The organism is Pseudomonas sp. EB271-G4-1 (assembly GCF_058791355.1).
In genome coordinates this window covers 57672-106804 of the sequence record NZ_JBYTEO010000022.1, presented here as the reverse complement: position 1 = coordinate 106804, position 49133 = coordinate 57672, and the positions used below count along the sequence as shown (strand labels likewise).

General features: G+C 60.7%; 32 protein-coding genes (1 of these 32 only partly in view). 21 read left to right on the top strand and 11 right to left on the bottom strand.

Translation table 11 applies throughout. The features are described from left to right. Positions 1-462 precede the first annotated feature (462 nt). The 4 genes from AC3WWR_RS13325 to AC3WWR_RS13310 all read left to right on the top strand — a co-directional run bounded on the left by AC3WWR_RS13325 (position 463) and on the right by AC3WWR_RS13310 (position 8516). The gene (locus AC3WWR_RS13325) at positions 463-1263 is read left to right on the top strand and encodes an endonuclease/exonuclease/phosphatase family protein (RefSeq protein ID WP_020800631.1); all 801 of its coding nucleotides are present in this window, start codon (positions 463-465) and stop codon (positions 1261-1263) included. 229 nt (positions 1264-1492) lie between these two features. Beyond that, entirely contained in the window at positions 1493-4048 is a 2556-nt protein-coding gene (locus AC3WWR_RS13320; protein WP_492598785.1) for an autotransporter family protein, read from the top strand. A gap of 312 nt (positions 4049-4360) precedes the next feature. Beyond that, complete coding sequence (locus AC3WWR_RS13315) at positions 4361-5428, top strand: autotransporter domain-containing protein (protein WP_033042701.1); 1068 nt, start codon at positions 4361-4363, stop codon at positions 5426-5428. Positions 5429-5768: 340 nt separating this feature from the next. After that, the gene (locus tag AC3WWR_RS13310; RefSeq protein WP_492598784.1) at positions 5769-8516 is read left to right on the top strand and encodes an autotransporter outer membrane beta-barrel domain-containing protein; all 2748 of its coding nucleotides are present in this window, start codon (positions 5769-5771) and stop codon (positions 8514-8516) included. A gap of 112 nt (positions 8517-8628) precedes the next feature. Here AC3WWR_RS13310 and glgB read toward each other — a convergent pair whose 3' ends face one another. From glgB to AC3WWR_RS13295, 3 genes are all read right to left on the bottom strand, one after another. Next, positions 8629-10863, bottom strand: a complete 2235-nt coding sequence (gene glgB, locus AC3WWR_RS13305) for a 1,4-alpha-glucan branching protein GlgB (protein ID WP_492598783.1) — start codon at positions 10861-10863, stop codon at positions 8629-8631. Positions 10864-10865: 2 nt separating this feature from the next. After that, positions 10866-14207 carry a maltose alpha-D-glucosyltransferase gene (gene treS, locus AC3WWR_RS13300; RefSeq protein ID WP_454865821.1) on the bottom strand — a complete coding sequence of 1114 codons (3342 nt, stop codon included), beginning with the start codon at positions 14205-14207 and terminating at the stop codon, positions 10866-10868. Positions 14208-14282: 75 nt separating this feature from the next. After that, positions 14283-16277 carry an alpha-1,4-glucan--maltose-1-phosphate maltosyltransferase gene (locus AC3WWR_RS13295; protein ID WP_454865820.1) on the bottom strand — a complete coding sequence of 665 codons (1995 nt, stop codon included), beginning with the start codon at positions 16275-16277 and terminating at the stop codon, positions 14283-14285. Between the two features lie 205 nt (positions 16278-16482). Between AC3WWR_RS13295 and AC3WWR_RS13290 the strand changes: the two genes are divergently transcribed. Continuing rightward, complete coding sequence (locus AC3WWR_RS13290) at positions 16483-16650, top strand: hypothetical protein (RefSeq protein WP_020800108.1); 168 nt, start codon at positions 16483-16485, stop codon at positions 16648-16650. Positions 16651-17165: 515 nt separating this feature from the next. On the opposite strand, the gene AC3WWR_RS13285 is transcribed toward AC3WWR_RS13290, so the two are convergent. Next, positions 17166-17669, bottom strand: coding sequence for an MgtC/SapB family protein (locus AC3WWR_RS13285; protein WP_168758047.1), 504 nt, complete (start codon positions 17667-17669; stop codon positions 17166-17168). A 136-nt stretch (positions 17670-17805) separates the two neighbouring features. On the opposite strand from AC3WWR_RS13285, the gene AC3WWR_RS13280 reads away from it, so the two are divergent. The 3 genes from AC3WWR_RS13280 to mapR all read left to right on the top strand — a co-directional run bounded on the left by AC3WWR_RS13280 (position 17806) and on the right by mapR (position 21191). Continuing rightward, positions 17806-18039 (top strand): DUF3203 family protein, encoded by a 234-nt coding sequence (locus AC3WWR_RS13280; RefSeq protein WP_020800105.1) that lies wholly within the window; start codon positions 17806-17808, stop codon positions 18037-18039. A gap of 195 nt (positions 18040-18234) precedes the next feature. Beyond that, complete coding sequence (gene ccoG, locus AC3WWR_RS13275) at positions 18235-19665, top strand: cytochrome c oxidase accessory protein CcoG (RefSeq protein WP_033042692.1); 1431 nt, start codon at positions 18235-18237, stop codon at positions 19663-19665. Positions 19666-19781: 116 nt separating this feature from the next. Then, positions 19782-21191, top strand: a complete 1410-nt coding sequence (gene mapR / locus AC3WWR_RS13270) for a GntR family transcriptional regulator MpaR (protein WP_020800103.1) — start codon at positions 19782-19784, stop codon at positions 21189-21191. 90 nt (positions 21192-21281) lie between these two features. Here mapR and AC3WWR_RS13265 read toward each other — a convergent pair whose 3' ends face one another. From AC3WWR_RS13265 to tpx, 7 genes are all read right to left on the bottom strand, one after another. Next, positions 21282-22028: an SDR family oxidoreductase gene (locus AC3WWR_RS13265; RefSeq protein WP_020800101.1), complete on the bottom strand. Its 747-nt coding sequence runs from the start codon at positions 22026-22028 to the stop codon at positions 21282-21284. A 91-nt stretch (positions 22029-22119) separates the two neighbouring features. After that, on the bottom strand, positions 22120-24201 hold the full coding sequence (locus AC3WWR_RS13260) for a putative bifunctional diguanylate cyclase/phosphodiesterase (protein ID WP_432669546.1): 2082 nt from the start codon (positions 24199-24201) through the stop codon (positions 22120-22122). A gap of 269 nt (positions 24202-24470) precedes the next feature. Further along, entirely contained in the window at positions 24471-25952 is a 1482-nt protein-coding gene (locus tag AC3WWR_RS13255; protein WP_020800099.1) for an efflux transporter outer membrane subunit, read from the bottom strand. After that, positions 25949-29056, bottom strand: a complete 3108-nt coding sequence (locus tag AC3WWR_RS13250; RefSeq protein WP_492598782.1) for an efflux RND transporter permease subunit — start codon at positions 29054-29056, stop codon at positions 25949-25951. Before AC3WWR_RS13250 ends, AC3WWR_RS13255 begins: the two co-directional genes overlap by 4 nt. A 115-nt stretch (positions 29057-29171) precedes the next feature. Next, complete coding sequence (locus AC3WWR_RS13245) at positions 29172-32267, bottom strand: MdtB/MuxB family multidrug efflux RND transporter permease subunit (protein ID WP_033039776.1); 3096 nt, start codon at positions 32265-32267, stop codon at positions 29172-29174. After that, complete coding sequence (locus tag AC3WWR_RS13240) at positions 32264-33580, bottom strand: MdtA/MuxA family multidrug efflux RND transporter periplasmic adaptor subunit (protein ID WP_033039774.1); 1317 nt, start codon at positions 33578-33580, stop codon at positions 32264-32266. The genes AC3WWR_RS13245 and AC3WWR_RS13240 overlap by 4 nt, the downstream gene beginning before the upstream one ends. Before the next feature lie 177 nt (positions 33581-33757). Next, positions 33758-34258, bottom strand: coding sequence for a thiol peroxidase (gene tpx, locus AC3WWR_RS13235; protein WP_020800095.1), 501 nt, complete (start codon positions 34256-34258; stop codon positions 33758-33760). Between the two features lie 337 nt (positions 34259-34595). Between tpx and AC3WWR_RS13230 the strand changes: the two genes are divergently transcribed. From AC3WWR_RS13230 to AC3WWR_RS13170, 13 genes are all read left to right on the top strand, one after another. Then, entirely contained in the window at positions 34596-35021 is a 426-nt protein-coding gene (locus tag AC3WWR_RS13230; protein WP_020800094.1) for a YciI family protein, read from the top strand. Positions 35022-35350: 329 nt separating this feature from the next. After that, positions 35351-36142 (top strand): hypothetical protein, encoded by a 792-nt coding sequence (locus tag AC3WWR_RS13225; protein WP_020800093.1) that lies wholly within the window; start codon positions 35351-35353, stop codon positions 36140-36142. A gap of 12 nt (positions 36143-36154) precedes the next feature. Next, on the top strand, positions 36155-37606 hold the full coding sequence (locus tag AC3WWR_RS13220; RefSeq protein ID WP_033042863.1) for a DUF1254 domain-containing protein: 1452 nt from the start codon (positions 36155-36157) through the stop codon (positions 37604-37606). Positions 37607-37649: 43 nt separating this feature from the next. Continuing rightward, entirely contained in the window at positions 37650-37775 is a 126-nt protein-coding gene (locus AC3WWR_RS13215; protein WP_020800091.1) for a hypothetical protein, read from the top strand. An 8-nt stretch (positions 37776-37783) separates the two neighbouring features. Then, positions 37784-38764, top strand: coding sequence for an AAA family ATPase (locus AC3WWR_RS13210; protein WP_020800090.1), 981 nt, complete (start codon positions 37784-37786; stop codon positions 38762-38764). Next, complete coding sequence (locus tag AC3WWR_RS13205) at positions 38761-39696, top strand: DUF58 domain-containing protein (protein ID WP_492598781.1); 936 nt, start codon at positions 38761-38763, stop codon at positions 39694-39696. The genes AC3WWR_RS13210 and AC3WWR_RS13205 overlap by 4 nt, the downstream gene beginning before the upstream one ends. Next, positions 39693-40268, top strand: coding sequence for a DUF4381 domain-containing protein (locus AC3WWR_RS13200; RefSeq protein WP_033042866.1), 576 nt, complete (start codon positions 39693-39695; stop codon positions 40266-40268). Before AC3WWR_RS13205 ends, AC3WWR_RS13200 begins: the two co-directional genes overlap by 4 nt. Then, positions 40255-41247, top strand: a complete 993-nt coding sequence (locus tag AC3WWR_RS13195; RefSeq protein ID WP_033042868.1) for a vWA domain-containing protein — start codon at positions 40255-40257, stop codon at positions 41245-41247. The genes AC3WWR_RS13200 and AC3WWR_RS13195 overlap by 14 nt, the downstream gene beginning before the upstream one ends. Position 41248: 1 nt before the next feature. Further along, the gene (locus AC3WWR_RS13190; RefSeq protein WP_492598780.1) at positions 41249-42829 is read left to right on the top strand and encodes a VWA domain-containing protein; all 1581 of its coding nucleotides are present in this window, start codon (positions 41249-41251) and stop codon (positions 42827-42829) included. Further along, positions 42826-44253, top strand: coding sequence for a hypothetical protein (locus AC3WWR_RS13185; RefSeq protein ID WP_454865815.1), 1428 nt, complete (start codon positions 42826-42828; stop codon positions 44251-44253). Before AC3WWR_RS13190 ends, AC3WWR_RS13185 begins: the two co-directional genes overlap by 4 nt. Beyond that, entirely contained in the window at positions 44250-45278 is a 1029-nt protein-coding gene (locus AC3WWR_RS13180) for an HAD family hydrolase (protein WP_151142349.1), read from the top strand. Before AC3WWR_RS13185 ends, AC3WWR_RS13180 begins: the two co-directional genes overlap by 4 nt. 69 nt (positions 45279-45347) lie before the next feature. Next, complete coding sequence (locus AC3WWR_RS13175) at positions 45348-46925, top strand: arylsulfatase (protein ID WP_020800765.1); 1578 nt, start codon at positions 45348-45350, stop codon at positions 46923-46925. Between the two features lie 107 nt (positions 46926-47032). Then, positions 47033-49133, top strand: partial view of a spermidine synthase gene (locus AC3WWR_RS13170; protein ID WP_492598779.1) — the 5' portion only. Its footprint extends 413 nt past the window's final position; only the first 2101 of its 2514 coding nucleotides appear in the window; its start codon is at positions 47033-47035; the stop codon falls past the right edge of the window.

The following is a 49133-nucleotide window of genomic DNA, read 5'->3' as shown; positions in this document are numbered from 1 at the left end:
CTCTCCGGCATTGCTCCGTGGGTCGCCGCGATGGGCCATCCATGGCCCAGCGCGGCTAAACCGGCGTCCTGCCGGTTCACCCACTGCGCAATGCCTGCGTTCGGCCATCGTGGTTAACGGGGCGCGCGCGATCAAAAGCCAAAGCGAGGCGGCCTTAAAGCCGACCTGACTTTGACGGGTGCACCTGGATCCCCTGTGGGGAGCCAGCCTGCTGGCGATGGAGGTCAACGATAACGCGCCCTGTCTGGATGAACGCGCTGTCTGGACGTATTTCACCAGCGGGCTGGCTCCCGCAATGGCATGGCGGACAAACCTATAATCAGGTCGGCGAACAGACCGCCATCGCTGCGATGCGATTCCCGCTGCGTTCGGACGATTTTTTGGCATCACGGCATAACGCGCTGAACTGCACGCTCCCCTATCAGTCGCATGCATAAGCAACCCGGATTCAGAGGAGTGAAAGTGAGCAGTGACTCTAATCGGCTGGCAGCAGGATCAGTGCCGTTGAACAGCCCCGAGGCTATCCATCGACTGCGCGTGTTGACCGTCAACACCCACAAAGGCTTTACCGCCCTCAATCGGCGTTTCATCCTCCCGGAATTACGTGAAGCGGTACGCAGTACCTCAGCGGACCTGGTGTTCCTGCAAGAAGTCGTCGGTGAACACGAGCGCCATTCTTCGCGCTACAACGATTGGCCACAAACCTCGCAGTACGAGTTCCTGGCCGACAGCATGTGGAGCGACTTCGCCTACGGGCGAAATGCGGTTTACCCCGACGGTCACCATGGCAACGCACTGCTGTCCAAATACCCGATCCGTGAATACCGCAACCTTGACGTCTCCATTACCGGCCCAGAGCGCCGGGGGCTGTTGCACTGCGTGCTGGATGTACCGGGCCATGCCGAGGTCCATGCTATCTGCGTGCACCTGAGCCTGCTGGAGAGTCATCGACAGTTGCAGTTGCAGTTGCTCTGCCAGTTGCTCGAATCCTTGCCCGATGACGCCCCCGTCATCATTGCCGGCGACTTCAACGACTGGCAGTTGCAGGGCAACGCCGCTCTCTCGCGCCGCGACTACTTGCACGAAGCGTTCGAACGCCACCATGGCCGGCCGGCAAAAACCTACCCGGCACGCTTCCCGCTGCTGCGCCTGGATCGGATCTACCTGCGCAACGCCAGTAGCCACGATCCGAAAATCCTCGGCCACAAGCCCTGGACACACCTGTCGGATCATTTGCCATTGGCGGTTGAAGTGCACCTGTAACACGTAAAACTGATCTCTAACTGTCATTTATGACAGTAGATACATCCAAAAACACTTGCTACGGTGCTCTCGTCCGTTCGAATGACTCGGATGGACATGCCCCGTAGCCGTCGTTGCCTGAAGGGTCTTATGCCTTCCTGATGATGTCTCGCGACTCGCGCTGCAGATACACCCCCTACCTTGCCGTTCCTGCAAGGCATCGGGTGTCGAATCTTGAGCGGAGACGCGCATGGACCTTTGTAAAGCACTGCCCAGCTACCGTTACAGCGCCTGTGCCATTTCGATCTGGCTGTGCATGGGCTGGTCCCTGCCCGGCCAGGCGGCTTGTACCTTGGTCCCTTCCACTGGCAACGACAACTTCGTGTGCGACAGCGGCAACAACGGGCCGCTGACTGATTTGACGGGAAACAACAACCTGGCCTTCCCCGCCAATGGCACCGGCACGATCACAGGCAATGTGACGTTCGGCGCCGGCAACGATACCCTGGACATGAAGTCCGGCGTCATTAGCGGGATCGTCCAACTGGGGGACGGCAGCGATACTTTCAGCATTGACGCCGGCCAGATCACCGGGGCGGTGAACCAGGGCAATGGCGTCGACACCGCCCTCATACGTGGCGGGACTATCCAGTCGCTGGCCCAGGGCGACAGTCGCGACTTTTTCCAGATGAGCGCAGGCACGATCATTGGCGCCTTCGAAGACGGTGACACCGCCAAAATGACAGGTGGCAGCATCGGCCGGGTCGATATGAAGCTCGATGACAATCTGTTCGACCTGTCTGGTGGCGAGATCCTCGGCAATCTGGTCACCGGGTTTGGGACTGACACCATCATCGTTTCCGGTGGCAGGATTGGCGGCAACATCAGTGTCAGCGGTGGCAATGACAGCATTACGGTGACTGGAGGCGAAATCGTCGGGGAGATCCGGGCCAGCGCGGGCAGTGACAGCTTGACCTGGGATGGCGGCGGCATCATCCGTTCGGCGATCCTGATGGGAGATGGCGATGACCGGGCAACCCTGCGCAATCTCAGTGCCAGCCGCTTGGCCCAGACTCCGACCCTGGATGGGGGCAACGGCAGCGATCTGCTGACTTTCGATAACACCACCACCAGCGGCGTCGCTCGCTACATCAATTGGGAGACCGTCAACCTGAACAATAAGTCTCAACTGGACTTCGACGGCAACTTTGTCCTGGGTGACAGCACCAGCGGTAGCGGTGTATTCAACATTGACAGCAGCAGTGTCGTGACCTCGGCCAGGGGTAGCCTCACCCCCTTCTCCGCAGGCCAGCGGGCGACGCTGAACAACGCCGGGATCATCGACCTTGGCAGTGGCAACAGTCGCACCAGCGACACCCTGACAGTACAGGGCAACTATGCGGGCAACGGCGGCCAACTATGGCTGCAAAGCGTACTGGGCGATGACAGCTCCCCCAGTGACAAACTGGTGGTCAACGACGGTACCTTGGCTGGCTCCACATCCATTACCGTCAGCAACCTTGGCGGCACGGGCGCCGCCACCTTGCAAAACGGTATTCAAATTGTCCAGGCCCAAGGCACGGCCATCAGCGACAGTGGCGCCTTTAGGCTCAAAGCCCCGTTGTCGGTCGGCGCGTTTGATTATCGACTATTCAAGGGGGGCGTCACTGCCGGCAGCGCAAACAGCTGGTACCTGCGTTCGTCCGTTGTTGCGCCGCCGCTGGTTGCAGCGGCAGTGCCCAATCCCGATCCAACCGTGCCGCCCGTCCTGGTGCCTCTGGTGCCGTTACCGGTGGCGGCTGTCGGCACACCACCCTTGCCGACGCCCGTTGCCGGTGCGGCGCCCATTCTCCTGTACCGCCAGGAAGTCCCGGTCTGGTCAGCGTTGCCTCCGGCGGCCGCGCAGTTGGCCCTGACGGCACTCGGCACCTTCCATGATCGACAGGGTGATCAACGCCTGCTGAAAGAAACCGGCGCCTTTGGCGCGGGCTGGGGCCGGGTCTATGGCAAAAACATCGAGCAGACCTGGGCCGGCACCGTCACGCCACGACTCGACGGCTCGCTGAACGGATTTCAGGTGGGCAACGACCTGTTCGGCTCGCAAACTTCCGGTGGGCAAACCCAGCGCACCGGCTTCTTCGTCGGCCATAGCCGATTGAAGGGTGACGTCGACGGTTTCAACCAGGGTTTCCAGGACAAACGTGCCGGCAAGGTCGAATTGCAAGGCGATAGCCTCGGGCTCTACTGGACCCTGACCGACCCCAAGGGTTGGTATCTCGATACGGTGGCGATGTACACCTGGCTCAACGGCGACAGTCACTCCGAGCGCGGCCTGAAAATCGATAATGACGGCCACGCCATGACCCTCTCCGTCGAGGCCGGCTACCCTGTTGCCGTGGCGGACAACTGGGTGGTCGAACCCCAGCTGCAAGCCATCAATCAAACGGTTGACCTGAAGCGTCAGGACGACGGCATTTCAAAGGTGTCGTTCGATTCCGACACCGCCTGGACCGGTCGTCTCGGCGCCCGGCTCAAGGGGCGCTACGACGTCGCCGGCCTGCCGCTGGAACCCTACCTGCGCGTGAACCTGTGGCACACCATGTCGGGAACCGACACGGTGACTTTCGACGACAGCACCGAAATCAACACCCGCCAACGCTCCTCATCGGCGGATCTGGGTTTGGGTGCCATCCTGACACTAGCGCAAGCTGTCAGCGTTTACGCCAATGCAGATTACAGCAGCAATATCGACAGCAATCCTTTGCGGGGAATGAGCGGTAACCTGGGAATCAGGATGAGCTGGTAAGACTGAGCAAAGGCTCTAGCTCGAGAGTTTTTTGACGTTTCAACCAATAAACAAGCACTTAAGCATGCGTCGTAAATCAGTCACTTATATGATCTAAAATACCTCTACCACTTATCGGCCATTTTCTTGACGCAATGCCAGGGGTCCTCTTGACTTCACGTTACTACCCCGGAACCACCACCAGGATCAATCCGATGACTACCCGTAAAAACGGGCGGGAGTCGGCTTGCCCTAATTCTTTCGGTCGCCCCTCACTCGGGGTAGGAGAGACGCCACAGCGAGATACCGCATGCGATTGCAAGGTAGACCTCCATGAAAACTTCATTCACCCCTCAAGAGATCCGGATTAGTGTTTGCACCGTCTCCAGTACACTGCTGTTATGTTCTTCCATGGAAGTGCAGGCTTCCCCCACAGAGGAAGAAACCACGCCCTGGTACCGCCAGGACGTCCCGTCGCTTACCTTGTCTGCACCAACAACGTCCTATCCCGGCCGCTTCAGCCCGATTGCCGATACGCGAAGCTCGAGCCTGACCGTCGAAGCGGCTGCACCCGGAGCCTGGGATCAACTGTATGGCCAGGCTTCACGCCAGGCGCAAACCGACGCCATGGCCCAGGGGTTTTCCATTGCCGGCTCCGGCGAACTGAAAAGCCCGGCGATCCTGACCTTGCAAAGCAACAGTGGCCATACCCAACGGGTCGGCCTGATCGGCGGCACCGCCGAGTTCCACGGCACCGGCAACGGCTTGCTGACCAATCGCGCACAATCGGACCCGCACACCGACACCCTCAACCTGCAGGGACAGAGCCTCGGCGCCTACTGGAGCCTGACCGGCCCACAAGGCTGGCACGTCGATCTGTCGGCCAGTGGTGGTCGGGTCAACGGTTTCAGTCGCAATGAACAAGGCGCGAGGCAAGCCACCGAAGGCAGCGCAGTGACCCTCTCGGTCGAAGGCGGATTCCCGATTGGCATCAGTGAGAACTGGGTGGTGGAACCCCAAGCGCAATTGATCAACCAGCGAATCACCCTGGACACGCCCTATGCGGGTTCAGGGAATGCATCCTCCAGCGACCTCTCCTCCTGGAGCGGCCGGGTCGGTGCCAAGTTGAAAGGTAGCTACGACATCAACGGCCTGCCCGTCGAACCCTATGTTCGAACCAACTTGTGGCACACGGTGTACACCGGCAATACCGTAACCCTCGACCAGGTCGACAAGATCAGCAGCAGCCGAAACTCCTCGACGGTCGAACTGGGCTTGGGCCTGGTGGCCAGAATGACGCCGACCGTGAGCCTGTACGTCAGCGCCGACTACAGCAGCGATGTGGATGACAATGACTTGAATGGCTTGATCGGCAGCCTGGGCGTGCGGATGCGTTGGTGAGCAGCTGCGCGCACTGGTGATAGCCAATTTGCTGGTGAAGGCAACGATGCGGTGTGTGCGACACACCGCAATGCCGGCTACCCCATGACGCCTGAACCGGAGGTTCGCCAGCCCCAATAGTTCGTCACCTGTTATTTCTGACAGTAGCGCCTCAAACAACCTGTTGGTACCGTGGGAAAACACTGTGCCTTGTAATGCGCAGTCGTAAAAACCATGCCGACCGGTTGCATTGCCCGATGACTTCGCGCAGGAAACCTGCAGTTCCTGATCCGTATCGCTCTTGACGTTGCCATGGCCTGCCCCGCAGGAGCGGGAGCAGCACGTCTTGCGAGGATGGATCATGAGCAATCCGTTTTCAGCCTTCAGGCTCCCGGGCACTATTGCCCTGTCGATTTTTACCCTGTTTTTCTGGCCCCTGGCCTCCCATGCTGACTGCACGCTCGTGCCCACCAACGCCGATGACAGCTTCACCTGCAGCAGCGGAAGCAGCCCAGGGCTCACCGACACAAGCGGCAATAACAGCCTGGTTTTCCCCGAGAGCGGAAACGGCAACATCAATGGCCCTGTTATTTTCGGCCCTGGCCATGATCTGCTGACAATGAACTCCGGTGCCATCCTCGGCCCGGTGGACATGGGCGATGGCGCAAACATCTTTCAACTCTTCAATGGGACCATTGGTGGCACGGTCCGCCAGGGCGACGGTGCCGACATCGCACAGGTCAGCGCCGGTACGGCAGCTCTTATCGACCAGGGGGCCGGCAACGACCGATTGGCGATCAGCGGTGGCACCCTCATATCCGTGAACCAGGGGCCAGGCGATGACACCTTCACCATGAGCACCGGCGTCATCACCGGACTTTTAGAAAACGGCGAGCATGCACTCATGAGTGGAGGACAGATTGGCGCGGTCGCGATGAATCAGGACGCCAACACCTTTGAAATGCTTGGCGGTCGGATCCTCGGTGATCTGGATGCCGGCACCGACAACAACAACGTCATCATCAAGGGCGGCACCGTCGGCGGTAATATCATGGTCAGTGGCGGTGCAAACTTCAGCACGGTCAGCGGCGGCGAGATCCATGGCCAGGTCCGTGCCGGCAGCGGCAACGACCTGTTCACCTGGGACACCCATGGGCACATTCACTCGGCTGTGCTGTTGAATGGCGGCGACGATCAATCACTACTGCTCAATCACACGGAAACCAGCCTGGCATCGACTCCCAGTATCGATGGTGGCCTGGGCAGCGACACCCTGACGTTCGACAACAGCCAATCGGCGAGCCCCACACGCTATCCCCACTGGGAAACCGTGAACATGGACAATGGTTCGCGGTTTAACCTGGACGGCAATTTCGTCCTCGGTGACAGCGTATCAGGCACCGGCACGCTCAACATTCATGGCAGCAGTGTGTTGCTGGTCGAACAGGGCAGCATCACTCCTTATGACTCTGGCCAGCTCGCCACTTTAAACAACAAAGGGCTGATCGACATGACCAGTGGCAACGCCCGTGCAGACAATCGACTTACCGTCGAGGGCAACTACATTGGCGACAAGGGCGAACTGCGGCTGCACAGCGTGTTGGCGGGTGATAACGCCGCCAGCGACAAACTGGTTGTGGAGCGAGGCACTTTGCAAGGTTCCACCGCACTGCACATCACCAACCTCACCGGCCCCGGAGACTTGACCCGGGAAAACGGCATCCTGGTGGTGGAAGCACTCAAGGGCGCCACAGGCAGTGACCGGGCATTCACTTACCCCGGGCCCATCTCCGCAGGTGCCTTTGAGTATTACCTGTACAAGGGAGGGGTCATCCCGGGCACTGCGCAGAACTGGTACTTGCGCTCCGCCGTGGTAGCACCTCCTCTGCCCGAACCGGAACACCCACCTGTGCCCTTGCCGGGGCCGGAACATCCACCGGTGCCCCTGCCCGAGCCCGAAAACCCGCCTGTGCCCCTGCCGGGGCCGGAAGATCCACACGTGCCTCTGCCCGAGCCGGAAAATCCGCCTGTACCATTGCCAGAGCCGGAACATCCACCCGTGCCCCTGCCAGGTATTATCGATAGCCCCGAAGACGAGCTTCCGCCGACTCGACCGGAGTTACCGGAAATCGAACCAGGCAAGCCGCCGATCCCGACCTATCGCCCTGAAGTCCCGGTGTATTCGGCGCTGTTACCTGCCATCAATCAGATGCTGCTCAATGCACTCGGTACTTTCCATGAACGCCAAGGCGACCAAAGCCAACAGCATCAGGCCGGCGCCTTCCCGGCAGGCTGGGGCCGGATGTATGCCAGTGACAGTCGCCAAGGTTTTGCCGGCACGGTCAGCCCACGTCTGGACGGCTCGATATCGGGTTACCAGGTCGGCAGTGATTTGTATGGATGGACCCGCGACCATGGACAGACGCAAAAGTTGGGTATCTTCGTCGGTCACAGCCAATCGCAAGGCGATATCGATGGATTCAATCGCGCAATCGAACATCGGGACGCCGGTACAAGCACACTGCGTGGCGATAGCGTGGGCCTGTACTGGACGCTCATCGACCCCTACGGCTGGTACGTCGACACTGTACTGATGTGGACGGGTGTGGATATCAACAGCGAATCCAACCGCGGGATCAAGCTCAACACCCATGGGCATGCCGTTACGTTCTCGCTTGAGGCCGGTTACCCGCTAAAGGTTTCCGGCGACTGGGTCCTGGAGCCGCAGGTACAACTTATCCACCAGCAACGCGCCCTGGATAGCCAGAACGACGGCATCTCCGATGTCACCTTCGATGCCGATAATAGCCTGACAGCCCGTTTCGGTGCCCGACTGCGCGGCACTTATCAGGTTGCCCATATGCCCCTGCAGCCCTACGTGCGCACCCATGTCTGGCATACCTTGTCCGGCACCGACCGGGTGACATTCAATGACACCACAGCGATCGACACCCAGCAGAAATCCACGACACTGAACCTGAGCATGGGCATGACGCTGCAAGTGTCGGACGCCTTGAGCCTGTATGGCGAAGCAGGCTACGACACCCAGCTTGACAGTAATGAGTTGAATGGTCGCAAGGCGACAATCGGGCTGAGGCTGGATTTTTGATGGGCGACATCCAGGCTGGCCCGCCTCCAGAGTGGATTGATGTCGTGATCAATACCCTGTAGAGGCGAGCCCGCTCTGGAGAGCGATTCGGAGATAGCGCAGGCTGCCTGACTTACCCCGCCGGCCGCAACATCAACACCGCCAGCGGCGGCAGGTTCAGCGCCAGCGACAGGGCCTGGCCATGGCTCGGCGTTTGCTCGGCGGTCACCCCGCCACTGTTGCCATAGTTGGACCCGGCATAGATCGACGAATCGCTGTTGAACATCTCGCTCCACTGCCCGGCAAACGGCACGCCCACCCGATAACCCTCGCGTGGCACCGGCGTGAAGTTGGCAACCACCAGGATCGGCTGGCCGTCCTTGCTCCAGCGCATCCAGGCGTAGACACTGTTGATCGCGTCGTCGCCGATCAGCCACTGGAAGCCTTGGGGCACGTCGTCCTGCTCATGCAGCGCCGGCTCCTCGCGATACAGCCGATTGAGGTCACTCACCAGCTTCTGCACGCCTTTGTGCTCGGAGTACTGCAACAGGTACCAATCGAGCTGCTGGTCGTGGTTCCACTCGCGCCATTGGCCGAACTCGCAACCCATGAACAACAGTTTCTTGCCCGGGTGGGTCCACATGAAACTCAGGTAGGCTCGCAGGTTGGCGAATTTCTGCCAGCGGTCGCCGGGCATCTTGTCGATCAGCGAGTGCTTGCCGTGCACCACTTCATCGTGGGAAATCGGCAGGATGAATCGCTCGGACCAGGCGTACACCAGGCCGAAACTGAGTTCGTTGTGGTGATGGGCGCGGTACACCGGGTCTTGCTGAATGTAGTGCAGCGAATCGTGCATCCAGCCCATGTTCCACTTATAGGCGAAACCCAGGCCACCCTGCTGTGTGCTCTGGCTGACGCCGGGCCAGGCCGTGGACTCTTCGGCGATCACCAGCGCCCCGGGAGCTTCCACTGCCACGACGTCATTGAGGTGACGCAGGAAGTCGATGGCCTCCAGGTTCTCGCGACCGCCATGGCGGTTGGGCACCCACTCGCCGGCCTTGCGCGAGTAATCGCGGTACAGCATCGACGCCACTGCATCGACCCGCAGGCCATCGACGTGGAAATGCTTGAGCCAGTGCAGTGCCGACGCCAGCATGTAGCCGTGCACTTCGGTGCGGCCCAGGTTGTAGATCAGGGTGTCCCAGTCCTGGTGAAAGCCTTCCTGAGGATTACCGTATTCATACAGCGCGGTGCCGTCAAACTGGGCCAGGCCATGGGTGTCGGTGGGGAAATGCGCCGGCACCCAGTCGAGGATCACGCCGATTCCCGCCACGTGACAATCGTTGACGAAGGCAGCGAATTCGTCGCCCGTTCCGTAGCGGGCGCTGGTGGCAAACTGCGAAAGCAACTGATAGCCCCAGGAGCCGCCGAACGGGTGTTCCATGATCGGCATTAGCTCAATGTGGGTAAAACCGAGCTCCTTGACATACGGAATCAGCCGCTCGGCCAGTTCCGGCCAGGTGTATTGACGGGCCACTTCACCCAGGTCGTCCAGCTCGCACTGCCAGGAACCGGCGTGCAATTCGTAGATCGACAACGGCGCCGTCGGGCGCTGGCGCTCGCCACGCGACAGCATCCAGTCCTGATCCTGCCAGTCGATCCGTAAAGGTGGGGCGACTTTCGAGGCGGTGTCCGGTGGCAGGCTGGTGGCCAGCGCCATGGGGTCTGCCTTGAGCGGCAGGATTCCGTCCTTGCCGAGGATTTCGTATTTGTAGGCCTCCCCCGCTTGCAGGCGTGGAATGAACAGTTCCCAGACACCGGTGGGATGGCGCAGGCGCATGGGGTGGCGACGACCGTCCCAGACGTTGAAATCACCTACCACCGACACCCGCCTGGCGTTCGGTGCCCACACGGCGAACCGCACGCCATCGACACCGTCCACGGTCTTCAACTGGGCGCCCAGGGCGCTGCTCAAGTCGCGGTGATTGCCTTCGGCAAACAGGTACAAATCCATGTCACCCAGCAATGGACCAAAACTGTAGGGATCTTCGGATATTTGTTCGCCACCGGCCCAGCGGGTTCGCAACAGATACGGCTGTGCCCGCGGGAAATGCCCGACGAACAGCCCTGGGGTCTGGGTCGCTTCCAGGTTGCCCAGCTCCTCCCCGGATTCCTTGCCCACCACCTGCACGCTCAAGGCGCCCGGTAGATAAGCGCGGATGAATTGTCCGCCGGCACCATCGCCGTGGGGGCCGAGAATGGCAAAGGGATCGCGATGCTCGGCACGCACCAGCGCATCGATATCCCGCGCCCTGGGTAGCAGCGCTTCACTGTGATGATGACCCTGTTCCTTGTTCGAGAAACTCATGACTACTCTCCACCAAGATCGGAAAAGGGTTTAAGCCCACTCAATAATCCATATAAACCGTGCAACGGCACGGGCAGCCAGCCGGGGCGGTTTTCCGCCTCGTAGGCCACTTCATACGCCGCCTTCTCCAGGCCGAACAATGCCAAGGCGGCATCTTCGCCATCCGGATCTTGCCACGCATGGCCAAGCGTAGCTGCCGCCAGCCGATAAGCGTGGATAAATGCCTGCCTTGCCTCACTCAAATAGCGATCGCCGACCCGCCGGCGAGCGTCCTGGGCATGGGCTGTGTTATCAACGTTATGCACGTTGATGGTCATGGCCGCCGCATAATCGAAAGAGCGCAGTACACCACTGACATCCTTGTACGGGCTGTGCTTGCCCCGACGCTCCGGCAAAGGCCGCGCCGGTTCGCCTTCGAAGTCGATCAGGTACGCGTCACCCTTGATCACCAGCACCTGGCCGAGGTGCAAATCACCGTGTACACGGATCCGCAGTCCACCCGCGGTCTTTTTGGCCAACTCCTGGACATGGCTGAGAATGGCCTTTTTATGCTCCAGTAAACGGCTGACCAGGGTTTTATCCGCCGGGTTCAGTTCATGTTGATGCTGCTTGAGCAATTTCAATGCATGCTCGATTTGTGCCACGACATCCTTGCCCGTCGCGGACGCATCCTTTTGCGTAGTGATCTGCGGATCAAAGTCAGGATTTTCGCTTGATGCCGCCAACACTTGGTGCATTTCACCCAGGCGCTGGCCGAGCATGGCGGCGAAATCCTTCAACTCGCCAAGCGCGTTGTAATGCTGTTCCTGCTCGGACATGGCGTCCGCGAGTTCGTCGCGCAACGCCCGCTCAAGATTGTTCTGGGTCCACTCCCAGGCATCGCCCTGATTACTCAAGTAGCCCTGGGCGATCATCAGCAGGTTATCGTCGCCTGCCGCATCCCGGCGCACCACCGCCCCTAGCAACGGCGAGATATTGCCGAAGCCGGCAGCGGTCAGATAGGCGCTCATTTCCAGTTCCGGGTGCACGCCCGACGCAACCTTGCGGATCAGTTTCAACACCAGGCTGTTGCCGACCACCACCGAACTGTTGGATTGCTCGGCGGACAGGTAACGCACATCCGACTCTGCCGTCAGGCCCAGTTTGGCGAGCTCGGCGGTGGGTTCGAAACGGATTTCACCGCCATCGGAAGGCAACACCGTGCTGTTCTGCATGCCCTGCAATACCGCGCGAATAAAGTTTTCCAGGCTGAAGGCATCAGTGATCAAGCCAACCTGCGGGCCACGGCGCACCCGTGACAAGGCCAGTTGCTGAGGCAATGCCGTGCCGACCTGGTCTTCGGCAATGAAGCCGAATGGCAGTTGGTAGCGACTGGTCTGGCCGCCACCGGTGACTTCGATTTCACTCAACAACACGGGGTGCTGCGCATCGCCAAATCGCACACCGTAGGCCAGATTGACCTTCTCGATGGCCGCGTCCTTGCCGGCGAACCAGCGGCGGTTCTGCAGCCAGTTCGGCAGGATGCCCTGCTCCAGCGTGGTGCGTGAAGGCGCTTCGAGCAACTCTTCCATGCGCTTTTTCAGCACCAGCGTGGTGAAGTCCGGTAGGCTTTGCGCCGGTTCCACATGCCAGCTCGGCATCTGGTTCTCCGCGGCGAGGCCGAACCAGTAGAACCCATAGGGCGCCAGGGTCAGGAGGAAGCTCAATTGGCCGATGGGTGGAAACGCATTACCGCCAAGCATCTCCACAGGCACCATGCCGACGTATGCCGACAGGTCCAGCTCCACGGCCTGGGCGCTGCGCGAAACGTTGGCCACGCACAGGATGATTTCATGCTTGCCGTCAGGCCCGGTGTATTCGCGGGTATAGGCCAGCACCCGGCGATTGGTCGGCGAGAGCATTTTCAAGGTGCCGCGCCCGAACGCCTTGGACTGCTTGCGCACCGTTAACATGCGCCGGGTCCAGTTCAACAGCGAATGCGGGTCGCCGGCCTGGGTTTCGACATTGACCGACAGGTAGCCATATTGCGGGTCCATGATCGGCGGCAGCACCAGGCTGGCCGGGTCGGCGCGGGAAAACCCGCCGTTGCGGTCGATCGACCACTGCATCGGCGTGCGCACACCGTCGCGATCGCCGAGGTAGATGTTGTCGCCCATGCCGATCTCGTCACCGTAGTACAAGGTCGGCGTGCCGGGCATCGACAGCAACAGGCTGTTGAGCAACTCCACGCGCCGGCGATCACGCTCCATCAACGGCGCCAGGCGCCGGCGAATCCCCAGGTTGATCCGCGCCCGTCGATCGGCCGCGTAGTAATTCCACAGGTAGTCACGCTCCTTGTCGGTGACCATCTCCAACGTGAGCTCATCGTGGTTGCGCAGGAAAATCGCCCATTGGCAATTGGCCGGGATCTCCGGGGTCTGGCGCAAGATGTCGGTGATCGGAAAACGGTCTTCCTGGGCCAGCGCCATGTACATGCGCGGCATCAACGGGAAGTGAAACGCCATGTGGCATTCGTCGCCGTTCAGGCCCTTTTTATCGGTGTCGCCGAAATACAGCTGCGTGTCCTCCGGCCATTGGTTGGCCTCGGCCAGCAGCATGCGGTCGGGGTAATTGGCGTCGATTTCGGCACGGATCTTTTTGAGAACGTCGTGGGTTTCCGGCAGGTTCTCGTTGTTGGTGCCGTCGCGCTCGATCAGGTATGGGATCGCGTCGAGGCGCAACCCGTCGATGCCCATGTCCAGCCAGTAGCGCATGACCGACAGCACCGCTTTCATCACCTGCGGGTTATCGAAATTCAGATCGGGCTGGTGTGAATAGAAGCGGTGCCAAAAGTATTGGCCGGCCACCGGGTCCCAGGTCCAGTTGGATTTTTCAGTGTCGAGAAAGATGATGCGGGTGCCGTCGTACTTTTGATCGTCATCGGACCACACGTAGAAATCCCGCGCGGCCGAACCTTTCTTGGCCTTGCGTGCGCGCTGGAACCAGGCGTGCTGGTCCGAGGTGTGGTTGATGACCAGTTCGGTGATCACCCGCAGACCACGTTTATGCGCCTCGGCGATGAAGCGCTTGGCGTCGGCCATGGTGCCGTAGTCGCTGTGCACGCCACGATACTCGGCGATGTCATAACCATCGTCGCGACGCGGCGAAGGATAGAACGGCAACAGCCAGATAGTATTGACGCCCAGGTCGGCAATGTAGTCGAGCTTGGCGATCAGGCCCGGAAAATCGCCGATCCCGTCGTTATTGGAGTCGAAATAGGATTTGACGTGAACTTGATAGATGACCGCGTCCTTGTACCAGAGCGGGTCCTTGATAAAGGTGGCTGCCTTGGGTTTCTTCGCCATTTGAAACTCCTGTTGAATACGAAAGAACGCCCTGACGCGGATCGTTCCCACGCTCTGCGTGGGAACGATCTTGGGCTAGGGGGTAATTCGCCAGATCCCGAACGGCTGATACGCCGGATCGATGCGCATGAACTGGTACTTGCCGTGCCAGGTCCAGCGATGGCCGTTCATCAAGTCTTCGCCCTGGGTGCTGGCATCGTCCGGCAAACCCATCTCCCACAGCGGCAACTCGAAATTCGCCTCCTGCACGTTGTGCGGATCGAGGTTGACCGCCACCAGGATGAAATTGCTGCCATCGGCGCTACGCTTGCCGAAGTAGAGGATGTTGTCGTTCCAGGCGTTGTAGACCTTCAGTCCCAGGTGCGTGTGCAGCGCCGGGTTTTGCCGGCGGATACGATTGAGCTGGGCGATCTCGGCAATGATGTTGCCGGGGGCGTTGAAGTCCCTGGGTCGGATCTCGTACTTCTCGGAGTCGAGGTATTCCTCCTTGCCTGGAATCGCCGCCGACTCACACAATTCAAAGCCGGAGTACATGCCCCACAACCCCGAACCCATGGTTGCCAGGGCGGCGCGAATCAGAAAACCGGGACGGCCGGAATCATGCAGGAACGCCGGGTTGATGTCCGGCGTATTGACGAAGAAATTCGGCCGGTAGCACTCGCGCCATGGCGACTCGTTGAGTTCGGTGAAATAGGTGGCCAGCTCCTGCTTGGTGTTGCGCCAGGTGAAGTAGGTGTAGCTCTGCGAATAACCGACCTTGCCCAGCCGCGCCATCATCGCCGGAGTGGTAAACGCTTCGGCGAGGAAGATCACGTCAGGGTACAGCGCCCGCACATCGGCGATCAGCCATTGCCAGAACGGCAACGGTTTGGTGTGCGGATTGTCCACGCGAAACAACTTCACGCCCTCCAGCACCCAACCCACGACGATATCGCGCAACTCGATCCAGAGGCTGGGAATCGCCTCGACGGCATAAAAGTCGACATTGACGATGTCCTGGTATTTTTTCGGCGGGTTCTCCGCGTACTTGATCGTGCCGTCCGGCCGCCAATTGAACCAGCCCGGATGTTGCTGCAGCCATGGGTGGTCCTGGGAACATTGAATGGCAAAATCGAGGGCAATTTCCAGACCATGTTCAGCCGCGGCTGCCACCAGGCGGCGGAAGTCTTCGCGGGTGCCCAACTGCGAATGAATCGCCTCGTGCCCGCCCTCTTCACTGCCGATGGCATAGGGGCTGCCGGGATCGTCGGGACCGGCGGTCAGGGAGTTGTTCGGGCCTTTGCGATAACTGCGACCGATGGGGTGGATCGGCGGGAAGTACAACACGTCGAAGCCCATGTCCTGGATCATCGCCAGCCGCGAATGCACGTCATTGAAAGTACCGTGGCGCGCGGGATCGTCGGTGATCGAGCGCGGGAACAGTTCATACCAGCTGGCGAACTGCGCCAGCTCACGTTCCACATCGACCGGGTACTCCGGGCTCAGGCTCAGGTAGGCACGATGATTGGCCTGGGCCATCAAATCGGCGCTACGAGGGTGCAGAAACAGTGCAACCTGCTCGGTTTCGAGCAGCCCCGACAGTTCGTGATGCAAGGCTGCCAATTGCTCACTCAATTGACCTTCGGTGCGTTCGGCGGCTTGCTGAACGTGAAGGCGACCTTCTTGCAGTTCCAAGCTGACAGGCACGCCCGCAGTGTGCTTTTTCTCCAGTTCATAGCAAAAGCTGGCGAACTGATCGATCCAGGCCTCGATACAGAAAACATGACGCCCCTGCGCATGCACGCGAAACTGCCCCTGCCAGCCATTATTACCCAGCTCGGTCATGACCTCGCTATGCCAGGCCTCATCGCCATCGGCCTGCCAGCGAATCCGCACGGCCAGTTTGTCGTGACCGTCGGCAAAAACCTTGCTGGTCACCACCACATCCTGGCCTTCCACGGCCTTGACAGCGAACTGCCCGCCATCCAGGGTCGGCATGGTGTTTTCGATTACGATTCGCGGCAATAACAACGCCTGCGACAGTGGAATGTGCGGGTTGTAGCTCAACTCACCAGGTTTTTCAGCCGTCATCGAGCATCTCTCCTTACGCCCCAAGGACGCTCATGTCTGCGATTGTCATCCACATCGGTCAGTCCCTCACCGAATGAACTCACTTAGGTTCCGAGCGACGGGCGTCGGGAAAAGTTCATCGGCAATTGGCTGGAATCAAATCCTTTACACAGTGGTCAACCAACTTAAGCACGACTCACGCCATGTGCCACTGGAGGTATGAACAATGAACAATCCATTCCCGGCAGAAACACCCGATCCGAACATCGACAACCCGGTGATACCACCCAGCGATCCGCAGCCTGTGCCTGAGCAGGACCCTCCGGGGAGCAATCCGCCACCCAGGGAAGAGCCGCCTACGACAATGCCACCGGTGATTGTGACCCCTGAATGAAGACAGTTGATCGGTCCCCCTGCCGCGCTGGGGGACCGATCGAAGGAATAGTCCGAATGACGTTTCCGGCGAACGTGTAGTACCGGTCCTGAATTGGATTTTTTTGCCCAGGCGGCGCTTTACGGGAATTTGCCCAGGGCTTTACATAGCAACTACTTCACCCCCCTTGAGTACGGCCAGCCATGAACACCTTTTTCGACGGCAGCAGATTCACCGAAAGAGCAAGCGCACGGCAAAACACGCTTATTCGTGAACCCATCGTCGACGGCTGGCCTCACTTTGAAAATCTTCAATTACGAGTTTCTCTGCTTCCATATCGAACGCAGTCTTCAAGAGGACACTAGAAGCTCGATACTCAAGGAACTGGAGAATCAGCTAACCCATCGTGACTTCGACTATAGCCAGCATGAACTTCAAGACTGTAGGAGCGAGCATGCTCGCGAAGATCGTGAACGATAATGCTGGTAGCCAGGCACCCCGAGGCGGTCTTGAGTTTTTCGCGAGCGTGCTCGCTCCTACAGTTGGTCTTTGTCTTTATCCAGCATCTTCACGATTATGGGCATCACGCCAAGAATCACCAACGCCAGCAACGTGCTCAACACCGCCGTGGCTTCCTTTCCCAATCCCGCAGACACCCCGATCGCGGCAGTCATCCACAAACCGGCGGCGGTGGTCAGGCCTTTAACGTGGCCTTCGTCGCCTTCCTGGTTTTTCAGGATGGTGCCGGCACCGAGGAAGCCGATCCCGGCGATCACCCCCTGGACGACCCGGCTCATGGCATCCGCCTGGGAGCCGGACATTTGTGGCACCAGTACGAACAACGCCGCGCCCAGCGCCACCAGCATGTGGGTGCGCACCCCCGCGGCCTTGCCCTTGTGCTCGCGCTCGAAACCGAGAATGCCGCCCAGTACCGCGGCCATCAACAGGCGCACGGTGATGCGGGTCAATTGCGAGGCATCGCCGATGTCGGCGAACTCGGCTTGCAGGGTTACCCAGACTTCGTGCCACCAGGCATTCATGGCGAATTCCCTTGTAGAGAGCTTTGCAAATGGGTCATGGAGGATGGACCGCGCCGACCATTAATCAGTTGCACAGAACGATGCTCGATGCCGAAAGCCTAATGTTTCATCCATCGTAAAAAACCAGGATTACGCCATGACCGTACGCATTGAGAACCAGACCTGCTTCTTTATCACCGCAAACGGCGAGGAAATTCGCCTGTGTCCCGATGTGACTATCATCACCGACGGGGAAAAAGCCATGTCGGCGGTCGATCTCGACGGCCAGCGCATCTACATCACCGAAGCAGAAGCGGACGCATTGACCGTAGCAGGTGCGGTGGATGGTCGCCGGCATTTGAAAGCGACCGACAGTGATTCGGTGATTTGACTGCCCTGGATCAATAAAGCCCGAAAACGTCTGGCATAGGTCCCCCGGCCCCGCAGCGCCAGCTGCTTCAACTTGTCGCAGGCGGGGGTAGCGAGCCCATCTGATCCGGTTTTTAAAGCAATACCTGAGTCTGTTATGCAAACAGATCGGCGCTCATAGTGCTCCTGCCTGATGGAGGCTGATGAGCGAAAGACCATGAGCGATAGAATCCCCGTCCGAACCCTGGAAAGCGCCCCCGTAGTCAAGACTTTCGAGCCCTCGCGTCCAAAGATGAAGGCCAAGTCCAGCGACAACCTGATCCACACCCGCAGTTTTACCGGCCTGTTCCGTTCCCTGCGCATCAGCGGCGCGGGTTTTCTGTTCCTGCTGTTCTTCGGCACCGTATGGCTGAACTGGGGTGGCCGCCAGGCGGTGCTCTGGGACCTTTCCGAAAGTAAATTCCACATTTTTGGCGCGACGTTCTGGCCACAGGATTTCATCCTGCTCTCGGCGCTGCTGATCATTGCCGCGTTCGGATTGTTCGCGATCACAGTGTTCGCCGGCCGCGTATGGTGCGGCTATACCTGCCCGCAGAGCTCCTGGACCTGGATTTTCATGTGGTGCGAGAAGATCACCGAAGGCGAACGCAACCAGCGGATCAAACTGCAAGCGGCGCCCTGGGGACTGAACAAACTGCTGCGCCGCTCGGCCAAACACACCCTGTGGCTGGCCATCAGCCTGTTGACCGGCCTGACCTTCGTTGGCTATTTCACGCCGATCCGCCCGCTGGCCGAAGAACTCCTGACCTGGCAAATGGGTGGCGTCAGCCTGTTCTGGGTGCTGTTCTTCACCGGTGCCACCTACATCAATGCAGGCTGGCTGCGTGAAGCGGTGTGCATGCACATGTGCCCGTATGCGCGATTCCAGAGCGTGATGTTCGACAAGGATACCCTGACCATTTCCTACGACGTGGCTCGTGGCGAGCACCGTGGCCCAAGAAAGCGCGAGGTCAAGCCGGCCGAGGTCGGCCTGGGTGACTGCATCGATTGCCAGCTCTGCGTGCAGGTCTGTCCGACCGGCATCGACATTCGCGACGGTTTGCAGATGGAATGCATCGGTTGCGCGGCATGCATCGACGCCTGTGATTCGATCATGGACAAAATGGGCTACGAGCGCGGGCTGATCAGCTATACCTCGGAGCACCAACTGCAAGGCGGCAAGACCCGCCTGTTGCGGCCACGATTGATTGGTTACACCGCCGTGTTGCTGGTGATGATCGGTGCGCTGGTCGTTGCGCTGATGGAACGGCCGATGGTGTCGCTGGACGTGAGCAAGGATCGTGGACTGTTCCGTGAGAACAGCCAGGGGCAGATCGAAAACATCTACAGCCTCAAGGTCATCAACAAGACCCAGCAACGCCAGGACTACCGCCTGACGCTGGTGGATGGCGATGGCTTCCAACTACAGGGCAAGACGGACTTGAGCCTGGCGCCGGGTGAGATTGTTGATGTTCCCGTGTCGGTGGCGATGACCACGGAGCGGCCGGGCAGCAGTTCGCAAAGCATCGCCTTCAAGATCGTCGACAGCGATGAGCCGGGCATCTTCAGCGAGGCCAAGAGCCGGTTTGTTGCACCCATGAACCGTTGATCCCTTAGACTGCAGTGCGCCATTCGCGAGCAGACGCCGCATCGTTCTTGTGGGAGCGAGCCTGCTCGCGAAGAAGTCACCTCGTCTTTTCTGAAAGACACCAATCCGGGCATACGATGAAACGCTACGAAAAATTCGCCGATGACATTGCTGAACTGATCCGCACCGGCGTTCTCGGGCCCGGCCAGCGTGTGCCGTCGGTGCGCTATGCCAGCCAGACCCATGGGGTAAGCCCGTCAACGGTGTTCCAGGCGTATTACTTGCTTGAGCGTCGCGGCCTGATTCGCGCCCGACCGCGCTCTGGATACTTCGTCAACGCCCATGCACCACGGCCATTTTCCGAGCCGGGGATCAGCAGCCAGGTCAATGAATCCACCGAAGTCGATGTCAGCGAACTGGTGTTCTCGGTCCTTGAATCGATCAAGGACCCGAACACCGTAGCCTTCGGCTCGGCATTCCCCAGCCCGACCCTGTTTCCGCTGCAGCGCCTGTCGCGCTCCCTGGCCAGTGCTGCCCGGGACATGGACCCGCGCATGGTGGTCACCGACATGTCGCCGGGCAACCCGCAATTGCGCCGACAAATTGCCCTGCGCTACATGGTGGGCGGCTTGATGCTGCCCATGGAAGAATTGCTGATCACCAACGGTGCGTTGGAAGCGCTGAACCTGTGCCTGCAAGCCGTGACACAACCCGGCGACCTGGTAGCTATCGAGGCCCCGGCGTTCTACGCCTGCCTGCAAGTGCTCGAACGCTTGAAACTCAAGGCCGTGGAAATCCCCGTGCACCCGCGCGACGGCATCGACCTCGGGGTGCTCGCGCAAACCCTGGAACGCCACCCGATCAAGGCCTGCTGGTGCATGACCAGTTTCCAGAACCCCATGGGCGCGACCATGCCCGAAGCGAAAAAGCGCGAACTGGTGGAATTGCTGCGCGTCCATCAAGTGCCGTTGATCGAGGACGATGTCTACGCCGAACTCTATTACGGTCAGCAGGCACCGAAACCGGCAAAGGCCTTTGATACCGAAGGACTGGTGATGCACTGTGGGTCTTTCGCCAAGAGCCTGGCCCCGGGTTACCGCATTGGCTGGGTCGCCGCCGGGCGGTATGCACAGAAGATCGAGCGGTTAAAACTCATGACCTCCCTTTGCGCTTCGATGCCTGCCCAGGCAGCCATTGCCGACTATCTGCAGCACGGGGGTTATGATCGGCATTTGCGCAGGTTGCGATATGCCCTGGAGGAACAGCAAAGCGCCATGCTGTCGGCCATCGCCCGCTATTTCCCGGCGCAGACCCGCGTCAGTCAACCCGCTGGCGGCTACTTCCTCTGGCTGGAATTACCCGAGCAGATGGATTCGCTGAAGTTGTTCCAGATGGCGTTGGCGCAAGGGATCAGCATTGCGCCGGGACCGATTTTTTCGCCAACGCAGCGCTTCAGGAATTGCATCCGGTTGAATTATGGGAGCCCGTGGGATGAGGCTTCGGAGAAGGCGATGGAGACGCTGGGGCGGATTGTAAGATCCTTCTAAAAGCAAAGATCGCAGCCTGCGGCAGCTCCTACAAGGAAATGCAATCCTATGTAGGAGCTGCCGCAGGCTGCGATCTTTTGATCTTGATGTTTACCGGCCGCCGCCAAGGTCGACAAAGGTCCCGGTTGCATAGGACGCTTTATCCGACAACAACCACACAATCGCCTCCGCCACTTCATCCGGGCGCCCGCCACGGGCCATTGGAATCGCCGACTCCAGCTTGCTGACCCGATCCGGATCGCCGCTCAGGGCGTGAAAATCGGTGTAGATATAGCCCGGACGCACGGCGTTGACCCGAATCCCCTCACCGGCCACTTCCTTGGACAGGCCAATGGTGAAGGTGTCGAGCGCACCCTTGGAGGCTGCGTAGTCGACGTATTCGTTGGGGGCGCCCAAACGCGCGGCGACCGAGGATACGTTGACAATGCTGCCGCCCTGCCCGCCGTGCTTGGGCGACATGCGCAAGATGGCGTGCTTGGCGCAGAGGACTGGCGCCAACACATTGGTCTTGAGAATCTTGAGGATGCGGAATTCGGACATTTCGTCGACCCGGGATTTTTGCCCCACGGTGCCGGCGTTATTCACCAGCGCGGTGACTCGACCCAGCTCGCTGTCCACCCGGTTGAACAAAGCGACGACTTCGTCTTCGATGCTGACGTCGGCGCGCACGGCGATGGCTTGGGCACCCAAGGCACGGACCTGGTCCAGCACCGTTTGCGCCGCCTGCTCATCGGACTGGTAGTTGATGCAGATCCGATAACCTTGCCTGGCGGCCAACAGCGCAGTGGCGGCACCGATGCCGCGACTTCCACCGGTGATGACGATGACTTTGTCCATGCCCACTTTCCCCCTTCAAACCTATGCAGTCGGGGGGAAGAATAACCGCCATTTGCGGATTTTGCATGGCACCGTCATCGGTCCCGCCAGATCAGGCCAGTTCCAATTGCTCGCTGCGGTGGATTTCCTTCATGAAGCGCTCGGCCGGCAGCGGGTGCCCCAGCAAATAACCCTGCAGCGAATCACAACCGAGTTGGGTCAGGAAGTCCTGCTGCGAGCCTGTTTCGACGCCTTCGGCGACAATCCGCAAGCCCAGTGCCTGACCGAGGGCGACAATGGCTGAAACGATGGCGGCGTCGTCGCTGTCACGCTCCAGGTCGCGGACGAAACCGCGGTCGATTTTCAGCTCGTTGGCCGGCAGGCGCTTGAGGTACATCAGGCTCGAATAGCCGGTACCGAAATCGTCGATGGACAAATCAACGCCCATATCCGACAGCTCCTGCAGCACCGTCATGCTGGCATCGGCGTCACTCATGGCCGTGGTTTCAGTGATCTCCAAGGTCAGGCTGTTGGCTGGCAAATGGTGGGTGGCCAGCGCCTTGGCGACGCTCTGCACCAGGCCCGCGTGGCAGAACTGCAACGCCGAGAGGTTAACCGCGATGCGCCAGTGGGTGTAGCCGAGCACATACCATTCGCGCATCTGGCGACAGGCTTCGTTGAGGACCCATTCGCCGATGGGAATGATCAGCCCGGTCTTCTCCGCCAGCTCGATGAATTTGTCCGGCAGCAGCATGCCCTGGGTCGGATGCTCCCAGCGCAGTAACGCTTCAGCGCCCACCGGACGGCCGTTGTGAGCGTCGAATTTGGGCTGGTAGTGCAGGCTGAACTCGTTCTGGTCCACGGCATTGCGCAGGTCTTGCAGCAATTGCAGCTGCTTGCGCGCGTTGCTGTTCATCGAGACATCGAAAAAACTGTAGCCGTTCTTTCCAGTCCCCTTGGCGTGATACATCGCCGCATCGGCGTTCATCAGCAATTCATGAGCCGTCTGGCCATTGCCCGGATACAGGGCGATGCCGACACTGGCGGATATCTGCAGATCATGCTCGGCCACCCGGAATGCCCGGGCGATCAAGCTCACTTGCCGGGCCGCGAGGCTCACCGCGTCATCCGGTACGCTCAATTGAACGAGCAGCACGAACTCATCGCCGCCGATGCGTGCCAGGGTGTCCTGGCCACGCAGGTCTTCGCGCAGGCGCAAGCTGACTTCACGCAGCAACTGGTCGCCCATATGGTGACCGAAGGCGTCATTGACCGGCTTGAAGCCATCGAGATCGATGAACATCAGCGCCAGGCAACCACCCTCGTTGTCGACCCTGGAGATCCCCTGATCGATACGGTCGGCCAGCAACATCCGATTCGGCAGACCGGTCAGGGTGTCGTGCAAGGCCAGTTGGGTCAGTTCGCGGTTGGCTTCGGTCAGCGACTGGGCAAGACTGGCGGTTCGGGCTTCCAGGCGCGCATCGAGGATCGAAGTCAGCAAGGCGATGCTCAATACCGCCAGGGTGGTGATCAGCACCAGGTTGTCGAGGCCGTTGCCGCTCAGGCCATTGGCGGCTGCGCCGCAAAAGCTGCCGGCGGGAAACTGCGCGGCGGCCATGCCGGTGTAGTGCATGCCGACAATGGCAATGCCCATCAGCACCGCCGCGCCACCGCGGATCAGGCGCACATAAGGCGCGTGCTGGCGCAGGCGGAACGCAATCCATAGTGCTGCGCCGGAGGCGACTACGGCTATGAGCAAGGATGCGCCGAACAGCGTCGGGTCGTAGTCGATTCCCGGCTGCATGCGCATCGCCGCCATGCCGGTGTAGTGCATGGCACTGATCCCGGCGCCCATGACCAGCGCACCGAACGCCAGCTGCCAGGCCGGTAACTGCGCCTGGCTGACCAGCCACAGGGCGAAGCCGCAGGACAGGATGCCGATCAACAGCGACAGCAAGGTAATAGAGAGGTCGTACCCCAGGTCGATGGGTAGCTTGAAGGCGAGCATGCCGATGAAATGCATCGACCATACGCCGATGCCCATGGCGAACGCACCGCCGGCCGTCCAGCAATGCACCGCCCGGCCCTTGGCCGTGGCAATGCGCCCGGTCAGGTCGAGTGCAGTGTATGACGCGAGAATTGCCACACAGAGCGAAATGATAACCAGCGTTGGGGAAAAGCTACCGATGAGCATGGAGATGACTCGCAATCACCTCCGTACTGCTTCCGTTCTCGGAGGTGTAAATCCGAGGGATTGTACTGATTCCAAATGAGAACGCACTCACAAAATGAGCAAAAGGCCAGCAAGGCGATGAAACGCTTGTTTTAAGGTTTTACATTAACTCCATCGGCACATGTTAATCCCTGTAGGAGCTGCCGCAGGCTGCGATCTTTTGATCTTGTTTTTAAAAAGCAACGTCAAAAGATCGCAGCCTGCGGCAGCTCCTACAGTGAGGGGTGGCGTCAGGGGTTATCAGTCACCTGAAGCTGGCCGTCCCAGCCGCCACCCAGGGCCGCAATCAACTGCACACTGGCTATCAGGCGGCTCTGCAACAGGTCCAGGTTACTGCGTTCATTGCTCAAAGCCGCGGCCTGGACCACCACTACATCCAGATAAGCGATCACCCCCGCCTTGTACTGGTTCTCGGTCAGTCGCAACGACTCACGGGCTGCGTCCAACGCCTGTTGTCGCACCACGGCTTCGTCCTTCAGCACCTTGAGCTGGACCAGATAGTTTTCCACCTCCCGGAAACCGTCGAGTACAGTCTGGCGATATTTGGCCACGGTTTCGTCATAGGCTGCTTCGCTACGGTCCACTTCCGCCGAACGCTGCCCACCGTCGAACAGGGTCATTGCCAGTTGCGGGCCGACCGACCAGAAACGGTTCGGCAGGCTGAACAGGTCTTTCGACGTGCTGCTGCTGTAGCCACCGTTCAAACTCAGGGTCAGGTCCGGGTAATAGGCGGCCTTGGCCACGCCGATGTTGGCGTTGGCGGCGATGACCGAGCGTTCAGCCGAAGCAATGTCAGGCCGGCGTTCCAGCAGTTGCGAAGGCAGGCTCAGCGGCACCTCGGGCAAGGCTGGGATCGTTTGTGTTTCCGCCAGGCTGAATTCGGCCGGTGGTAAGCCGATCAGCACCGCGATGGCGTTTTCCAACTGCGCGCGTTGCCAGATCAGATCGACCATGTCTGCCTCGGTGCCCTTGAGTTGCGTCTGGGCCTGGGCCACCGCGTCCTTGCCGGATACCCCGGCACGGTACTGGTTTTCGGTCATTTTCAGCGAACGCTGGTAGGCCGCGACAGTCGCTTCAAGCAAGCGTTTCTGCTCGTCGATCACCCGCAACTGCAGGTAGTTCTGCACCAGCTCCGACTGCTGGCTCAGGCGCATCGCCGCCAGGTCGGCAAAACTCGCTTGGGCATTGGCGGTGTCGGCTTCAAGACCACGGCGCAACTTGCCCCAGACATCGGCCTCCCAACTGACCCCGGCCTGGGCGGTGTAGGTGTCTCGAATACCGCTGGACGAACTGGTCAGGCTTGAACTGCTACTGCCGGTACCCTGGCTGGAGCGGTTTTTCCCCAGTGTCAGGTCCACCGTCGGAAAAAACGCGCCACGGGCGCTACGTACCAAGGCCTGGGCCTGGCGGTACTGGGCTTCGGACTGGGCAACGGTCTGGTTGGCGCTGTTGAGCTTCTCGATCAAGCCATTGAGTTGCCGGTCGCCGTACAGCTCCCACCACGCACCGCGAGCCAGGGAGTCGCTCGGATTGGCCTGGCGCCAGCCGGCCGCTTCCTTGTACTGCGCAGGTTCTGCGGTTTGCGGGCGCTGGTAATCCGGGCCGATGGCGCAGGCACTGAGCATCGCGACGCACAGCGACAGGCTCAGCAACCGCGACCCTCGAGCGCTGATCAGCGGTGCAGCCAGGTTGAATAGCGAACGGTCAGTCATAGCGGAGTTTCCAAAGCAGCATCGGTACGCACCCCACGCCAGTGGTTGAAGCGATGGCGCAGTTTGTCGAGATAGAGATAGACCACCGGGGTGGTGTAAAGGGTCAGCACCTGGCTGAAGATCAGTCCGCCGATGATGGTCAGGCCTAGCGGTTGGCGCATTTCCGCACCTTCCGCGCGGCTCAGCAACAGCGGCAAGGCGCCGAGGATCGCGGCAAGGGTAGTCATCAAAATCGGCCGCAAACGTTGCAGGCACGCGTTGCGAATCGACTCCAGCGGCGCCATGCCCTGATGCCGCTCAAGCTGCAACGCCAGGTCGATCATCAGGATGGCGTTCTTCTTCACCACGCCGATCAACAGGAACAGGCCGAGCAACGAGATCAGGCTGAACTCACCGCCCAGGGCGTAGATCGACAGCAACGCGCCGACACCCGCTGAAGGCAAGGTGGACAGAATGGTCAGCGGATGAATGTAGCTCTCATATAGCACGCCCAGCACCAGGTACACCGCCACCAGCGCGCCAAGGATCATCCACGGCTGGCTTTTCTGGGTCGCGGCGAAGGCATCGGCGGTGCCGGCCATTTTCGCGATGACGTCTTCCGGCAGGCCCACCAAAGCAATCGCTCGCTCGATGGCGGCACTGCCCTGCTCCACGGTCACGCCTTCGGCCATGTCGAAGGCGATGCTTTCCGAGGCGAACTGGCCTTCATGGCTAACCCGATCGTCTGCCAGGCTGTTCTCGTAATGGGCGATGGTCGACAGCGGAATCCGCTCGCCGTCCGCGGTGATCACCTGCACCTGTTTGAGCGTGATCGGGTCCTGGGCGTACTTGGGATTGACCTCCATCACCACCTGATACTGGTTGAGGCTGTCGTAGATGGTCGAAATCTGCCGCTGGGCATAGGCGTTGTTGAGCACCGCCGTTACCATCGCCATGTCCACGCCCAGGCGCTTGGCCTGGTCGCGATCGACGATCAACTTCACCTGCTGGGCGCCCCGGCCTTCGCGGGCATCGATCGCAGTCAGTTCCGGTAGCGCCTTGAGCGCCGTCAGCACTTTTGGATACCACTCGCGCAGCGCCCCCAGGTCACCGCTTTGCAGGATGTAGGAATATTGCGACGAGGTCTGTTCGCGGCCACCGCCAAACTGCAGGTCCTGGTCGGCCATCAGCATCAGTTGCGCACCGGCGACCTTGGGCATTTCCTTGCGCAGGCGTTCAATGACCTTCTGCGCGGAAAGGTTGCGTTCCTTGATGGGTTTGAGGCGCACCAGCATGAACGCGTTGTTGGTGCCGTTGCTGCCACCAATGAAACCGGCGACGCTTTCAACGGCTTCGTCCTTGAGCACGGCGCGGCGGAAGGTCTCCATTTTCGGTTGCATCACACTGAACGACAAACCGTCATCGCCACGCACGAAACCGATCAGTTGGCCAGTGTCTTGCTGAGGAAGAAATATTTTAGGAACAACAACATACAGCGCAATATTAACGCCAATTGTCACGAATAAACTGAACAAGGTCAGGCGACGGTGGCGCAACACCCAGTCAAGGCTGGTGGCGTATTTGCCGACCATCCATTCGTTGGCCTGCTGACTCCAGCGTTGCAGGCGGTTTTCCTGGCCTGGCGTGTGCGGCTTGAGCCAACGGGCGCAGAGCATCGGCGTCAAGGTCAGCGAGACCACCAGCGACACCACGATAGCCGCCGCCAGGGTGATGGAGAACTCGCGGAACAGGCTCTCGATGATCCCGCCCATGAACAGGATCGACAGGAACACCGCCACCAGCGACACGTTCATCGATAGCAGGGTAAAGCCGACTTCCTGGGCGCCGAGGTACGCCGCCTTCATCGGTCGTACACCCGCGTCGATGTGCCGAGAGATGTTCTCCAGCACCACGATGGCATCGTCCACCACCAGCCCGGTGGCCAGGATCAACGCCATCAGCGACAGGTTGTTCAGCGAGAAGCCATAGAGGTACATCACGGCAAAGGTGCCGACCAGCGATACCGGCACCGCCAGGGTCGGGATCAGCGAGGCGCGAAAGTTACCAAGAAACAGGAACACCACCAGGATCACCAGTGCCACGGCGATCAGCAGGGTCATCTCCGCCTCGTGCAGCGTGGCCTTGATCACCGGCGAGCGGTCCATCGCCAGGTTCAGCTTGACGCTGGCCGGCAGCACGGCCTGCAACGCCGGCAACTGGGCCTTGATCTCGTTGACCGTCTCGATGATGTTGGCACCGGCCTGGCGGTTGATCACCAGCAGTACCGCCGAATCGTTATTGAAGAAGCCGCTGTTGTAGCGATCCTCGACGCCGTCGCTGACCTTGGCCACATCCTTCAGGCGCAGGGCTGCGCCGTCCGCGTAGTGGATGATCAGCGACTCGTAGTCCTTGGCTTTTTCCAGCTGATCGTTGGCCTGTACCTGCCACAAGCGTTGATCGTCTTCGACCGAACCCTTGGGCCGGCGCACGTTGGCATTGGCGATGGTGTTGCGCACATCGTCCAGGGCCACGCCGTACTGGTTGAGCGCCTGGGGCTCAAGTTCGATGCGCACCGCCGGCAGGGAGCTGCCGCCGATCTGCACTTCGCCAACGCCCTGCACCTGCGACAGGCTCTGGGACAGGATCGTCGAGGCCAGGTCATAGAGCTGGCCTTTTTCCAGCACGTCGGAGGTCAGCGACAGCACCATGATCGGTGCCTGGGACGGGTTGACCTTCTTGTAGGTCGGCATGCTGCGCATCCCGCTGGGCAGCAGGTTGCGCGAGGCGTTGATCGCCGCCTGCACTTCCCGCGCCGCGCCGTTGATGTCGCGGTCGAGGTCAAATTGCAGGATGACCCGGGTCGAACCCTGGCTGGAGCGGCTGCTCATGGTATTGACCCCGGCAATGGCGCCGAAGGATCGTTCCAGCGGGGTCGCCACCGTCGAGGCCATGACCTCGGGGCTGGCGCCCGGCAGGCTGGCCTGCACCACGATCACCGGGAAGTCCATTTGCGGCAGCGGTGAGACCGGCAACAGGCCGAAACTTACACCGCCCAGGAGCATAATGGCCAAGCTCAGCAGCATGGTTGCGACCGGGCGCTTGATGAAAGGTCCCGAGAGGTTCATTGGCCCACCTCTGTGGGAGCGAGCCTGCTCGCGAAGAGGCCTGCACGTTCAACATCGATGCTCACCGACCCACCGCTTTCGCGAGCAGGCTCGCTCCCACAGGTTGTGCATGCCGTCATACCGCCGTCTCCTGAACGTCGGTTTTGCCAAAACGTCGACCGAGGCGGTCGAAGTACAGGTAGATTACTGGCGTGGTGAACAGGGTCAGCACCTGGCTCAACAGCAAGCCGCCGACCATCACCAGGCCCAGCGGCTGGCGCAGTTCCGCGCCAGAGCCAGTGGCCAGCATCAACGGCACCGCGCCGAACAAGGCCGCCAGGGTGGTCATCAGGATCGGCCGGAAACGCAGGAGGGCCGCCTGGTAGATCGCCGTTTGCGGGTCCATGCCCTGATTGCGTTCAGCGTCTAGGGCGAAGTCGATCATCATGATCGCGTTTTTCTTCACGATACCGATCAGCAGGATAATGCCGATGATCGCGATCATCCCCAGGTCATTGCCACTGAGGATCAGCGCCAACAACGCGCCGACGGCCGCCGAGGGCAAGGTCGACAGAATGGTGATCGGGTGGATATAGCTCTCGTAGAGCACGCCCAGCACGATGTACATGGTCACCACCGCCGCCAGGATCAGCAGCAAGGTGCTCGACAGCGACGCCTGGAACGCTTCAGCCGCGCCCTGGAACTGGGTCTGCACGCCGATCGGCATGCCGATGTCCTGCTGCACCTGTTCGATGATCTCTACCGCATGCCCCAGCGCCACGCCGGGGGCCAGGTTGAACGACATCATCACCGCCGGGAACTGGCCGATGTGAGTAATCGCCAGTTGCGCCTGGCGCTCTTCGACGTGCGCCAGGCTGGACAGGCGCACCTGCCCGCCATCGCCGGTCTTGACGTGGATCTGGTCCAGCGCCTGTGGGCCGATCTTCTCGCCGGACTGCGATTGCAACACCACGCGATACTGGCTGGCCTGGGTGTAGATGGTGGAAATCTGCCGCTGGCCGAAGGCGTCGTACAGCGCGTCGGTGATGTCCGACACCGATACCCCAACCCGCGACGCGGCGTCGCGATCAATCACCAGGTAGACCTGCAAGCCCTTGTCCTGCAAGTCGCTGGCGACATCGGTCAGTTCCGGCCGCTGGGCCAACGCTTCGACCAGGCGCCCGCTCCATAGGGTGAGAAGTTCGGAATCCGGCGACGACATGCTGAACTGGTACTGCGTTCGGCTGACCCGATCCTCGATGGTCAGGTCCTGCACCGGTTGCATGAACAGGCGAATACCGACCAGTTTGTCCAGTTCCGGTTGCAAGCGAGCGATCACTTGCATCGCGCTCAGGTCTCGGTCGCTGTGGGACTTGAGGTTGATCAGCAGACGGCCGCTGTTGAGCGTCGAGTTGTCACCGTCGACGCCGATGTAGGACGAAAGGCTCTCCACCGCCGGGTCAGCCAGGATCACCTTGGCCAGTTCCTGCTGACGTTCGCTCATCGCCGCGAAGGAAATCGACTGCGGTGCCTCGGAAATGCCCTGGATCACCCCGGTGTCCTGCACCGGAAAGAACCCCTTGGGCACCACCATGTACAGGAACACGGTCAACGCCAGGGTGGCGACGGCCACCAGCAACGTCAGCGGCTGATGCTTGAGAACCCACGTTAACTTTCGCCCGTAAGCTGCGATCATCCAATCAATTGCCGCGCCACTGGCTCGATAGAAACGGCCCTGCTCCGCTTCCTTGGGTTCACGCTTGAGGAGCCGCGCGCACATCATCGGCGTCAGGGTCAGGGACACCACCAGGGAAATCAGGATAGCCACCGCCAGGGTGATGGCGAATTCGCGGAACAGCCGCCCCACCACGTCGGCCATGAACAACAACGGGATCAGCACGGCTATCAGCGACAGGGTCAGGGAGATCAGGGTGAAACCGATCTGCTTGGCGCCCTTGAGCGCCGCGTTCATCGGGCTGTCGCCCTCTTCGATGAACCGGGAAATGTTTTCCAGCATCACAATCGCATCGTCCACCACAAAACCGGTGGCGATGGTCAGGGCCATCAGGGTCAGGTTATTGACCGAGAAGCCGGCGAGGTACATCACGCCGAAGGTGCCGATCAACGACAGCGGCACGGCCACCGACGGAATGATCGTGGCACTGGCCCGACGCAGGAACAGGAAGGTCACCATCACCACCAGGGCGATGGCGATCAGCAGTTCGTGCTGTACGTCCGTGACCGAAGCGCGAATGGTCTGGGTGCGGTCGGTGAGCACCGTGACGTCAAGGCCAGCCGGCAGGTTGTCGGTAATGCTCGGCAGCAAGGCCTTGATTCGGTCAACTACCTCGATGACGTTGGCCCCGGGCTGACGCTGGATGTTCAGCAATACGGCCTGGTTTTCGTTGGCCCAGGCTGCAAGACGTTCGTTCTCGGCACCGTCGACGATCTCCGCCACGTCCTTGAGCCGCAGCGGCGCGCCGTTGGCGTAGGCCAGGATCAGGTTGGCGTAGTCTTTGGGCGAGGTCAGTTGATCGTTTGCATCGAGCATCGAGACCCGGGTCGGGCCGTCGAAGTTGCCCTTGGGCTGGTTGACGTTGGATGCGCCGATCAGGGTGCGCACGTCCGCCAGGTTCAGGCCGTTGGCCGCCAGGGCCTCGGGATTGACCTTGATCCGCACGGCCTGGCGCTGGCCGCCCGCAATGCTGACCATGCCGACGCCGCTGATCTGGGCGATTTTCTGCGCCATGCGGGTGTCGACCAGATCATTAAGCTTGGGCAACAGCATGGTCTTGGAGGTGATGGCCAGGGTCAGTACGGGGGTGTCGGCCGGGTTGACCTTGTTGTACACCGGCGGTGCCGGTAGATCCTTGGGCAGCAAATTGGTCGCGGCATTGATGGCCGCCTGCACCTGCTGTTCAGCGACGTCCATGTTGATGTCGAGGCTGAAACGCAGGGTCAGCACCGAGGCGCCACCGGAGCTGGTGGACGCCATCTGGGTCAGGCCGGGCATCTGCCCGAATTGTCGCTCAAGCGGCGCGGTCACGGCGCTGGTCATGACATCCGGGCTCGCGCCGGGATACAGGGTCATGACGCGGATGGTCGGGTAATCGACCTGAGGCAAGGCCGACACCGGCAACAAGCGATAGGCAATTACGCCAGCCAGGATAATGGCCAGCATGCTCAGGGTGGTCGCTACCGGGCGAAGGATGAACAGCCGCGAGAGATTCATGCGCCGCCCTTTTTCGCCTTGTCCGCAACAGCCGGCTCAGGCGCGTTGGCTGCCGATTTACCCTGCAGGTGGCCCGCGGGACTGGTCGGGACTTGCTGCGGCTCATTGACCACTTCCACGTCGCTGCCGTCCTTGAGGCGGTCGGTGCCTTCCAGCACCACACGATCACCGGCCGCAAGGCCTTCGGTGACCACGGTGTTTTCGCCGTCGCTGGCGCCGATCTTCAGTTGGCGGATCTTGACCTTCTTGTCGCCGTCCAGGGCATAGACGAACGTGCCGTTGGTGCCGAACTGGATCGCCGCCGATGGCGCAAGCACCACGCCTTTGAGGGTGTCCGCCAGCAGGCGCACATTGACGAACTGGTTGGGGAACAACGATTGGTCGCGGTTCTCGTATCGTGCCTTGAATTTCAGGGTACCGGTGGTGACGTCAATCTGGTTGTCCAGGCTCTGCAGTACGCCGGTGGCTTGCAGCTTGGTATCACCGCGATCCCAGGCTTCGGCCGGCAGTTTGGCGCCGCTGCGATAGCGTGCCAGCACCACATCGAGACTGTTTTCCGGCAAGGTGAAGACCACGCTGATCGGTTGGGTCTGGGTGATGATGGCCAGCGCCGTGGTGTCGTTGGCCGCTACCAGGTTGCCAACATCGAGCTGGCGCAGGCCGACGCGTCCGGTGATGGGTGCGCGGATCTTGGTGAATTCGAGGTTGAGCTTGGCGTCGTTGACCGCCGCCTGATTGGTCTTGACCGTGCCCTGGAACTGACCGACCAGCGCTACGGCGGTGTCCAGGGTCTGCTTGGCGATGCTGTCCTCGCGGTACAGGCCGGTATAACGCTCGACATCCACCTGGGCATTCTTCAACTGCGCCTGGTTCTGCAGCAAGGTACCTTCAGCCTGGAGCAAGGCGTTCTGGTAGGGGCGCGGGTCGATTTCTGCCAGCAAATCGCCAGCCTTGACCATCTGCCCTTCCTCGAAATAGATCTTCATCAGCTCACCGCCGACACGGCTGCGCACGTTGATGGTGTTCAGCGCCGTCACCGTACCCAGCGCCTTGTAATACAGCGGGAAATCCCCTGTGACCGCTGGAGCAACGCGCACCGGAACCGGCCCTGCCGCGCCACCGAATCCTGGTCGCATACCGCCTGACCTGCCAGTGTGGCCGGCCACGGCTTTTGGCTGCGCACCCTCTTTCGGCGCAGCGCTGCCTGGCCAGAACTTCCAGCACAGGGCAGCGATGACCAACAGGACAAGCAGGCCAAACAGCCAGCGACGGGGACTACGGGAAGCAGAGGATTGCATTGAGTGATCAACCATTGGGCGCGTGGGCTTTATTACATGAGGCTGAACGATAAGCACTGGTGGGTGATAAGCAAAGCGCCTTTACCGGCAATTTACCTTCGGCTTACGTAACAGGAGATATATCCAAGACACTGAAACACAAATGAAAACGGCCTGGACAGGGCCAGGCCGTTAACAATTGTAAAACCGTACTTATTTCAAGACAGCGAGTGCAGCCTCGTAGTTCGGCTCATCAGCGATTTCCTTGACCAGTTCGCTGTGCAGCACGTTGTCGTTCTCGTCCAGAACCACCACGGCACGGGCGGTCAGGCCCTTGAGCGGACCGTCGGCGATGGCAACGCCGTAGTTCTCGATGAACTCGGCACCGCGCAGGGTCGACAGGTTCTGCACGTTTTCCAGGCCTTCGGCGCCGCAGAAACGGGCCTGGGCGAACGGCAGGTCAGCGGAGATGCACAGCACAACGGTGTTGTCGACGCTGCTCGCCTTGGCGTTGAACTGGCGCACGGAAGTGGCGCAGGTCGGGGTATCGATGCTTGGGAAGATGTTCAGCACTTTGCGCTTGCCGGCAAAGTCTTTCAGGGTGACGTCGGACAGATTGCCGGCAACCAGGGAAAAGGCTGGCGCCTTGGAACCGGCTTGAGGCAGTTGGCCGTTGACTTGAACCGGGTTGCCTTTAAGAGTGACTTGAGCCATGAACGGAGTCCTTCTGAACGTTGGTGTAGAGAATCTTGAAGAGGCAGAAGTTAACCACGAAATGCTCCGGCGACCTATGGGGTGGATACAAATTGTCATGTGTCGGTGCACAAACCCGGCGCACGCCGCACTTCCCCGTAGGAGCTGCCGCAGGCTGCGATCTTTTGATCTTGATCTTCGATGCACCTTTCAAAAGCAACATCAAAAGATCGCAGCCTGCGGCAGCTCCTACAGGGTTCGGTGGGGTATCCAGGAATATGTTGACCCATCGCTGTCGATTCAGCCGGTGATCCTTCGACTATAAGTGAACAATTCCACATCCAGCGGAGACTACACCATGCGTTTCATGATCATCATCAAGGCGAGCAAAGACTCCGAAGCCGGCATCATGCCCAGCACCGAACTGCTGACGGCCATGGGCAACTACAATGAAGAACTGGCCAAGGCCGGCATCCTCCTCGCCGGCGAAGGCCTGCAACCGAGCAGCAAAGGTGCCCGTGTACGTTTCGAAGGCGACAAACGCACGGTGATCGACGGCCCCTTCGCCGAAACCAAGGAACTGATCGCCGGCTACTGGCTGTGGCAAGTGAAATCCAAAGAAGAAGCCATCGAATGGGTCAAGCGCTGCCCCAACCCGATGCCAGGCACCGAAGCCGAAATCGAGATACGCCAGGTGTTCGAGCTGGAGGATTTCGGCGAGGAATTAACGCCCGAGTTGCGCGAGCAGGAAGAGCGGGCATTTGGGCTGGGGAAGAAGTGCTGAGATTTCACTATCGATCCTCATGATGACAGCTGGGTAGCGGAGTCTGGATAACCTTGATCCTCCTTCGCCACCTCTACCGACTTCCTACAAAAAAACCACAAGCCCGCCATTGGCTCATACCGATGACGGGCTTGGTGTTTTCCAACCCATTGATTGGCATTAACTTTTCAGTACAAGAAACCAAAGAATTAATCCCTTGGACTGGCTAACCCCCATTTTGCTGCTAGGTTCAAGAGACGTGTCCTACAGACCTGATAGCAAAGAGACTACGTCGTAACGGCCACCAAGTGCCGGGTTGTCCAAATGAGCCACCATGGAATTGGGGAATCATGACAAACAAAATGGGGATCCACGCCTGTCTTTTGGTGGCTTCGCTTGCGCCTGTTGTGTGCGCCCAGGCGGACAATGCCGAGACCGCCAACAAAAGCAACAACCCGCTGAACTTCGCGCCAGGCATGAGCGCTCAGGACTACTACACGCCCAGGTACTACGACTCCAATATTCATACCAATGACCTGCTGATACGCGGCACGCTGCCGATTGCGCCCAACGATTACATCGGCGTGCCGCAATTGATCCGCGCCACGGCACCAATCAGTACCCACCCGGACCCGAACAGTGGCTACAGCACCGGCGAAGGTGACCTGAACCTGTTCGATATTTTCCTGGTGAAGACTGAAGGCGTGCAGTTGGGCATCGGCCCTATGATAACCGCCCCCACTGCCGATCAGGACGAGCTCGGCACGGGCAAATGGCAAGGCGGCCTCGCTGCAATCGCCATCGACTCTTCGCCACGGGGGCTGCTGGGCGCGCTGGTGCAATACCAGAGTTCGTTCGCCGGTGACAACGACCGGCCCCACGTCGAAAGCGCAACGATGCAACCCTTCATCATCCATAACCTGGAAAAGGGCTGGTACCTGCGCTCCACCGGCATCTGGACGTTCGACCTGAAGAACGACACCCACTACATCCCACTCGGCTTGGGTGGTGGCAAAGTGTGGAAAGACGGGTCCAATATCCTCAACGCCTTCATCGAACCGCAATGGACCGTCGAGAAGAAAGGCGATGGCATGCCGCAATTCACGCTGTTTGTCGGCCTCAACGCCACCTTCGGCAAATAAGGAACTCCCCCTATGCATGGAGCCATTCGCGCAGCCGGTTTCAGCCTGATGACGATGTTCGTCAGTTGCGGGGTCGGAGCCCAGGACCCGGATACCCGAATCGGCCAGATCGTCATGGAAGGTGAACTGCCGGCCCATGAATCCATCGCCAAACTCTATGCCGAACTGGATTTCCAGCAAGCCACGCAGAGTTATCTGTGGGCGTTGCCGCTGGTGTCGTACGCGCAATGGCAGGAGGAGTTCCGCGACAAGCTGGGTGCCCGCAGTGGCGACCTGATGGTGCTCGACAGTTACGAAGACAAGCTCGGCGTCATTACCGCCAACGCTACCACGCCCTACATCCTTGGTTTCGTCGATCTCAATGAAACCGGTCCGCTGGTGATCGAGTTGCCCGCCGGACCGACCGCGGGCGGTGTTGGCGATTTCTGGCAACGGGCGATCATCGACATGGGCCAGACCGGCCCGGACAAAGGCAAGGGCGGCAAGTACCTGGTGCTGCCACCGGGCGCCGAGCCACCGGCCGATGCTGGCAAGTATTACCTGGCCAAGTCGCAAACCATGAACGTGCTGGTCGGATTTCGCTTGCTCGATCCCGACCCCGCCAAAGGCAAGGCGCTGATCGAGCAACTCAGGATGTACCCCTACGCCAAGCGAGCCGAGCCTGGCCAGACCAGACTGCTCTCCCCCGGCGGCAAAGCCTGGTCCGGTACCCAGCCACGGGCAATGGCGTACTGGGAGCGCTTGCACCAGATCCTTCAGAAGGAGCCGGTCAATGAACGTGATCGTTTCTACATGGCCATGCTTGCCAGCCTGGGCATCGAGAAGGACAAGCCCTTCAACCCTGATGACCATCAACGCAAGGCCCTGGAACAAGGTGCACAAATCGGCGAGCTGATCGCCAAGGCCAATACCTTCGCCAAGCGTTTTCCCGACGCCCAGTACTGGCCGGACCGCCAGTGGGACAAGGTGTTGAACGTCACCGACCCTTCCCAGCGCTTGGCCTATTACGACCAGTTGTGGGAACGCAGCGCCTGGTTCTACGAGGCGGTAGGCAACTCCAAAGGCATGGTGTCGAAAACCCCGGGGCTGGGCCAGACCTACCTGGGTGCCTATACCGACGCCAAGGGCAACTGGCTCGACGGCGCCAAGCGCTATCGGCTGCACGTCGGCGCCAACCCGCCGGCCAAGCAGTTCTGGTCGATGACCGTGTACGACATCGACAGCCGCTGCCTGATCGACAACCCACAGCGCAAGGCCGACCTGTCGTCGCGCCAGGATCTGAAAATGAACGCTGATGGCTCGGTGGACCTGTATTTCGGCCCCACCGCACCCAAAGATTTTGAAGCTAACTGGGTGCAAACCCTGCCGGGCAAACACTGGTTCAGCTATTTCCGCCTGTATGCCCCGACCCTGCCCTATTTCGACAAGAGCTGGAAACTCGACGACATCACGGCCGTGGAATAACGCCGTGGGTTGATTCAAACAAAACAAGCAAGTGGAGTTGTTGATGGTCAGGGCTTTTGTTGTACGTCCGTTGTTGGCCTTGTGCATGGTCGGCGCCAGCCCGTTGTTGCTGGCGGCTGAAAGGGGTGGCAATGGTTTTTCGATCAACCTGACGTTGGCGTTTCTCTAGGAGCAAGCATGAGCGCACTCACTGACCTCAACGCCCTGCAAGCCAGCATCGCTGAAGCGGTGCTCGGCCAGGACCAGGTGATTCGGCAGATCCTCGTCGGCCTGCTGGCCAACGGGCATTTGTTGCTGGAGAGCCTGCCGGGGCTGGCCAAGACTCGCACCGTGAAGGCGCTGGCCAAGCACCTGGACGCGAAGATGAGCCGCATCCAGTTCACCCCTGATCTACTGCCGTCCGACATCACCGGCGCCGAGGTGCTGCACCAGGTCGAGGGCCGGAACGAGATCCGCTTTCAGCCGGGGCCGCTGTTCGGCAACCTGATCCTGGCCGACGAAATCAACCGCGCCCCGGCCAAGGTCCAGGCCGCGCTGCTCGAAGCCATGGAAGAACGGCAGATCACCGTGGCGGGTAACAGCCACGCGCTGCCGGAGCTGTTCATCGTGGTTGCGACGCAGAACCCGATCGAACAGGAAGGCACTTATCCGTTGCCGGAAGCGCAGATGGACCGTTTCCTGATGAAGGTACTGCTGGATTATCCGAGCGCGGAAAACGAGAGCCAGGTGCTGCGCCTGTTGCGCGAGGAAGAACAGGCCCTCGGCGCCAGGAGCGCAGCGGTGCCAGGCTTTACCCTGGCCCAGGACGTGATCTTCGCCGCACGCCGGGAAGTCAGTGCCGTGCACGTGTCCCCCGCCATCGACCGCTACCTGATCGACCTGATCAACGCCACCCGTCACCCGGCCGACTACGACGCCGACCTCGGGCGCTGGATCGCCCTTGGTGCCAGCCCGCGCGGCGGCATCGGCCTGGACCGTTGTGCCCGCGCCGATGCGTGGTTGCAGGCCCAGGACTTCGTCTCGCCAGACAACGTGCGCGCCGTGGTGCACCCGGTGCTGCGCCATCGCCTGCAGCTGAGTTACGACGCGGTGGCGGACGGCGTAACGGCCGATCAGGTGCTCGACCGCCTGCTCGACAAGGTCGCGATTCCAGCATGACCATTGACGGCCTGGTCTACGTCTCTCTGGCGCAATTGATGGCGCTGGAGTTCAAGGCCCGTGACCTGAGTTTTCTCGCCCGTCAGCCGCAAGGCAGCATCCTCGCCGGCAACCATGCCTCGCGCCTGCGTGGCCGTGGCTTAAACTTCGACGAACTGCGCCGCTATCAGGCGGGGGACGATTTGCGCCACCTCGACTGGCGCGCGTCGCTGCGCACCGGCAAACCGGTGGTGCGCACCTTCACCGAGGAGCGCGACCGTCCGGCGTTGATTCTGGTGGACCAGCGCATGTCGATGTTTTTCGGCTCGCAACGCAGCTTCAAATCCGCGGTGGCCGCTGAACTCGGCGCCCTGGCAGCGTGGATGGTGTTCAACTCAGGGGACCGAGTCGGCGGCCTGGTGTTCAACGACCAGCGCATCGACGCCATAGCCCCCCTGCGCAGCCGCAAGCGAATCGAAGCGCTGTGCAGCCGCATCGCCCAGCAGAATCAGGAACTGAACGCGGCTAATGCGGACGCCGAAGGCGAAGATCAGCTCGACAAGGTCTTGCAGCAATGCCTGGCGCTGGCCGGCCATGATCATTTGATCTGCATCGTCAGCGACTTCTCCGGTGCCGGCGAGCGCACCTTGCAGTTGATGCGACAACTGGCGGCGCACAACGATGTGATCACCATGCAGGTCTACGATCCCTTGGCACTGAACTTGCCGAAAAATGGCCGCCTGTTGATCACCCAAGGCCAGTTGCAGGTTGAGCTGGCGGTGGAACGGCGCCAGGTGCACCAGCCGTTGGGCGATTTCCTGAGCGGTCGCCTCAAGGACGTGGCCACGCTGCTGCGGCGCAGCCAGGTGCCGTTGATGATGTTCAGCACCGCCACCGAGGCACACGAACAACTGCGGGCCGAGCTGGGCAAGCACGCTGGAGCGCGGCGATGAATCCGAATGTCCCGAGCATCGAACAACTCAAGGAGATCGCACTGCCAGCGCCGGTCAGTTACGCGCCGCAGACCTGGGGCTGGTGGTTGTTGCTCGCGGTGTTGGTCGTGGCAATTGTGCTGCTGAGTGCACGGCGTTACTGGCAATGGCGCCGGGACAGTTATCGGCGTGAGGCGTTGCTGCGGCTGGCACAGTTGCAAAAGCGCAGTGATGATCTGAATGCGCTGCGCGAGCTTCCGGAGTTGCTCAAGCGTGTGGCCATTTCCCTACCGACCAGAAACCCTGTGGGAGCTGGCTTGCCAGCGATGGCATCCGCAAGGACAACGCAACATTCAAGGGTCCCATCGCTGGCAAGCCAGCGCCTACAGGACCCCGGCGCGCTTGGGAATGCGGATTGGCAAAACTTCTTGCAGCGGCACAGTAAACACCCCCTCCCCGCCAACTTCAGCCAACAACTGGCGCAACTGGCCTACGCACCTGATGCGGTATTGCGCGCCATGCCGAACGTGCAACGCCAGCAGCTGTTCGACACTTGCAGACACTGGGTGGAATGTCATCATGTGGCAGCTTGATTACCCTTGGCTGTTGCTCCTGCTGCCGCTGCCGTGGATCGGTTATCGCTTCCTACCCGATTACCGTGAGGCGCGCAGCGCCGTGCGCGTGCCGTTTTTCGCCGCCATGAGCCGCGCGGTCGGCCAGGCACCGAGTCAGGCCGGCACGCGCACCAACCATTGGCAATTGCTGCTGAACCTGTTGGTGTGGGCACTGTTTCTGCTGGCGGCGGCCCGGCCGGTGTACGTGGAAAAACCCATCGAACGCCAGCAACCGGTGCGCGACCTGATGCTGGCCATCGACATCTCCCAGTCCATGGAAACCACCGATTTCACCGCCGCCAACGGCGAGAAAATCAATCGACTGGCAGCGGTCAAGGAAGTCGTGCATGGCTTTATCGACAAGCGCAAAGAAGATCGTCTCGGCCTGATCGTGTTCGGCAGTGGCGCTTACCCGCAAGCACCATTGACCCTTGATCACGCCAGTCTTTCGCTGTTGCTGGACGACACCGGCATCGGCATGGCCGGCCCCAACACCGCGATTGGCGATGCCATTGGCTTGAGTCTGAAACTGCTTGATCAGGCCCATGAACAGGAAAAAGTGCTGATCCTGCTCACCGACGGCAACGACACCAGCAGCGCGATCACCCCGGACCACGCAGCGCAAATGGCGGCGGCCAAAGGCGTAGTGATTCACACCATCGGCATTGGCGATCCACATGCCGCTGGTGAGGCCAAGGTCAACTTGCAGGGCTTGCAGCAGATCGCCGACGCCACCGGTGGCAAGTTCTTCCGCGCAGAAGACCGCGACGCGCTGGACCAGGTCTACAGCACCCTCGACACACTCACCCCACATCAAGTGAAAACCCTCAGTCATCAGCCCAAGCGCGACCTGTTCTGGTGGCCGCTCGGGGCCGCGATCGCCTTGCTTGCGCTCTATCACTTGTGCGCCATGCTGCGGCCTCGCTTGTCCATCGCGCGTCAGCGCCAGGAAGCTTGAGATGGACATCAACCTCGGCGACTTCCACTTCCTGCGTCCGCTTTGGCTGTTGCTGCTGCCCTTCGCCGCACTGTTGCCACTGCTGTGGCGCCGCAGCCGCGACTTGCAACGGCGTTTGCGCAGCAACATCGCCGAGCACCTGTTGCAGCACTTGCTGATCACCCCCCGGGACCAGCAACGGCTAAGACCGGTGCATCTGGTCTGCGCGCTTTTGATGCTGGGAGCGGTTGCCGCCGCCGGGCCGACTTGGGAACAGGATCGCCCGGAATTCCTGGAAAACCGTGCGCCGCTGATCATCGCCATTGACCTGTCACCGTCGATGGACGCCAGCGACGTGCAACCCAGCCGGCTCGAAGCGGCCAAGCACAAGCTGCATGACCTGATCCAGCGTCGTTCCGGCGCGCGCAATGCGCTGATCGCCTATGCCGGCAGCGCACACCTGGTACTGCCGCCTACCGACGATCCGGCCCTGCTCGACAGTTTCATTCAGGCCTTGGGCACCGACCTGATCGGCAAACCGGGGAAAAATGTCGGGGGGGTGATCGATCAGGCCAAACGCCTGCTGGCGGCGGAAAAAACCCCAGGCACCCTGTTGCTGATTACCGACGGCGCCGATACCTCGGGCCTGGCGGGCCTGGACCAGCAACTGGCCGACAGCGCGCTGCAGGTGCTGATCCTCGCGGTCGGCAGCGAAGACGGCGGGCTCATCCACAACGCCAACGGCCAGCCACGCACCGACAGCAATGGTCGCCCGGTACTGGGCAGTTTTGATCAGGCAGCACTCAGGCAACTCGCGTCAGCCATGGATGCGCCGCTGGGCAGCCTGACGCTCAATGACGACGACCTGGATTGGATCGAACTGCACGCTCAACAGCATTTCCAGAGTGCCAGTGACGAACAGCGCGAGCTGCACTGGAAGGACGCGGGCTACTGGCTGTGCTGGCCGCTGCTGTTGATCGCGTTTTTCAGTGTGCGCAAGGGCTGGATCCTGAACTGGATGGCCGGTTTCCTACTGCTCATCGGCGTTGGCCTGCAACCTGCTCCGGCGCAGGCGAATGCGCTGGTCGACGCATTTTTCACTCCGGACCAGCAAGGTCGCTGGGCCTTCGAACATGAGCATTTCCCGCAGGCCGCCGCGCATTTCGTCGATCCGTACTGGAAAGGCATCGCCGCCTACAACGCTGCCGATTTCGACCTGGCCCTGGCCAGCTTCGCGCGGCTGCAGACGCCACAGGCCTATTTCTACCTGGGCAACATTTACGTGCGCCGCTTCAAATTCGACGAGGCCATCGCGGCCTACACCCAGGCGTTGAAGTTGCAGCCGCAATTCCCTGAGGCGACGGCCAATCTTGCCTTGGCGATTGCGTTGCAGAAGGACACCGAAAGCGCCGAACAAAATGCTCCCGAAGTCAAACCGGACGAAATCAAGATGGACAAGGCGCCGGGCAAGGGCCAGAGCAAAGCGCTGCAAACCGAACAGGCAGCTTCGGATGAGCTGTGGTTGCAGAACCTGACGACATCGCCAGCCAGGTTCCTGAAGCAGAAATTCAGTTTGCAGGATCAAATGGGGCCAAAGCCATGATCAATGTCCGGAACCGTGTCGCGCCCTTCGCGAGCAGGCTCGCTCCCACAAGGGATCTTTGTACACCACAGATTCCCTGTGGGAGCGAGCCTGCTCGCGAAGACGCCAGATCAATCACCACAAGGTTCGGCGCCTTGCTCCTTTGCATGATCAGCACCACCACCCTCGCCGCCGAACCCGAGCTTCGCGTCCAGGCCAGCCTGCAACCCGCCGATTCCGCCATGGTCGGCAGCCTCATCGAATTGCACCTGGATGTGCTCACCGACACCTGGTTTACCAGCGCACCCACCCTGCCCGACCTGAAGTTGCCGGGTGCACTGGTGTTGCCGCCAGACGGCCACGCCGAACACCTGAACCAGACGCTCGATGGCAAATCCTTCACCGGCATGCGCTACAGCTACTTGATCACACCCAACGTCGCGCGGGCTTTCGATATTGCGCCACTGACAGTACGGGTCACCCCGGGCCAGGCGACGACTGAGCTCAGTGCGCAAAGCCAACCGTTGCACTTCACTGCGACACAACCGCCGGGGTTCGCACCCGCAGAGCCGGTACTGGTGGCACAGGGGCTGCGTTTCACCCAGAACATCATCAAGCCGGCCACTGCGTTGAAAGTCGGCGACAGCCTCACCCGCCAATTGACCCTGCAAGCCGACGGCGCCCTCGCCATGTCGTTGCCGACGCCAGCGCTGGGGGATGTCAGTGGTCTCAGTCGTTACCCGAAAAATCCCCAGGTCAGCACCCTGGACGACGGTCGCGGCCACTTCACGGGTGGTCAGCGCATCGACAGCGTGACTTACCGGATCGACTCCGAAGGCCATCACAGCTTGCCCGCCATCGAATTGAAATGGTGGGACGCAAGCAGCCAGCAGGCCCGCACCGCGCACGTCCCCGCCGTGGACTTCGACGCCGTAGCCAATAGTAGTTATCGGCCGGTGTTCTCCCTCAGCGATGACCTGAAAAAACTCGGCCAGCAAAACCGCCTGCACCTCTCGGGGTACACCTTTGGCCTGCTGGCGCTGCTATTGGGCGTGGCGCTGCTTGTGTGGTTGGCGCGTCCGTTGATTCATCGTGCGCGCCTCGGCTGGCAGGCTCGACGCGCTGCACTTCGCGCAGCCTGGCTTGAATCTGCCGAGTACGCCTGGCGGCAGATCCCGCCACAACTGCAGGGCCAGCCCGCGCAGTTGAGTGCCCTGTACCTGTGGACCCGGCGCCGCCGCAAGGGCTTGAGACTGACCGCTTTCGGCGCACGCCTGCAAGCGTTCCTGCGTGCGTGCTATGGCCGGCAACCGACAAAAGACCAGGCACTGCTCCAACTCAGGCAATCCTTGGCTACGCTGCATAGTCAGGCCGAAAACAATCAAGAATCAGTTGCTAGCGCACTACGACCACTCAACCCCGTTCACGAGAAGGATTTCCCATGACGAGCCCGATAGCGCACCGCCAGTTCCACGGGTTAAAGCTGCTGCTGGCATTGGCCCTGAGCCTGCCAATGCTGGTCCAGGCCGCTGAACCATTGCCGTCATGGAATGACGGCCCGTCGAAAAAGAACATCATCGAATTCGTCCAGGCGGTGACCGATCAAGGTAGCAAGGACTTCGTCAAACCCGAGGACCGTATCGCCGTGTTCGATAACGACGGCACCTTGTGGAGCGAGCAGCCGATGTACTTCGAACTGCTGTTTGCCCTGGAAGAGGTCAAGCGTACGGCGGCGCAGCATCCGGAATGGAAAACCACCCAGCCATTCCAGGCCGTGCTGGAAAACGATCACCAGGCCCTGGCCGCCAGTGGCCTTGAAGGCATGATGAAAATCTTCGGTGCAACCCACACCGGCATGACCACAGAAGCCTTCGACGATTACGCCAAGACCTGGCTGAGCCAGGCACGTCACCCGAAAACCGGCAAGCCGTACACCGAAATGATCTTCCAGCCGATGCTGGAAATGCTTGACTACCTGCGCAGCCAGGACTTCAAGACCTACATCGTTTCCGGTGGCGACACCGGCTTCATGCGCGCCTTCGCCGAAAAGGTCTACGGCATCCCCCCCGAGCAGGTGATCGGCACCACATTCGTCACCTCGTTTGAGTACAAGGATGGCCAGGCGTCGATCCTGCGCACCCCGAAACTGGCGCATAACGACGACGGGCCGGGCAAGCCGGTGAGCATCGACGCCGTGATCGGGCGTCGACCGATTCTCGCGTTCGGCAACTCCGACGGCGACCTGCAAATGCTGCAGTGGACTGCGGCCGGCACCGGCAAACGTTTCATGGGGCTGGTGCATCACACCGACGCCAAGCGTGAATGGGCCTACGACCGCCAATCGCAGATCGGCCGTCTGGACAAGGCCTTGGACGAAGCAAAAGCCCGTGGCTGGACCGTTGTCGACATGGCTGCCGAATGGCGCCGGATCTATCCGTTCGATGCCGCCACACCCGAGCAAGTGCAATAAAAAAGCGTGACGCAGGACCGTAATGAACGTTTGTCGCACCGAGCGACTCAAGCAAAAGGAGCAAGTCGTATGACTGGCATACGCAAGTGGATACCGAAGGCGGCCTTGCTGGCGGCTTCGGTGATGGCGTTCTCGGCCACGGCCGGGGCCGCGGACAAGCCCAACATTCTCGTGATCTTCGGCGACGACATCGGCCAGACCAATATCAGCGCCTATTCTTTCGGCGTGGTCGGCTACAAAACCCCCAATATTGACCGCATCGCCAAGGAAGGCATGATGTTCACCGACTATTACGCGGAGAACAGTTGCACGGCCGGTCGTTCAACCTTCATTACCGGCCAGTCCCCACTGCGCACCGGCCTGTCCAAAGTGGGCATGCCGGGCGTGCCGGTGGGTTTGCAGGCCAGGGACGTGACCATTGCCCAGGTACTCAAGGCCAAGGGCTACGCAACGGGTCAGTTCGGCAAAAACCATTTGGGGGACAAGGACGAGTACCTGCCCACCAATCATGGCTTTGACGAGTTCTTCGGCAACCTCTACCACCTCAACGCCGAAGAAGAACCGGAACGCCCCTACTGGCCGAAGGACGATGCCGAGTTCGTCAAGGCAGCCTCTCCGCGCGGCGTGATCCACAGCTTTGCCGATGGCAAGATCGAAGACACCGGCGCGCTGACCAAAAAACGCATGGAAACCATCGACGACGAAACCACCGCCGCCGCCCAGGCGTTCATCGAGAAACAGGCCAAGGCGGACAAACCGTTCTTTGTCTGGATGAACACCACCCGCATGCATGCCTTCACTCACGTGCGCGAATCCATGCAGGGCCAGAGCGGCATGCCTGGTAACGATTATGCCGACGGCATGCTCGAGCATGACGGCGACGTCGGTAAGTTGCTCAAGACGCTGGATGACCTGAAGATCACTGATAACACCATCGTGGTCTACACCACCGACAACGGCCCAAACCAATGGTCCTGGCCGGATGCGGCGACCACGCCGTTCCGCAACGAGAAGAACTCAAACTGGGAAGGCGCTTTCCGGGTACCGGCGATGATCCGCTGGCCTGGCCATGTCAAACCTGGCGAAGTGTCGACCCAGATGTTTTCCGGGCTGGACTGGTTCCCGACCCTGTTGGCAGCTGTCGGCGATACCGATATCAAGGATCGCCTGCTCAAGGGGGCCGATGTCGGTGGGAAAAACTTCAAGGTGCACCTGGACGGTTACAACCAGCTGGACTACCTGACTGGCAAGACCGACAAGAGTGCGCGTAACGAGTTCTTCTACTTCAGCGATGATGGTCAGTTGGTGAATATGCGGATGGGCGATTGGAAAATCGTTTATTGCGAGCAGCGTGCACCCGGCGGTCTGCAGGTTTGGAGCGAACCCTTTACCTGCCTGCGTGTACCCAAGCTCTTCAACCTGCGAATGGACCCGTACGAGCGGGCCGACGTCGTGTCTGACCAATACTATGATTGGCTGACCAAGAACGACTACTTGCTCATGCAAGCCACCCAGAAGGCCGCGACCTTCTTGCAAACCTTTGTCGATTACCCGCCTAGCCAACGCCCGGCGAGCTTCAGTATCGACCAGATACAAAGTGAGGTTGACAAGAAAATCGCAGAAAAAATGAAAGCTGGTGCCAAGTAAGACCGCTTGACCGCCGCTCGCCTTAACCGGCGGGCGGCGATCGTTCCCACGCTCTGCGTGGGAACGATCAACGTGTGAATTCGAATTCTTTTCAAGGCAACGAACCTATGTCCTCACGTGTCGCCAGTAAGTCGTCGGCCATGCCTGCCCCCCACGTCGCCTCCCCGGCGCTGTTGATCCCCGCCCTGTTGCTGTTCGTCTCCGGTGCCGCGGCGCTGGTGTATCAGGTGCTGTGGATCAAGCAGCTGTCGCTGGTGGTGGGCGTCGAGGTGTACGCCATCACCACCGGGATCAGTGCGTTTTTTGCCGGCCTGGCGTTGGGTGGTTTGTTGTTCGGCCGCTGGGCGGACCGCTTGCGGCAACCGGTCCTGCTGTATGCCGGGCTGGAAGTGCTGGTGGCGGTACTGGGTGTCGGTGCGACCTTCGCCATGAGCCTGGCGGCCAGTCCGTTTGCCTGGCTGGAGCAACAGGTGGGCCTGTTGGCCTGGGTGTTGCCGTTTGCGCTGGTGGGCATCCCGGCGTTGCTGATGGGCGGCACGCTGCCGGTGTTGGTGCGCTCCCTGGCCGCCGATCCACAACAACTGGGCAAGGCCGGTGGTCACCTCTACGCGGCCAACACCGCGGGCGCCATTGCCGGCACTCTGCTCGCCGCCTTCACACTGATTGCCACCCTCGGCGTGCGCGGCTGCGCCCTGGCCGCCGCGATGCTCAATCTGCTGGCTGCAGCAGGTGCCTTGTGGTTTCAGCGCCAGCGTTCGCTGCCCGTTGAAACGCCGGCCAGACATCACGCCGACAAAGCCCCGGACCGCTTGGCCCTGTGGCTGTATTCGATTGCCGGCGGCGTGGCCCTGGGTTACGAAGTGGTCTGGTCGCAATCCATCGTGCAATTCATGAGTACGCGCACTTATGCGTTTGCCGTGGTGTTGGCGACATACCTCACCGGGCTATTTCTGGGGAGCGCCCTGCTCGCCCGTCGGGTTGATCGCCTGCGCGATCCCTGGGGTGTGTTCGGCCTGCTGATCGCCGGTGCCGGCTTGATCGCATTGCTCGAAATCGCCCTGCTCGGGCGGTGGCTGGTGCTCGCGCAAAGCATGGTCGAAGCCTGGGTGCTGTCATGGGGCGCCAGTGAACTGCTCGGCATGAGCGCACGCTTCGCCGTGGCGGCGCTGAGCATCGTGTTTGTACCCACGGTGCTGCTCGGCGCGGCGTTTCCCGTGGCCCTGCGCTTGAGCGTCGGGCGCGACCATGTAGGACGCAACGTCGGTGAGGTGGTGGCGTTCAATACCCTCGGCGGTATCGTCGGGGTGATGCTCTGCGGCTTTGTGCTGATCCCGCTGTTGGGCCTGGTTCGAACCCTGGGACTGCTGGCGATCATTGCTGCGGGTATCGGCTACTTTGCCGTGCGCAAGGGCCACGGCGTGAAAAAGGGACGGCGCCAGGGCGTCATCGCGGTCGGCCTGGTTTCGGTGGCACTGGCCCTGCTGACCCCCGTGGACAAGCTGGCCAGCCTGCTGCCCGGCGCGCGTAACGGCACGTTGGCGTTCTACGAGGAGGGGCGCGGCGGCACTGTCGCCGTGGTCACCCAGGGCAAGGGTCAGAGAGCGTTCCAGCGCTTGTATATCCAGGGTGTGTCCAACACCGGCGACGCCATGCCTTCGCTGCGCTACATGCGGATTCAGGCGCTGCTGCCGCTGTTGATCCACAATGGCGACCCGCGTTCGGCGCTGGTGATCGGTTTCGGCACGGGCATCACCGCGGGCGCCTTGACCCGCTATCCGGGCCTGGAACACCGCGTTGTGGCTGAACTGCTGCCGTCGGTGGTCAAGGCCGCGCCGCTGTTCAAGGGCAACTTCAATGCCGCGGCCGATCCGGGTGTCGACGTGCGCCTGCGCGACGGTCGCCAGGAACTCCTGCGCAATCCCCAGCGCTACGACCTGATCACCCTCGAACCGCCACCGCCCTCAGCGGCCGGCGTGGTCAACCTATACTCCCGGGACTTCTACCAGTTGGCCGCCAGCCGCTTGCAGAACCAGGGCCTGGTCGCCCAGTGGTTGCCTTTGCCCACGCAGAACATCGACGACTCGCGTTCACTGGTGCGCAGCTTTCTCGATGCCTTCCCTTACGCCACGCTGTGGACCAGCGAGTTCCACGAGATGCTGCTGGTGGGGTCGCTTGCGCCAATCGAGCTGGATGCCGCCAGGATCACTC

Excerpts from the sequence above, each read along its gene's own strand:
- AC3WWR_RS13315 (WP_033042701.1), top strand. The coding sequence starts at position 4,361 with ATGAAAACTTCATTCACCCCTCAAGAGATCCGGATTAGTGTTTGCACC.
- glgB (WP_492598783.1), bottom strand. The coding sequence starts at position 10,863 with ATGAGTTTCTCGAACAAGGAACAGGGTCATCATCACAGTGAAGCGCTG.
- AC3WWR_RS13215 (WP_020800091.1), top strand. The coding sequence starts at position 37,650 with ATGGTCAGGGCTTTTGTTGTACGTCCGTTGTTGGCCTTGTGCATGGTC.
- AC3WWR_RS13310 (WP_492598784.1), top strand. The coding sequence starts at position 5,769 with ATGAGCAATCCGTTTTCAGCCTTCAGGCTCCCGGGCACTATTGCCCTG.
- AC3WWR_RS13210 (WP_020800090.1), top strand. The coding sequence starts at position 37,784 with ATGAGCGCACTCACTGACCTCAACGCCCTGCAAGCCAGCATCGCTGAA.
- AC3WWR_RS13290 (WP_020800108.1), top strand. The coding sequence starts at position 16,483 with ATGAACAATCCATTCCCGGCAGAAACACCCGATCCGAACATCGACAAC.
- mapR (WP_020800103.1), top strand. The coding sequence starts at position 19,782 with ATGAAACGCTACGAAAAATTCGCCGATGACATTGCTGAACTGATCCGC.
- AC3WWR_RS13220 (WP_033042863.1), top strand. The coding sequence starts at position 36,155 with ATGCATGGAGCCATTCGCGCAGCCGGTTTCAGCCTGATGACGATGTTC.
- AC3WWR_RS13280 (WP_020800105.1), top strand. The coding sequence starts at position 17,806 with ATGACCGTACGCATTGAGAACCAGACCTGCTTCTTTATCACCGCAAAC.
- AC3WWR_RS13250 (WP_492598782.1), bottom strand. The coding sequence starts at position 29,056 with ATGAACCTCTCGGGACCTTTCATCAAGCGCCCGGTCGCAACCATGCTG.
- ccoG (WP_033042692.1), top strand. The coding sequence starts at position 18,235 with ATGAGCGATAGAATCCCCGTCCGAACCCTGGAAAGCGCCCCCGTAGTC.
- AC3WWR_RS13255 (WP_020800099.1), bottom strand. The coding sequence starts at position 25,952 with ATGACTGACCGTTCGCTATTCAACCTGGCTGCACCGCTGATCAGCGCT.
- AC3WWR_RS13265 (WP_020800101.1), bottom strand. The coding sequence starts at position 22,028 with ATGGACAAAGTCATCGTCATCACCGGTGGAAGTCGCGGCATCGGTGCC.
- AC3WWR_RS13245 (WP_033039776.1), bottom strand. The coding sequence starts at position 32,267 with ATGAATCTCTCGCGGCTGTTCATCCTTCGCCCGGTAGCGACCACCCTG.
- AC3WWR_RS13285 (WP_168758047.1), bottom strand. The coding sequence starts at position 17,669 with ATGAATGCCTGGTGGCACGAAGTCTGGGTAACCCTGCAAGCCGAGTTC.
- AC3WWR_RS13260 (WP_432669546.1), bottom strand. The coding sequence starts at position 24,201 with ATGCTCATCGGTAGCTTTTCCCCAACGCTGGTTATCATTTCGCTCTGT.
- AC3WWR_RS13190 (WP_492598780.1), top strand. The coding sequence starts at position 41,249 with ATGGACATCAACCTCGGCGACTTCCACTTCCTGCGTCCGCTTTGGCTG.
- AC3WWR_RS13195 (WP_033042868.1), top strand. The coding sequence starts at position 40,255 with ATGTGGCAGCTTGATTACCCTTGGCTGTTGCTCCTGCTGCCGCTGCCG.
- AC3WWR_RS13240 (WP_033039774.1), bottom strand. The coding sequence starts at position 33,580 with ATGGTTGATCACTCAATGCAATCCTCTGCTTCCCGTAGTCCCCGTCGC.
- AC3WWR_RS13230 (WP_020800094.1), top strand. The coding sequence starts at position 34,596 with ATGCGTTTCATGATCATCATCAAGGCGAGCAAAGACTCCGAAGCCGGC.
- AC3WWR_RS13225 (WP_020800093.1), top strand. The coding sequence starts at position 35,351 with ATGACAAACAAAATGGGGATCCACGCCTGTCTTTTGGTGGCTTCGCTT.
- AC3WWR_RS13175 (WP_020800765.1), top strand. The coding sequence starts at position 45,348 with ATGACTGGCATACGCAAGTGGATACCGAAGGCGGCCTTGCTGGCGGCT.
- AC3WWR_RS13205 (WP_492598781.1), top strand. The coding sequence starts at position 38,761 with ATGACCATTGACGGCCTGGTCTACGTCTCTCTGGCGCAATTGATGGCG.
- AC3WWR_RS13320 (WP_492598785.1), top strand. The coding sequence starts at position 1,493 with ATGGACCTTTGTAAAGCACTGCCCAGCTACCGTTACAGCGCCTGTGCC.
- AC3WWR_RS13185 (WP_454865815.1), top strand. The coding sequence starts at position 42,826 with ATGATCAATGTCCGGAACCGTGTCGCGCCCTTCGCGAGCAGGCTCGCT.
- tpx (WP_020800095.1), bottom strand. The coding sequence starts at position 34,258 with ATGGCTCAAGTCACTCTTAAAGGCAACCCGGTTCAAGTCAACGGCCAA.
- treS (WP_454865821.1), bottom strand. The coding sequence starts at position 14,207 with ATGGCGAAGAAACCCAAGGCAGCCACCTTTATCAAGGACCCGCTCTGG.
- AC3WWR_RS13180 (WP_151142349.1), top strand. The coding sequence starts at position 44,250 with ATGACGAGCCCGATAGCGCACCGCCAGTTCCACGGGTTAAAGCTGCTG.
- AC3WWR_RS13200 (WP_033042866.1), top strand. The coding sequence starts at position 39,693 with ATGAATCCGAATGTCCCGAGCATCGAACAACTCAAGGAGATCGCACTG.
- AC3WWR_RS13295 (WP_454865820.1), bottom strand. The coding sequence starts at position 16,277 with ATGACGGCTGAAAAACCTGGTGAGTTGAGCTACAACCCGCACATTCCA.